Source organism: uncultured Arthrobacter sp. (assembly GCF_964021775.1).
In the GTDB taxonomy this organism is placed as follows: Bacteria; Actinomycetota; Actinomycetes; order Actinomycetales; family Micrococcaceae; genus Arthrobacter.
The window spans coordinates 1-57671 of record NZ_CAXHZI010000019.1 but is presented as its reverse complement, the minus strand read 5'-3'; the positions used below and the strand labels follow the sequence as shown (position 1 = coordinate 57671).

45 protein-coding genes, 2 tRNA genes and 1 riboswitch (1 of these 48 running past the window's edge) are annotated in these 57671 nt (G+C 67.9%); of the genes, 7 read left to right on the top strand and 40 right to left on the bottom strand.

Features of this window, described 5'->3' with window-relative positions; genetic code table 11:
- From ABIN76_RS14120 to ABIN76_RS14085, 8 genes are all read right to left on the bottom strand, one after another.
- A protein-coding gene (locus ABIN76_RS14120; RefSeq protein ID WP_346960309.1) for a hypothetical protein crosses the window boundary here: on the bottom strand, positions 1–1312 show its 5' portion. Its footprint begins 74 nt before the window's first position; the window shows 1312 of its 1386 coding nt (coding positions 1–1312); its start codon is at positions 1310–1312; its stop codon lies off the left edge, out of view.
- A gap of 303 nt (positions 1313–1615) precedes the next feature.
- Positions 1616–2590: a class 1b ribonucleoside-diphosphate reductase subunit beta gene (gene nrdF / locus ABIN76_RS14115; RefSeq protein WP_175320945.1), complete on the bottom strand. Its 975-nt coding sequence runs from the start codon at positions 2588–2590 to the stop codon at positions 1616–1618.
- A gap of 90 nt (positions 2591–2680) precedes the next feature.
- Positions 2681–4801, bottom strand: coding sequence for a class 1b ribonucleoside-diphosphate reductase subunit alpha (gene nrdE / locus ABIN76_RS14110; protein WP_346960326.1), 2121 nt, complete (start codon positions 4799–4801; stop codon positions 2681–2683).
- 83 nt (positions 4802–4884) lie between these two features.
- Positions 4885–5385 carry a class Ib ribonucleoside-diphosphate reductase assembly flavoprotein NrdI gene (nrdI, locus tag ABIN76_RS14105; protein ID WP_346960308.1) on the bottom strand — a complete coding sequence of 167 codons (501 nt, stop codon included), beginning with the start codon at positions 5383–5385 and terminating at the stop codon, positions 4885–4887.
- Between the two features lie 42 nt (positions 5386–5427).
- A complete protein-coding gene (gene nrdH / locus ABIN76_RS14100; RefSeq protein WP_018773329.1) occupies positions 5428–5673 on the bottom strand; it encodes a glutaredoxin-like protein NrdH in 246 nt (81 codons plus the stop codon).
- A 469-nt stretch (positions 5674–6142) separates the two neighbouring features.
- Positions 6143–6721 (bottom strand): hypothetical protein, encoded by a 579-nt coding sequence (locus tag ABIN76_RS14095; RefSeq protein ID WP_346960307.1) that lies wholly within the window; start codon positions 6719–6721, stop codon positions 6143–6145.
- Between the two features lie 342 nt (positions 6722–7063).
- The gene (locus ABIN76_RS14090) at positions 7064–7993 is read right to left on the bottom strand and encodes a hypothetical protein (protein ID WP_346960306.1); all 930 of its coding nucleotides are present in this window, start codon (positions 7991–7993) and stop codon (positions 7064–7066) included.
- Between the two features lie 278 nt (positions 7994–8271).
- On the bottom strand, positions 8272–8889 hold the full coding sequence (locus tag ABIN76_RS14085; protein WP_346960305.1) for a hypothetical protein: 618 nt from the start codon (positions 8887–8889) through the stop codon (positions 8272–8274).
- 540 nt (positions 8890–9429) lie between these two features.
- Here ABIN76_RS14085 and ABIN76_RS14080 point away from each other — a divergent pair.
- On the top strand, positions 9430–11682 hold the full coding sequence (locus ABIN76_RS14080) for a bifunctional polysaccharide deacetylase/glycosyltransferase family 2 protein (protein WP_346960304.1): 2253 nt from the start codon (positions 9430–9432) through the stop codon (positions 11680–11682).
- A gap of 74 nt (positions 11683–11756) precedes the next feature.
- Positions 11757–12857, top strand: coding sequence for a chitinase (locus ABIN76_RS14075; protein ID WP_346960303.1), 1101 nt, complete (start codon positions 11757–11759; stop codon positions 12855–12857).
- On the opposite strand, the gene ABIN76_RS14070 is transcribed toward ABIN76_RS14075, so the two are convergent.
- Genes ABIN76_RS14070 through ABIN76_RS14055 form a run of 4 tightly spaced genes read right to left on the bottom strand, consistent with a single transcriptional unit; the run spans position 12847 to position 17649 of the window.
- A complete protein-coding gene (locus ABIN76_RS14070) occupies positions 12847–14109 on the bottom strand; it encodes a cyclopropane-fatty-acyl-phospholipid synthase family protein (RefSeq protein WP_346960302.1) in 1263 nt (420 codons plus the stop codon). The two genes, ABIN76_RS14075 and ABIN76_RS14070, sit on opposite strands and share 11 nt — an antisense overlap.
- Positions 14106–15536, bottom strand: coding sequence for a cyclopropane-fatty-acyl-phospholipid synthase family protein (locus ABIN76_RS14065; RefSeq protein WP_346960325.1), 1431 nt, complete (start codon positions 15534–15536; stop codon positions 14106–14108). The genes ABIN76_RS14070 and ABIN76_RS14065 overlap by 4 nt, the downstream gene beginning before the upstream one ends.
- A 2-nt stretch (positions 15537–15538) precedes the next feature.
- Positions 15539–16270, bottom strand: coding sequence for a DUF1365 domain-containing protein (locus tag ABIN76_RS14060; RefSeq protein WP_346960301.1), 732 nt, complete (start codon positions 16268–16270; stop codon positions 15539–15541).
- Positions 16267–17649: an FAD-dependent oxidoreductase gene (locus ABIN76_RS14055; RefSeq protein WP_346960300.1), complete on the bottom strand. Its 1383-nt coding sequence runs from the start codon at positions 17647–17649 to the stop codon at positions 16267–16269. The genes ABIN76_RS14060 and ABIN76_RS14055 overlap by 4 nt, the downstream gene beginning before the upstream one ends.
- A 173-nt stretch (positions 17650–17822) precedes the next feature.
- Here ABIN76_RS14055 and ABIN76_RS14050 point away from each other — a divergent pair, with 173 nt between their 5' ends.
- On the top strand, positions 17823–18743 hold the full coding sequence (locus tag ABIN76_RS14050; protein WP_346960299.1) for a LysR family transcriptional regulator: 921 nt from the start codon (positions 17823–17825) through the stop codon (positions 18741–18743).
- A 3-nt stretch (positions 18744–18746) separates the two neighbouring features.
- On the opposite strand, the gene ABIN76_RS14045 is transcribed toward ABIN76_RS14050, so the two are convergent.
- Complete coding sequence (locus ABIN76_RS14045; protein WP_346960298.1) at positions 18747–20168, bottom strand: aldehyde dehydrogenase family protein; 1422 nt, start codon at positions 20166–20168, stop codon at positions 18747–18749.
- Between the two features lie 99 nt (positions 20169–20267).
- Between ABIN76_RS14045 and ABIN76_RS14040 the strand changes: the two genes are divergently transcribed.
- Positions 20268–20774 carry a DUF2004 domain-containing protein gene (locus ABIN76_RS14040; RefSeq protein WP_346960297.1) on the top strand — a complete coding sequence of 169 codons (507 nt, stop codon included), beginning with the start codon at positions 20268–20270 and terminating at the stop codon, positions 20772–20774.
- Between the two features lie 105 nt (positions 20775–20879).
- Here the strand turns inward: ABIN76_RS14040 and metE are convergent, their stop codons facing one another.
- Together metE and ABIN76_RS14030 are read right to left on the bottom strand one after the other, a co-directional pair.
- Positions 20880–23222, bottom strand: a complete 2343-nt coding sequence (gene metE / locus ABIN76_RS14035) for a 5-methyltetrahydropteroyltriglutamate--homocysteine S-methyltransferase (protein WP_346960296.1) — start codon at positions 23220–23222, stop codon at positions 20880–20882.
- Positions 23223–23278: 56 nt separating this feature from the next.
- A complete protein-coding gene (locus ABIN76_RS14030; RefSeq protein WP_346960295.1) occupies positions 23279–24253 on the bottom strand; it encodes a methylenetetrahydrofolate reductase in 975 nt (324 codons plus the stop codon).
- Positions 24254–24668: 415 nt separating this feature from the next.
- Here ABIN76_RS14030 and ABIN76_RS14025 point away from each other — a divergent pair, with 415 nt between their 5' ends.
- Positions 24669–24866, top strand: a complete 198-nt coding sequence (locus ABIN76_RS14025) for a hypothetical protein (protein ID WP_249777074.1) — start codon at positions 24669–24671, stop codon at positions 24864–24866.
- 16 nt (positions 24867–24882) lie between these two features.
- Here the strand turns inward: ABIN76_RS14025 and ABIN76_RS14020 are convergent, their stop codons facing one another.
- The 16 genes from ABIN76_RS14020 to ABIN76_RS13945 all read right to left on the bottom strand — a co-directional run bounded on the left by ABIN76_RS14020 (position 24883) and on the right by ABIN76_RS13945 (position 42688).
- Positions 24883–26085 carry an ROK family transcriptional regulator gene (locus tag ABIN76_RS14020; protein WP_346960294.1) on the bottom strand — a complete coding sequence of 401 codons (1203 nt, stop codon included), beginning with the start codon at positions 26083–26085 and terminating at the stop codon, positions 24883–24885.
- Between the two features lie 193 nt (positions 26086–26278).
- Positions 26279–27463, bottom strand: a complete 1185-nt coding sequence (locus ABIN76_RS14015; protein WP_346960293.1) for a methyltransferase — start codon at positions 27461–27463, stop codon at positions 26279–26281.
- A gap of 80 nt (positions 27464–27543) precedes the next feature.
- A complete protein-coding gene (locus tag ABIN76_RS14010; RefSeq protein WP_346960324.1) occupies positions 27544–28692 on the bottom strand; it encodes an NAD(P)-binding domain-containing protein in 1149 nt (382 codons plus the stop codon).
- 55 nt (positions 28693–28747) lie between these two features.
- Positions 28748–28820, bottom strand: a tRNA-Ala gene (locus tag ABIN76_RS14005).
- 185 nt (positions 28821–29005) lie between these two features.
- Positions 29006–29078, bottom strand: a tRNA-Ala gene (locus ABIN76_RS14000).
- Positions 29079–29196: 118 nt separating this feature from the next.
- Positions 29197–29598, bottom strand: coding sequence for a ribosome silencing factor (rsfS, locus tag ABIN76_RS13995; protein WP_346960292.1), 402 nt, complete (start codon positions 29596–29598; stop codon positions 29197–29199).
- A 135-nt stretch (positions 29599–29733) separates the two neighbouring features.
- Complete coding sequence (locus ABIN76_RS13990) at positions 29734–31068, bottom strand: hypothetical protein (RefSeq protein ID WP_346960291.1); 1335 nt, start codon at positions 31066–31068, stop codon at positions 29734–29736.
- 7 nt (positions 31069–31075) lie between these two features.
- Complete coding sequence (nadD, locus tag ABIN76_RS13985; RefSeq protein ID WP_346960290.1) at positions 31076–31747, bottom strand: nicotinate-nucleotide adenylyltransferase; 672 nt, start codon at positions 31745–31747, stop codon at positions 31076–31078.
- A gap of 13 nt (positions 31748–31760) precedes the next feature.
- Positions 31761–31994 carry a hypothetical protein gene (locus ABIN76_RS13980; RefSeq protein ID WP_346960289.1) on the bottom strand — a complete coding sequence of 78 codons (234 nt, stop codon included), beginning with the start codon at positions 31992–31994 and terminating at the stop codon, positions 31761–31763.
- A gap of 80 nt (positions 31995–32074) precedes the next feature.
- A complete protein-coding gene (locus tag ABIN76_RS13975) occupies positions 32075–33412 on the bottom strand; it encodes a glutamate-5-semialdehyde dehydrogenase (RefSeq protein ID WP_346960288.1) in 1338 nt (445 codons plus the stop codon).
- A gap of 26 nt (positions 33413–33438) precedes the next feature.
- Entirely contained in the window at positions 33439–34590 is a 1152-nt protein-coding gene (proB, locus tag ABIN76_RS13970) for a glutamate 5-kinase (protein WP_346960287.1), read from the bottom strand.
- Positions 34580–36169, bottom strand: a complete 1590-nt coding sequence (gene obgE, locus ABIN76_RS13965) for a GTPase ObgE (protein ID WP_346960286.1) — start codon at positions 36167–36169, stop codon at positions 34580–34582. The genes proB and obgE overlap by 11 nt, the downstream gene beginning before the upstream one ends.
- Positions 36170–36285: 116 nt before the next feature.
- Entirely contained in the window at positions 36286–36549 is a 264-nt protein-coding gene (rpmA, locus tag ABIN76_RS13960; RefSeq protein WP_009372867.1) for a 50S ribosomal protein L27, read from the bottom strand.
- A gap of 61 nt (positions 36550–36610) precedes the next feature.
- On the bottom strand, positions 36611–36919 hold the full coding sequence (gene rplU, locus ABIN76_RS13955) for a 50S ribosomal protein L21 (protein ID WP_175321083.1): 309 nt from the start codon (positions 36917–36919) through the stop codon (positions 36611–36613).
- A 367-nt stretch (positions 36920–37286) separates the two neighbouring features.
- The gene (locus tag ABIN76_RS13950; RefSeq protein WP_346960323.1) at positions 37287–38873 is read right to left on the bottom strand and encodes a bifunctional hydroxymethylpyrimidine kinase/phosphomethylpyrimidine kinase; all 1587 of its coding nucleotides are present in this window, start codon (positions 38871–38873) and stop codon (positions 37287–37289) included.
- 79 nt (positions 38874–38952) lie between these two features.
- Positions 38953–39050, bottom strand: a riboswitch (TPP riboswitch).
- A gap of 134 nt (positions 39051–39184) precedes the next feature.
- Positions 39185–42688 (bottom strand): Rne/Rng family ribonuclease, encoded by a 3504-nt coding sequence (locus tag ABIN76_RS13945; RefSeq protein WP_346960285.1) that lies wholly within the window; start codon positions 42686–42688, stop codon positions 39185–39187.
- A 477-nt stretch (positions 42689–43165) separates the two neighbouring features.
- Between ABIN76_RS13945 and ABIN76_RS13940 the strand changes: the two genes are divergently transcribed.
- Positions 43166–43837: a vitamin K epoxide reductase family protein gene (locus ABIN76_RS13940; RefSeq protein ID WP_346960284.1), complete on the top strand. Its 672-nt coding sequence runs from the start codon at positions 43166–43168 to the stop codon at positions 43835–43837.
- Positions 43838–43996: 159 nt separating this feature from the next.
- Here ABIN76_RS13940 and ndk read toward each other — a convergent pair whose 3' ends face one another.
- The 7 genes from ndk to ABIN76_RS13905 all read right to left on the bottom strand — a co-directional run bounded on the left by ndk (position 43997) and on the right by ABIN76_RS13905 (position 52490).
- Positions 43997–44410: a nucleoside-diphosphate kinase gene (gene ndk / locus ABIN76_RS13935; RefSeq protein WP_346960283.1), complete on the bottom strand. Its 414-nt coding sequence runs from the start codon at positions 44408–44410 to the stop codon at positions 43997–43999.
- Positions 44411–44447: 37 nt separating this feature from the next.
- Positions 44448–44891, bottom strand: a complete 444-nt coding sequence (locus tag ABIN76_RS13930; RefSeq protein ID WP_346960282.1) for a DUF4233 domain-containing protein — start codon at positions 44889–44891, stop codon at positions 44448–44450.
- A 3-nt stretch (positions 44892–44894) separates the two neighbouring features.
- The gene (locus ABIN76_RS13925) at positions 44895–46253 is read right to left on the bottom strand and encodes a folylpolyglutamate synthase/dihydrofolate synthase family protein (protein ID WP_346960281.1); all 1359 of its coding nucleotides are present in this window, start codon (positions 46251–46253) and stop codon (positions 44895–44897) included.
- A 3-nt stretch (positions 46254–46256) separates the two neighbouring features.
- Positions 46257–49619, bottom strand: coding sequence for an isoleucine--tRNA ligase (ileS, locus tag ABIN76_RS13920; protein WP_346960280.1), 3363 nt, complete (start codon positions 49617–49619; stop codon positions 46257–46259).
- Positions 49620–50097: 478 nt separating this feature from the next.
- Positions 50098–51126 carry a glycerophosphodiester phosphodiesterase family protein gene (locus ABIN76_RS13915; RefSeq protein WP_346960279.1) on the bottom strand — a complete coding sequence of 343 codons (1029 nt, stop codon included), beginning with the start codon at positions 51124–51126 and terminating at the stop codon, positions 50098–50100.
- 189 nt (positions 51127–51315) lie between these two features.
- Positions 51316–52095 carry an SDR family oxidoreductase gene (locus ABIN76_RS13910; protein WP_346960278.1) on the bottom strand — a complete coding sequence of 260 codons (780 nt, stop codon included), beginning with the start codon at positions 52093–52095 and terminating at the stop codon, positions 51316–51318.
- 26 nt (positions 52096–52121) lie between these two features.
- Complete coding sequence (locus ABIN76_RS13905; protein WP_346960277.1) at positions 52122–52490, bottom strand: DUF488 family protein; 369 nt, start codon at positions 52488–52490, stop codon at positions 52122–52124.
- Positions 52491–52575: 85 nt separating this feature from the next.
- On the opposite strand from ABIN76_RS13905, the gene valS reads away from it, so the two are divergent.
- Positions 52576–55194: a valine--tRNA ligase gene (gene valS / locus ABIN76_RS13900; protein ID WP_346960276.1), complete on the top strand. Its 2619-nt coding sequence runs from the start codon at positions 52576–52578 to the stop codon at positions 55192–55194.
- A gap of 79 nt (positions 55195–55273) precedes the next feature.
- On the opposite strand, the gene ABIN76_RS13895 is transcribed toward valS, so the two are convergent.
- Entirely contained in the window at positions 55274–55567 is a 294-nt protein-coding gene (locus ABIN76_RS13895) for an antibiotic biosynthesis monooxygenase family protein (RefSeq protein ID WP_346960275.1), read from the bottom strand.
- A gap of 164 nt (positions 55568–55731) precedes the next feature.
- On the bottom strand, positions 55732–57561 hold the full coding sequence (locus tag ABIN76_RS13890) for a glycoside hydrolase family 15 protein (RefSeq protein ID WP_346960274.1): 1830 nt from the start codon (positions 57559–57561) through the stop codon (positions 55732–55734).
- Positions 57562–57671: the final 110 nt, after the last annotated feature.

Sequence of the window (57671 nt, the reverse complement as noted above, 5' to 3'; positions counted from 1 at the left end):
GTCGGAGCATGGAATCCGGCCCACCCATGAAGACCGAGAGCTTCCGGGGCGGGGTGTCCACGGCGGCAAGCACCTGCTCGGGCGTCAACCGGCCGTCGACGGCGGTGTCCACCAAGTGCACGGTCAGGCTTGGGTAGTCTTTCGCGATGGATGTGATTTCCGCGGCGAACGGGGATGGCCCTGCCGACGTGACAAAAAAGTGGACTGACTCCCGCAGGTCCCCCTCCAAGGACCGCAGCCAGCTCAGGAACGGTGTGATCCCCACACCGGCGGCAATCCAGACCTGGTGTTCCGTTCCCTTGTGCCTGTCGAACCGGCCATAGGGGCCGCCCACCACCGCCGGCATTCCGGGCTGCACCACGTCAGGAAGCCTTGTTGTGTGGTCCCCAAGCGCCTTGACGGTGATACGCAGGTGCTGGTCCCGGGCCGAACCGGACATGGAAAAGGGATGGCGTTGCCAGCCCTGCTTGGTTTCCAGGTAGATCATGGCGAACTGGCCAGGCCGGAAGTCCAGCGGCTTGCCGAGCGGTGCAAGGCTCAACTCCACCAGATCCGGGGCCACCGTTTTGACCTGGTCCACCTGGTAGTCGTGGTGCGGCAGGAAGCGGCGCGCCAGGAGTTCCCGGTACGCGTAGAACGCCAGCCCGATGCCGCCGATGGCCACGAAACTCCACCGTAGGCCGGGGGCGGCGTCGAACGCGCTGGCGTCCAGCAGTCCGTGGAAGAACCCGGCCGCAACGAATATTCCCGTCAACCGGTGGAAGCCGCGCCAGCGCTCGTAACCACCCAGCAGGCGGCCCACCAGGCGGACCGGCCGGGCGCTCCCGAGGCCAAGGACCAGGTCACGCACCCGCGCGGGGACCATGGTCCGCCAGCGCGGCAGGATGGCCCATGCCACCAGGGCCGCGAGCCCGGAGATCCCGATGACGGCAAGGGTTTTCCCCACGCTGGTCGCCTCCGGATTGGCTGCCAGCTCTATATGCGGAAGCAGGAGGACGGTACCGGTGATCGCGGCACGCCGGTGCCAGATGGCTGCGTGGTCAATCCCACCGAACACGTGCTCCACCTGCGGAAGGGTGCTGATCAGGACCAAGGCGATCGAGAGCAGCAGGACCGACTCCCCGCCGAAGAGCTGCCCGACGTATCCGGCGGCAGGTTCCCCCGCGGGACGGACCAGGAACCAATACAGGGCGTAGGCTACCGCGAGGATGATGATCACCGTGGGGCCCACGCGCCGTAGGGACACGCCCGGGAGCGACGTCAACGGTTTGGCTCCGGGCTGCGGAACTACCAAGAATCTCGACTCCTTCATCACGGCATGCTCGAGCGGTACCGCCTAGCCGTCATCCTAGGCCAGCCACGGGCGGCGCGGGGAACCAGACACCAGCATGGGCGGTGGTTGTGCCGGGGTCCCCCTTGTTGGATGCCGTCCGTATGGCATCGCCCGTTGTCGGCATAGAACCGCGCGACCGGCGTGCCCGATGCCTGCGCTTCTAAAACGCCGCTGAACGTAACTCCCTGCGCGGTCGTCGTCGAGCCATGGGCTGCTGAGTGCTCACAAATCGGGCCCTGCACGATTTACCGTGCAGGGCCCCGATTTACATCTCACAAGGGATTAGAAATCCCAGTCGTCATCCTCAGTGTTAACAGCCTTGCCAATCACATACGACGAACCCGACCCCGAGAAGAAGTCGTGGTTCTCGTCCGCGTTCGGCGACAGGGCCGAGAGGATCGCCGGATTCACGTCGGTGACGGAGGCCGGGAACATGGCCTCGTAGCCCAGGTTCATCAGCGCCTTGTTGGCGTTGTAGTGCAGGAACTTCTTGACGTCCTCGGCCAGGCCGACGGAGTCGTAGAGGTCGTGCGTGTACTGGACTTCGTTCTCGTACAGCTCGAAGAGCAATTCGAACGTGTAATCCTTGATTTCCTGCCGGCGCTCCTCGGAGACCTTCTCCAGGCCCTTCTGGAACTTGTAGCCGATGTAGTAGCCGTGCACGGCTTCGTCCCGGATGATCAGGCGGATCAGGTCGGCCGTGTTCGTCAGCTTGGCCCGCGAGGACCAGTACATCGGCAGGTAGAAGCCGGAGTAGAAGAGGAAGCTCTCGAGCAGCGTGGAGGCCACCTTGCGCTTCAGGGGGTCGTCGCCCTGGTAGTAGTCCATGACGATCTGGGCCTTCTTCTGAAGGTTCTCGTTCTCGGTGGACCAGCGAAATGCCTCGTCGATCTCCTTGGTGGAGGCCAGCGTGGAGAAGATGGAGGAGTAGCTCTTGGCGTGCACGGACTCCATGAATGCGATGTTCGTGTACACGGCCTCTTCGTGCGGGGTGACGGCGTCCGGGATCAGCGAGACGGCGCCGACGGTGCCCTGGATGGTGTCCAGCAGGGTCAGGCCGGTGAACACGCGCATGGTGAGCTGCTGCTCGTCCGGGGTCAGCGTCGCCCACGACTGCACGTCGTTGGACAGCGGCACCTTCTCCGGCAGCCAGAAGTTGTTGACCAGGCGGTTCCAGACGTCAACGTCCTTCTCGTCCTGGATCCGGTTCCAGTTGATCGCCTCGACGTGGCTCAGCAGCTTGACCTTTTCGGTCATGTCATCCCCTCAATGTTGGGTAGTTCTCTTAGTTAAAGCGTACGACGGCGGGCGGGCGCCCGCCGTCGTACTCAAGCCTTCAGGAGCTGGTTACAGCATGCATGAAACGCAGTTGTCCACCTCGGTCCCTTCCAGCGCGAGCTGGCGGAGACGGATGTAGTAGATGGTCTTGATGCCCTTGCGCCAGGCGTAGATCTGAGCCTTGTTGATGTCACGCGTGGTGGCGGTGTCCTTGAAGAACAGCGTCAGGGACAGGCCCTGGTCCACGTGCTGCGTGGCAGCGGCGTAGGTGTCGATGATCTTCTCGTAGCCGATCTCGTACGCGTCCTGGTAGTACTCCAGGTTGTCGTTGGTCAGGTACGGCGCCGGGTAGTAGACGCGGCCCAGCTTGCCTTCCTTGCGGATCTCAATCTTGGACGCCACCGGGTGGATCGAGGAGGTGGAGTTGTTGATGTAGGAGATCGAGCCGGTCGGCGGGACGGCCTGCAGGTTCTGGTTGTAGATGCCGTGCTCCATGACGGAAGCCTTCAGCTCGCGCCAGTCGTCCTGGGTGGGGATGTGGATGTTCTTGAACAGCTCGGCCACCTTGGCCGTCTGCGGCACCCATTCCTCGTTCGTGTACTTGTCGAAGAACTCACCGGACGCGTACTTGGACTTCTCGAAGCCGCCAAAGGTCTGGCCGGTCTGGATGGCCAGCTTGTTGGAGGCCCGGACCGCGTGGAACACCACCGTGTAGAAGTAGATGTTGGTGAAGTCCAGGCCCTCTTCGGAACCGTAGTGGACCCGCTCGCGGGCCAGGTAGCCGTGCAGGTTCATCTGGCCCAGGCCGATCGCGTGGCTCTGGTCGTTGCCGCGGGCGATCGAGGGCACCGAGGTGATGTTGGACATGTCGGACACGGCCGAGAGTGAACGGATGGCCGTCTCGATGGTGAGTCCGAAGTCCGGCGAGTCCATGGCCTTCGCGATGTTCAGCGAGCCCAGGTTGCAGGAGATGTCCTTGCCGGTGGTGTCGTAGGACAGGTCATCGTGGTACGTCGTGGGCTGGGAGACCTGGAGGATCTCGGAGCACAGGTTGGACATGATGATCTTGCCGTCGATTGGGTTTTCCCGGTTTACGGTGTCCTCGAACATGATGTACGGGTAGCCGGATTCGAACTGGATCTCGGCAAGGGTCTGGAAGAACTCGCGCGCCTTGATCTTGGTCTTCTTGATCCGGGAATCGTCCACCATCTCGTAGTACTTCTCGGTGACCGAGACGTCAGAGAACGGCATGCCGTAGACCTTTTCGACGTCGTACGGCGAGAACAGGTACATGTCCTCGTCCTTCTTGGCCAGCTCGAAGGTGATATCCGGGATGACGACGCCGAGCGAGAGGGTCTTGATCCGGATCTTCTCGTCCGCGTTCTCGCGCTTGGTGTCCAGGAAGCGGTAGATGTCCGGGTGGTGCGCGTGCAGGTACACCGCACCGGCACCCTGGCGGGCACCGAGCTGGTTGGCGTAGGAGAAGCTGTCCTCGAGGAGCTTCATCACGGGGATGACGCCGGAAGACTGGTTCTCGATCTGCTTGATCGGCGCGCCGACCTCGCGGATGTTGGTCAGCGCGAACGCCACGCCGCCGCCGCGCTTGGACAGCTGCAGGGCGGAGTTGATGGACCGGCCGATCGACTCCATGTTGTCTTCGATGCGGAGCAGGAAGCAGGAGACCAGCTCGCCGCGCTGCTTCTTGCCGGCGTTCAGGAACGTCGGGGTGGCCGGCTGGAAGCGGCCTTCGATGATCTCGTCCACCATCGCGGTGGCGAGCTGCTCGTCGCCGCGGGCCAGGTGCAGGGCCACCATGCAGACGCGGTCCTCGTAGCGTTCCAGGAAGCGCTTTCCGTCGAACGTCTTGAGCGTGTAAGAGGTGTAGAACTTGAACGCGCCAAGGAAGGTCTCGAAGCGGAACTTCTTCTTGTACGCGCGGTTGAAGAGCTCGCGGATGAAGTTCATCGTGTACTGGTCGAGGGTTTCGCGCTCGTAGTACTCGTTCTTGACGAGGTAGTCGAGCTTTTCCTCGAGGTCGTGGAAGAACACGGTGTTGTTGTTCACGTGCTGCAGGAAGTACTGGTGGGCAGCCTCGCGGTCGGCCTCAAACTGGATCTCGCCGTTGGGGCCGTAGAGGTTCAGCATGGCGTTGAGCTCGTGGTAGCCCAGGCCCTGGTAGGCGGCCGGCATGGCCGGCTTCTCGCCGGGGACGGTGTGCTTCTCGACGGCGGTGTTCCCGGCGATGTTCCCGGCGGCGGCTGAGCCCGCCCCGGTCACTTCGGTGTCTGCGACAGTCGTGTCCAAAATTCTTCCAATCCTTGTAGTACTCGGCTGACGTCTTCCGGCGTCCCCATGAGTTCGAAACGATATAGGTGCGGGACCTGGCATTTGGCGGCGACGATGTCGCCGGCCATGCAGTAGTTGTCCCCAAAGTTCGTGTTGCCCGCCCCGATCACTCCACGGAGCTGTTGCCGGTTCCTCGGATCGTTCAGAAAGCGGATGACCTGCTTCGGAACGGATCCCTCTCCCCCGGTCCCGCCGTAGGTGGGAAGCACCAGCACGTAGGGTTCGGTCGCCAGCAGCGCCGGTTCCCTCGCGTGGAGGGGGATGCGGGCGGCGTCGACACCCAGCTTCGCGACGAAGCGTTTGGTGTTCTCGGAGGTGGAGGAGAAGTAGATGAGGTGGCTGGCCGTGGTCCGGACGGCGTCTGCCGCCCGGTCATCCCGGTTCCCGGGATCTGCGGCCGGCGGCGGACTGGCGGTTGCCAGTGCCATGGGAGTCACCTCATCCGACGTGGTGGTGCCTTGTGGAGCGTTTCAGGCAACCGCGACGGCGGCAGCCTGTGCCAGTTCTTCGATCTTGTCCGGGCGGAACCCGGACCAGTGGTCCTGGTCGGTGACGACGACCGGGGCCTGCATGTAGCCCAGGGACTTGAGGCGCTCAAGGGCCTCGGCATCCTGGGAGATGTCGACGCTCTGGTAGGCGATGCCCTTCTTGTCGAGAGCGCGGTAGGTGGCGTTGCACTGCACGCAAGCCGGCTTCGTGTAAACCGTAACGGTCATGTCCTGAGTCCCCTTAGTTGAAGTCTGTGGTTCGTGTCCGGTGGGGCCTACACGGAACAGGAATCCTTATCCGTTACTGGCCTCGCCCTGCGGTCTGCAACCGCTCCGCTCGAACTGTATGTCGATACTACATGTAGTGCAAGAGTCCCGTGCGGACCCCAAGATGATGTATTACAAGTATGTCATTTAACCCACCTTTAATCCACAGCCGGGGGCCTTCAAAATGTCCGGATTTCAGCCGTTTTCGCGGACGAAATCCACACCCTGTGGAGTAGTTAGCCACAATTAACCGCCCCGCGTGTCGCGTCCTGGACGGCGTGTCGCTATTCCCTCCCCAGGGGGCACGGGGTGGCGCGAAGCACTACATGTAGTGGGCGATGGCACAGCGGCGAACAGGCGGCGGGCAGGCGGCAGCCCCAGCGTGGGGCGGGGGTCAGGAACCCCAACGCAGCCGGACGTGGGGGGGCAGTCAGTCCGCCGGGCGGAGCGAGGTGATCGTCTGCCGGATCTCCTCGTACTCATCGGTTCCCGAATAGGACTCCGGGGTGTCGACGTCGGGCGTGTCACCGGGTGCCGTGATCAGTGGCGTGTGCACGCCGCTGAAGGACGCTACGCCCGGCGGCCAGTTGAAGAACTGGAAAATGGGGCAGGCGCTGGGTCCGGTGGGCAGGGGCGCCGAGGTGATGCCGTAGGACAGCGGGGCCGGCCTGGAGGGGTAGGACTCGTGATCGTCCCGGCCCTCAAAAACAAACCGCGGTTTCACCCCGTTCCGGGCAAGAGCCGGCAGCTCCTGCGAGTCCATCAGCGAATACGGAAACTTCTGGGTGCAGTTCGCCTTGGTCACAAGGTTGGTCCGCAGGGTTGCGATCGACTTTCCGGCGCCGGTGAGGACTTCAATGAAGACTCCCCCGGGCGCTGCCTCACGGGCCCGGTCCTTGACCGTCCAGTCCGGCGGGTAGTCGAACATGAACATGCCATCCGGCGTCGTGTAGGTCTTCCAGTCCGCCTGCGCGGGCGGCCTGGGCGACGCCTGTGCCGCGGGTTTCAAGCCCGCCGTTGATTTGACGGCCGTGGCGGCCGGCGAGGACGTGGGCCCGGCCGTCCCGGAACTGGCGGCGGGGTTGCTTGGCGCCGTGCAGGCCGCCAGCGCAATGGCGACGCAAAACCCTGCCGAGACTGCCCTGACGGATGGTCCTGAGCGACGCATGGCGCCCTCCCCTTTTGGTGCAACTACTCCGTCCAATTCTGCTTCGTCCCTGCCCGAACAACAGGGTCTTTGGGCCTTCGCCGCGGTACGGGCCGGAGGCCGGGGACGGAAAACGGGGGCCGGCGTTGTTCCGCCAGCCCCCGCAGGGCTTCCGCTCGCAGCCGGAAGCCGGTCCCGCGCGCCCTAGTTCTTCAGGAGCGTGTTGCCGTAACCGGCGTCGCACTTGCCGTCATGGATGACGCCGGCGCCCGGTGCCACAACATAGTTGCTGGCCGGGTTGAAGACTGCGGTGCGCATGCTGGTCACCTTGCTGGCGCAGTTGTCGGCGCCGTCAGCTGTGGTGCTCTGACCGCCGATCCACATGTCGATCCAGACCGTGGAGTTCGTGCCGTTCACATTCGTGCCCTGGTGGCAGGGGCCGCCCTGGGGATCGTCGCCGTCGCCGCAGCTGTCCTCGACGATAAAGTAGCGGCGCACATCCGGAAGGTAGATCCGCGTGCCGGCCGGGAAGTCCAGCACGTCCTTGCCGGTCGCGAGGGAATGGCCTACCGCGATGGTGATCGGGTCTTTGTAGGTACCGGTTCCGCCGGCAGTCTTGTGCAGCACCGGGTGGCTGATGGTGGTTGAGCCGGCCGGGGTGTTGTCGTACCAGGTGTAGGCCGTCGTGTAGGCGGTGTGGACAATCCGCTCGGAGGACGACGCCGGCACCACCGGCGCCGGGGCCGGCTTCGGGGCGGCGGGAAGCGCGGGAGCCTTCGTCGGCGCAGCCGGTGCGGGGACAGCCACCGGCACCTGGGGAGCTGCCGGTGCCTTGGCGGCGGCGGCCTTCTTGGCCGCTGCGGCGTCGGCTTTCGCCTTCGCGGCGGCCTTCGCCTTGGCGTCGGCCTTCGCTTTCTTGGCGGCCACCGCGGCGGCCTTGGCCTTCTCAGCCGCGGCGCGCTGTGAGGTGCCGATCTCGGCAGACGTGTCGAGCCCGGTGCTGGCCTCAACGCCGGCGGCGGCAGCGCCTGAAGACTGTGCGGATGAGTTGGTGGCGCCGGTACCGGCGCCACACGCCGACGTGGCGAGGACGACCGAGAGCATGCCGGCGGCCAGCAGACTGTTTCTGCGCATGGAAAATAAAGCCTATTCGTGGGAGTGCGGAAACGGGCAGTCCCGTGGGGACGTGTCCTGCCCGGAGTTGGTCACGGTATGCGGAACGCGGGGCGCCCCGGCCTGGGGGCTTACCACACACAAGAACGTTTGGAACGCTCCATTTCGGCGTGTGCGCCAACCGGTGACCTAAACGTTACCTCGCAGAATTACAAGAGGCCAATTACCGGCGCGTCGCCGTTGTCCGCGCGAATTCAAGACGCTGGAGAATCCGCCCCGCGGCGCGGCCCCGGCTGCTGCTAGGGGGTGGGCGGGGCGGTGTGGAGCTGGTTGCCGTAACCGCTGTCACACCTGCCGTCGTGGATCACGCCGTAGCCGGAGGCCACGACGTAGTTATCGGCCGGGTGGAAAATGGCCGCCCGTACGCCGGTGACCTGTTCCGCGCAGCGCCGGGCGAATGATTCGTCCTCCCCTTCCCCGCCGATCCAGATATCCAGCCAGGTGGATGCACCGCCGTGCCTGGCCGCCTGCGCATGGCACGGCCCCTCCTCCGGGGCGGGACCGTCCCCGCAGGTGTCCTCCACGATGAAGTAGCGCCGGACGTCGGGCAGGTAGATCCGGGTGCCGGCCGGGAAATCAAGGACGTCTTTGCCGGTCTCCAAGGAATGCCCGACGGCGATCGTCACCGGATCGGCATAGGTTCCGGCCCCGCCGGCACGCTTGTGCAGAACCGGGTGGCTGATGTCCGGCGAGCCCTCGGGCGTGTTGTCGTACCACGTGTAGGCGGTGATGTACGTGTCCGGGGCGGCCGCCCGCTCCGAGGGCAACGGATCCGGCGCGGGCGGCGCAGTTTCGCAGGCGGCGGCAGCCAGGAGGACCGACAGCAGGCCCGCGGCTACTCCGAGTTGTCTGCGCATTCTCTATCTGCCTCCGCTGATTCGGCCCCTGTACCTGAACGCTACCCTTAGCCCCCGGTGGCGCGATAGCGGCACGTTGACCGTGTTTCAGATTCCCGCCGGGCAAAGCGGTCCGCGGTAACAAAATCGGCCCCCGGCCTTACCGGCCGTACTCGCACCGGCGGCCGTTGGACGTGGTACTTGACCCTTCAAAGCAAGTAGAACCACCCGAAAAACGCGGGTGTTTTCTACGCGTGTGCGCCCTATCCGCCGCTCCTAACCTCGAAAGACATAAGGGGTACGCCGGAGATCGGCGGCTCGTGCGGCTTCAAGGGGCGGGATCAGATGAGCGCCGGTTTCTCCTCCTCCGAATCGACCGCCAGTTCCGGCATTGAGCCCCGGACATCAGCGTTGGCGCTCTCGCCCTGACTCCGGTCAGGACTTCAGATACAAGATTCCCTGGCGAGGCAATCCATGACTAAATCATCCCCTCTTTCCGGCACTGCACCGGTCTTTTTTGACCCAAGTGGAAAACGTTGGCGCAGAATACTCGTAGCCATTGTGGCCGCCGTTCTGTTAATCGTCCTGGCGGTCGTTTGGATTCTGCCCGCGGCCAGCGCCCCGGTGTGGAAAGCCCAGGAAAACCAGGCCGTGGAATACCCGCGCAAGTTGTTGTCCTCCCAGGACCTGCGGAACATTCCCAGAATCGGACCTGAAGGGGGCTTCGCGTTCGACCGCATCGCCGTCATTGAGCGGCGGAACGGTAAAGTCCTGCTCAAGGATCCCTTCAGCAGCACCATCTGGAGGGAAGCAACTCCGGAGGAAGTCGAGCTGATCGGCAACAGCCCCTACGCGATCGAAACGTTTGGGAAACCGGCTGACCGCACCTTGATGCTGACCTTTGATGACGGGCCGGACCCGCGCAATACGCCGCAGATCCTGGACCTGCTGGCCAAGGAAGGTGTGCCGGCGACGTTCTTCGCGGTCGGCGACAACATCATCAAATATCCGGATCTCTTCCGCCGCGTGATCAAGGAAGGTCATATGGTCGGGAACCACACCATGTCCCACAATGATTTCTGGGCCCACGACGACCTGTTCAACCGCCAGCAGGTCATCGTCGCGGACCGGGTGATGCGAGCATCAGAGAACTACTCGACCCGGTTGTTCCGGATCCCCACCGGAGACGCCTCACACAACGCGCTGGCGTTGCTGCAGTCCCAGCAGCTGGGATACCTTCACGTCAATATGGACTTTGACACGCGAGACTGGTCTTACGCCCCCGGCGTTTCGATCCAGGCGCAGAAACTGGACGGCCAGGGTCACATTGTCCTGGTGCACGACGGCGGCGGTGACCGTAGCGCCACCATCGAGATGCTGAAGACCTTTATCCCGATGGCAAAAGCGCAGGGCTACACCTTCACCACGGTCCAGCCTTTGCTGCCGCCGGAATACATCCCCCAGAACAACATCAAGGAAGCCGTTGAAGACAAAGCGACGGTGGCCGCCTTGACGTCCTACCTGGTCACGCCAAACGTGGTGCTCACGTGGCTGTTCTGGTTCGGCATCGGCTCGCTGACCATCCTGACCTTCCTGTATGTGGTGCTGGCAGTGATCAACAACAACCGCCAGAAAAAACGCTTCTGGGCCGACGTTAAGGAAGAAGACTGGCCCTTCGTTAGCGTCGTCCTGCCGGTCTTCAACGAGGAACTCGTTGTAGCCAAAACATTGGACGCACTCAGGGCCAGCGACTATCCGCGCCTGGAGGTGCTCGCCGTCAACGACGGCTCCACCGATGGCACCCTCGCGGTCCTTACCGAATACGCCAAGACGTGGCCGGACCTGCGCGTCATCGACCAGCCCAACGGGGGAAAGTCGGCTGCCAGCAACCTTGGAATCGCCCGGTCGCGCGGCGAAATCGTGGTCACACTGGACGGCGACACGCTCTTCGAACCGCAAACGATCAAGATGTTTGCCCGCCACTTCCTGGCACCCCGGCACGGCAAGATCGTCGGCGCGGTTGCCGGACACGTAAAAGTCGGGAACCGCCGCAACCTGCTGACAGCCTGGCAAAGCCTGGAGTACCTCTCCGGCATCTGTGTCACCCGGATGGCGGAGGGCCTGATGGGGGCCATCTCGATCGTCCCCGGCGCCTGCGCGGCGTGGCGGCGTGAAGCGCTCCTGGAAGCCGGCGGGTACTCCCATGACACCCTTGCTGAGGACGCGGACCTGACGCTGTCGCTGCAGAAGCTCGGCTACAGCATCGTCCAGGAGAATTCCGCCGTCGCCTGGACCGAAGCGCCCATGACCCTCCGGGGACTGTTCAAGCAGCGGCTCCGCTGGACCTACGGCAACATCCAGACGCTCTACAAGCACCGGTCCATGCTCTTCAACCCCAGATACGGAGCCCTTGGCCTGCTCACCATGCCGTACGCCCTGATCTCGGTCGTCGTCCCGCTGGTCTTTATGCCCCTGACGGTGATCGTCGCCGTCAACAGCCTGGCCCACGGGGAATGGCATGCGGTGGCACTGTTCTCGGCCTTCGTCGCCGGGACCCACATGATCATCTCGATCGTGGCGATCGTGATGGTCCGGGAGAGCCCCATGCACCTGTTGATGGTGCCCATCTACCGCCTCATCTACGAGCCGCTGCGCGCGTACGTCGTGTTCGGGTCCGCGATCCTGGCCCTGCGCGGCACCGCCGTCGGCTGGTACCGGCCCGAACGCACCAACAGTGTCCTGCTGCCGGCGGGCCGCCCGCAACTGGCCCCCGCCCTCGCCCCGGCGCCGGCGGACCAATTGGCGTCTTCGTGACCCGCTTCCTTGCGGCCCGGCAGATCCGCCCAAACCATGGCGGCGGTCCCCGCTGGCGGACATAATGAGCAATTATGCGACCTCGACATCTGCAGCTGCGCGCGGCCCGACACTGGGCCAGGTTCCTGGTGGCCTTCGCCGTCGTTATGGCCGTGGCCTCCTGCACCGCCCCGCCGCCGGGCGACTACGGCCAGGAGGAAGGGATGAGCAAGTCCGTCCCCAACCCGCCGTGGTTCGGCGGATACCTCGATGTCACGCTGACCCCGGCCGTGCGGCTCCAGGACCTGCCGCCGCACGGCACCGTCACCACCATGCTGTCCTTCATCGGCGCCCACCCGAAACAACCCTGCGAACCCTCCTGGGACGGCATTTACACCCTTGACCAAGCCGGCGCCAGGCTGGGGGTGGACGGGCAGATTGGCTCCTACCGCAAGGCCGGCAACGACGTCGCCGTTTCCTTCGGAGGACAGCTGGGCAAGGAACTGGCCGGGGTCTGCACCGACGCCGCAGCGCTGTCGAAGGCCTACGGATCGGTGATCACCAGGTACGGCCTGGACATTGTGGACTACGACGTCGAGGGCGCGGGCCTCGCGGACCGCTCCGCCGCGCAGCGGCGTGCCGCCGCCGTCGCGCGGCTTCAGGCGGCGCGTTCCGCCGGCAACCCGTTGAAGGTGTGGCTGACCCTGCCGGTGTCGATGCAGGGGCTGACGCCGGACGGCGAAGCGGCGGTGACGGCCATGCTGGACGGCGGAGTCGACCTCGCCGGTGTCAACATCATGGTGATGGACTTCGAGCCGCTGGGCCCGGGCCAAACCATGCTCACCGCCGCCAAGAGCGCGGCCGAGGCCACCCACCAGACGCTGCGTGCGCTGTACGGCAAGGCCGGCAAGCCCCTCGACGAGGCGGCCGCGTGGAACCGAATCGGACTGACCCCCATGATCGGGGTCAACGATGTGGAAGGCCAGGTCTTCACCCCCGAGGACGCGGCAGGCCTGAACAGCTTCGCCGCGCAACGCGGCCTCGGACGGATGTCCATGTGGTCGCTGAACCGGGACAGGCCCTGCGGCCCGTCCAGCCGGCCCGAACCGGGCAGCAACGCATCCAGCGGCTGCAGCGGCGTGACGCAGCAGCGCGGGATGTTCGCGAAGGTGCTCGGCAAGTCCTTCACCGGCTGACCGGCTGCCCGGGGCGGCTGCAGAGGATTTGTTCCACTCCCATCCGGCCCTCGGCGAAACTGCGCAGGGCACCGACCAGGTACAGCCGCCAGACGCGGGCGATTTCCTCGCCCATCATCCCGACGGCGCCGTCGTGGTTCTGCTCGAACCGGGCGTACCAGGCCTCAAGGGTGCGGACGTAATGCCGCCGCATGGCCTCCACCGCCTCGACTTCCAGGCCCGCATCCTCCAGGAATCCCAGCGTCTGCCCCACCGGACGCATGTGCATGTCCGGGGCGATGAACGACTCGATGAACGGGCCTCCCCCCGGGTGCTTGCCGCGCCGGGACATTTGCTGCACCAGGACGCGCCCGCCGGGGACCACGTTGTGGAACAGGGCGGCGGCGTAGACGGGGTAGTTACGCTGCCCCACGTGCTCGCCCATCTCGAGGGAGGCCACAGCGTCAAACGGCCCATCCGGGATTTCGCGGTAGTCCTGGACCCGGATTTCGACCCGCCCCTCGAGGCCACGTTCCTTGATCCGGGCGTCGATGAACGCCTTCTGCTCGACGGAGAGGGTCACGCCGACGACGTCGACGCCGTAATACTGGGCCGCGTGCAGGCTCAGCGAGCCCCAGCCGCAGCCGACGTCGAGGAGCCGCATCCCGGGCTTCAGCCCGATCTTGCGGCAGACGAGGTCCAGTTTGTCCCGCTGGGCGTCCTCGAGGCCGTAGCCTTCGGTGGCGCCGCCGTTTTCTGTCCCATTTGTCCAGTAGCCGCTGGAATACGCCATCTGCGGGTCAAGGATCAGCGCGTAAAAATCGTTACTGAGGTCGTAGTGGTGGCTGATGGCGGCGCGGTCTCGGACCAGGCTATGGAGCCGTCCCTTCACCCGGGCCTGGCTGGCCGGGGGTTCGGGCGGCGCGCCCAGGGCTCCGGCGGCCTTGGCGATCCGGGCGACGCCGGCCAGCACGGCCGGGGTGGGGCGGATGCCGTGCAGTCCGCGGTCCCGGACCACCTTCCAGAGGTGCTCGAGCGCGGAGTTGAGGTCGCCGTCGACGTCCAGCTCGCCGGTGACGTACGCCTGCGCGGCGCCCAGCTCCCCCGGTGCCCAGAGCAGCCGGCGGATGGCGTCCGGCGAGTTGAGCCGCACCACGGGGGCGCCGGCCGGACCGGCTTCGCTGCCGTCCCAGGCGACCAGCCGGACAGGGAGTTCCCCGCCGACCACCGGACGCAGGACCTCCGCGATGGTGGGTGCCAGAGCCGCCGTCATGCTGCGCTCCGCCCGCTGGAAGCCTTGGTGGACGCCTTGCTGGATGCCTTGTCCAGCACGATCTGCTGCACGTCCAGGTAGCCGGTCTCGAACCCGGCCCGGGAGTAGCACAGGTAGAACAGCCACATCCGCTGGAAGACCTCGTCGAATCCGAGGCCGCGCACCTCTGCCGCGCGGGCCATAAAGCGCTCCTCCCAGAGGCGTAGGGTCTGGGCATAGTGCTCGCCCATGGCAAGGCGTTCGCGGACGCGCAGTCCCGTCTGCTTCTCGGTGATTTCCTCGATCGCCCGGACCGAGGGGATGACGCCGCCCGGGAAGATGTACTTGTGCACCCAGGTGTAGCTGGTCCGGGTGGCGATCAGCCGGTCGTGGCCGATCGTGATCGCCTGGATGGCAACCTTCCCGCCGGGGGCCAGGACCCGCTCGATTGTCTGGAAGTAGGTGGCCCAGTACTCGTAGCCGACCGCTTCGATCATCTCGACCGAGACGACGGCGTCGAACTCGCCCTCCACGGCCCGGTAGTCCTTCAGTTCGATGGTCACGGCGTCGGCGTAGCCTGCCTCGGCCACCCGCTGCCGGGCCAGCTCCTGCTGCTCGCTGGACAGCGTCACCGAGTAGACGGTGGCACCGCGGGCCGCGGCACGGAGGGCAAGCTCACCCCAGCCGGTACCGATTTCCAGCACCCGGGTTCCCGCCGTGACGCCGGCTTTGTCCAGCAGCCGGTCGATTTTGGCCTGCTGGGCTGCTGCCAGCCCATCCCAGGCGACGTGGCGCAGGGCGTCGCCGCTCTCCGGGAAGAGGGCGCTGGAGTAGGTCATGGTGCTGTCCAGGAAGGTCGCGAAGAGCTCGTTGGACAGGTCGTAGTGCCGCGAGATGTTGGAGCGCGTGTTCTGCTCCGTGTTCCGTTCGGTGCGCGGCGTGCGGGGCAGGTAGAGGCCGCGCAGTTTCTGCAGCGGCTCGGGCACCAGCGTTCCCACCCGGGCGGCGAAGACCTCCATGACCGCGGTCAGATCGTCCGCGTCCCAGTCGCCGGCCATGTAGGACTCCCCCAGGCCGATCAAGCCGCCGTCGCCGAGCCGGGCGGCGAAGGCTTCCGGACGGTTCATTGTCATCACCGGAAACGCCTGGCCGGCGTCGGCCGGGCCGGACGCGGCCTTCCCCAGCACGGTGCCGTCGGGGTAGCGGACCTCCAACGGGAGGCTGCGCACGGCGGTACGGAAGATCGTGTCCGCGGCTTTCCCCGCGAGCCTGGCCTTGAGGCTTGAGGGCACGGTGGCGATGCTGGGCCACACCGTGGCATCGATGACTGCGGGCGGCTGCGGAACCGTGTACGGTACGGCCGGATGCGTGGGTGCCTGGTTCGCGGGTGCCGGGTTCGTCTGCGCGGTGTTCGTCTGCGCAGCCTGTGATCCGGTGGCTTCGGTCATGGTCACTGGACTGCCTCCTGTGAGGGGTGGTGTGGTCTTTTGATGACGGGCAAACGGCGTGCCCAAAGTTTGATGCCCTGCCAGCGGATCTGTGCGGCGACCCGCAGCGGCGCCAGCGGGACGGCGAGCGCCGCGGCCAGGATGTTCGGCACGGTGGCTTCGCGGCGGACGCCGTCCATGGTGGCGATGAAGGGCTTCTGCCCCTCCCGCTCCAGGACAATCGAGACGGCGAGCCGGTCGGCGGGTTCGGGGAGTTTCATCAGGTACTGGCCGTCGACGTCGTTGAACGGCGAGACGTAGAACGCCTTGGGCACGGTGGCCCGGCCGGCGTTATCGGTCTCAAGCAGGTAGCAGTGCCGTTCGCCGTAGGTGTTGTGGACCTCGGCGACGACGCAGCGCAGCCCGCCGGCGGCGTCGTGGCACCAGAACAGGCTGAGCGGGTTGAAGACGTGGCCCAGCACACGCGCGCTGGCGAGCATGGTGATCCGGCCGCCGTCGAGCGCGATGCCCTGGGTGGCGAGGTAGCGCTCCACGTTGCCGCGCAGCGTGCTATCCGGTTCGCCCAGATGGTCAGCCGCGGAGAAGCCGGCCAACGGGGCAAGCCAGCGCGGCAACTGCGGCAGGGCATCGACGTCGACGTACCAGCTGTAACTGCGGTAGGTGAAGGCGTTGTGCAGCGGGGTGCGCCGCACGTGGGCTATCGAGGTGCGGTAGATGGCTGCGCCGCTGCTCATGCACCCTCCAGGGACGCCTGCAGTTCCGTCGCCTGCTGCCGCGGCGCACTGGCCGGTTCCCACTCGCGTCCCAGCCTGGCCGCGGCGCGGACGCCGGACAGGGCGCCGTCCTCATGGAAACCCCAGCCGTGGTAGGCACCGGCAAAGGCGAGGCTGCCGTCGCCAAGGCCCAGGATCTGCTGCTGGGCGCGCAGCGAATCCGGGGTGTACTGCGGGTGCTCGTACACCATCTGCTCCAGCACGGTCCCGTCCCCAATCAGTTCGGATTCGCCGAGGCTGACAATGTAGCGCTTGCCGTCCGCCGGTTCCAGCCGCTGCAGCCGGGTCATGTCATAGCTGACCAGGACCCGGTCCGGGCGGGCGTCGCAGGAGGGCAGCCGGTAGTTCCAGGAGGCCTTGGCGTTGTCGCTGGCCGGCAGCACGGCGTCGTCGCGGTGGAAGACCGTGTGGTTGACCGAGTAGGGCATGCCGGCCAGGGCCTCCCGTTCGGCGGGCGAGGCGTCCTGGAGCATCTGCAGCGCCTGCGCCGGGTGCGTGGCGATCACGACGGCGTCGAACTGTTCGGTGCGCTCCCCGCTACTGATTTCCACCCCGCCGGCGTGGCGGCGGACCCCGGTGACCGGGCTGGACAGGCGGATGTCCGGCAGCGTCGCGGCGAGCTTGTCCACGTAGCTGCGTGAGCCGCCCGTGACGGTGCGCCACTGCGGGGAGCCCTTGACGCCGAGGAGACCGTGGTGGCCGAGGAAGGTGAAGAGGTAGCGGGCCGGGTAGGCCAGCGCGGTGGTCGGGTCGCAGGACCAGACGGCGCTGACCACCGGGGTCATGAAGTGCACGATGAAGTAACTGCTGAACTTCTCTCGGTCCAGGAACTCGCCAAGGGTCAGCTCGGCCGCATCAGCGCCGTTGCCGGCGCCGGCCTCCGCCGCTTCCGCCTCGGCGAGCAGGGCCCGGGCCCGGCGGTAAAAGCGGGTGACCTCCAGCAGCATCAGCAGGTAGCGGCCGCGCAGCAGGGTGGAGGGCCGCGGGATGATGCCCCGCGCGCCGGCCCGGGCGCCCGCGTACTCGAGGCCGCAGCCGTCGCAGCGGATGGACATGCTCATTTCCGAGTCCTGGGTCTGCACGCCCAGTTCGTTGAAGAGCCGCAGCAAGGTGGGATAGGTGCGGTTGTTGTGGACGATGAAGCCGGTGTCGATGCCCAGCGTGGAGCCGTCGCACTGGCGGACGTCGTGCGTGTGGGCGTGCCCGCCGAGCCGCTCATCCGCCTCGAAGACAGTCACCTGGTCCCGCTGGTTCAGGACGTAGGCGGCGGTCAGGCCGGCCACCCCGCTGCCGATCACGGCGACGCGCCGCCCGTCCGGGATGCTTGCTGCTTGCTGCACTGGTCTGCTCCTGTTGCTTCGCCTGAATCGTCCTGGTGGATCGTCTTATGGGCAATTCGTAACCACGGGGCAACCGGATGAGTGCGATTTCCCAGCCGTTGCCTGGAACCCAATGTGCCAGAATGAAGCGGGATTTCGGTCCCGCCTCACCGTAACCACCGAAGGGCAACCCCGTGATCAACCCCGTGCATCTGAGAACGCTCGTGGAAGTGGTCCGGCTGGGCTCGTTCGCGGCGGCCGCCACCAGGTTGGGCTACACGGCCTCGGCGGTGTCGCAGCAGATGTCGGCGCTGGAGCGCGACACCGGGGTGGACCTGTTCCAGCGGTCTGCCCGCAGCGTCCATCCCACGGAAGCCGCCGTCGTGATGACCCGGCACGCGGCCAAGGTCCTCACCGACATTGACGCGCTGATGGCGGCGGCCGCCCGGACCCATGACAGTGCCAGCCAGGAGCTCCGGCTGGGCATCTTCCCGAGCCTGGCCACCTACGTCCTCCCCCGGATCCTGCAGAACCCGGCGTGGAAGAACCTGGGCATCGAGCTGCGGGTCTGGGTGGCCGAGCCGGGCCAGACCATCCAGGGTCTGCGCACCGGCGGCGAACTCGACGTCGCGCTGGTCTACCAGGTGGGCCAGTCCGGCCTCGCGTGGCCGCACACGGTGAACCGGCAGTGGATTGGCGACGACGACTTCCGGGTGGTGCTGCCCGCGGCCTGGGGTATTGGCCCGGGCTCCCAGGTGGCGGCGGACCACCTGTCCGACATGCCGTGGATCATGCACCACCCCGGCACCAGTGACGCCACGGTGATTGAGCGGCTCTTCGCCAGCTGCAACCTGCACCCGCGGGTGGTGGCCTACAGCGACGATTTCCACGCCAGCCTGGAGATGGCCGCTGCCGGGCTGGGTGCGGCGCTGGTCCCGGAGCTGGCCCTGCTGCACCGGCCCGCCGGCGTGGTGGTGCTGGATGTCCCCGAGATCCGGCTGGCCCGCAACGTCTTCGCCCTGCTGCCCAAGGAGCAACAGACGGCGCAGGTCCAGCTGTTCGTGGAGCTGCTGGCGGACACGCTGCACAAGCTCGGCACCCCGCGCCCGGACTGAGCCTTAGGCCTCGCCGCGCTTCTTCCGGTTCTTCCTGCCGGCGAGCTTGCCGGCCGGTGCCACCAGGGCGCTGATGATCCGGTGCTTGGCCTTGGTGTAGGGCGGGTAGATCAATTCCAGGGTGTCCGGCCAGTGCGGCTTGGACAGGGTGGAGCGTTCGTGCGAGAAGGTCCGCAGCGAGTGCTCGCCGTGGTAAGCGCCCATGCCGCTGTTGCCGACCCCGCCAAACGGCAGGCCCGGGACGGTCAGGTGCGCGGCCGGGACGTCGAAGCACAGCGCCCCCGAGGAGGTCTGCTCGGAGAACGCCCGGCGCGTCCCGGCGTCGTTGCTGAACACGTACAACGCCAGCGGCTTGGCACCGGCGTTGATCGTCCGGATTGCCTCATCCCTGCCGCTGACCGGCACCATCGGCAGCAGCGGGCCGAAGATCTCCTCCCCCAACACCGCGTCCCCCGGCGCGGGCCGCAGCAGCGTCGGGGCAAAGTGCCGGCTGGCGGCGTCGCGCTCGCCGCCGTGGACCACGGTGCTCCCGTCCGCGAGCGCAGCGACCCGGTCGAAGTGTCGGTCGTTGACGATCCGGCCGTAAGACGCACTCTGCGCCGAGTCGCTTCCGAACAGCGCCGCGATGGCCTTGACCAGCTCGCGTTCCAGCGGCACCAGGACCTCCTCCGTGGCGAGGATGTAATCCGGTGCCACGCAGGTCTGCCCGGCGTTCATAAACCTGCCCCAGGCGATCCGTTTGGCGGCCTTGGCCAGGTCCGTGGAGGAGTCCACGTAGGCCGGGGACTTGCCGCCCAGCTCCAGGGTCACCGGTGTCAGGTGCTCGGCCGCGGCGCGGAGCACCACCTTGGCGGCCGCCTCGCCGCCGGTGAAGAAGATGTGGTCGAAGCGCAGGCCCAGCAGCGCCGTTGTCTCGGGGATCCCGCCTTCAACAACCTCGGCCGCGCCGGGCAGGTACTCCGGAATCCAGCGGGCCAGGGCGGCGGAGGTGGCCGGGGCGTGTTCGCTGGGCTTGAGCACCACGGTGTTGCCGGCGGCGAGCGCGCCGGCCAGCGGTGCGAGCAGCAGCTGCAGCGGGTAGTTCCAGGGCCCGATCACCAGCACCACTCCCAGCGGGGTGAGCTCGGTCCAGGCCTTGGCCGGCTGGACAGCCACCGGAACGGACACCGGGCGCGGCCGCAGCCAGCCTTCGAGGTGCTTCTCCAGGTGCGCCGCTTCGGCCGTGACAAAACCGATTTCCGTCAGCTGCGCCTCGGTTTCATGTTTGCCCAGGTCGTCCGCCAGCGCGGCGGCGAACTCCCGCCGCCGCTCGATGAGCATCCGCCGCAGGCTGCGCAGTTGCTCCAGCCGCCACGCCAGCGGCCGGGTGGTTCCGCTGTCAAAAACTTCACGGGCACGGGCGACGGTGGCGGCAACTGTTTGCATCCGATCAATGTACCGGTCCCCCGCTCCACAGCCGGCCCGGTATCGGATAAATCCCCGGCGATGCTGGAACGGACCACTATTCAGGACTATGTTGAAGACATGAGCAAGGTAGCGAGCCAGCACTTTGGAGAGATCGAGCTCAACCACGGGCGTGACCATAATTTCGCCGCCAAGCATGAACTGGCGGGCCAGCCCCTGGAGCTTGACCTGAATGTCAACGCGCATGACCACTTTGACGAGGCGGCCATGCACAAGGTTGACTACCGGCTGCGCTTCCTGCCCGAACTGGTGGACCAGGTCCGCGAAATGATCGCCGAGGAACTGGAGCAGGACGGCACCAGCCCGCAGGAGTACCTCCGCTTCCACTGCAACGCCATCAAGCCGGAGCACCTGCAGCAGGTTTTTGGCGTCACGGACAAGGCCCAGCTGACCCACCAGGTCTTCCTCAAGGCGCTGAAGCTCGGCCACGTGGGCATTTACCCGGGCCAGCCGGAGCGCTACTTCGTGCTCGATTTCACCCTGGGCGCGCACTTCACCGACGAGGTCCTGGTGGCGTCCGCGGACGAGGACGGCGTCGTCGACGACGAAATCCTCTGGGAATCCTGATCGACTGCGTTCCTGGGACACGCAGCAAGTACGACGCCGGCCGGTCACCTTGCGAGGTGGCCGGCCGGCGTCGTTAGTTCGGGCGGTACTAATGTTCAGCCGGTGCTACCGGGCCGCCTCGAGCAGCCCGGCGCGGACCGTCCTCGTGGCCGTGACGAGGTTGCGCAGGGACTCCTCGGTCTCGGCGTAGCCCCGGGTCTTCAGTCCGCAGTCCGGGTTGACCCAGAGCTGGCGGGACGGGACGTGCTTGACCGCGGTGCTGAGCAGTTCGGTGACTTCCTGTTCGCCCGGGACGCGCGGCGAGTGGATGTCGTAGACGCCCGGGCCCACGCCGCGGCCGAAGCCGTGGGACTCGAGGTCGTGTACCACTTCCATCCGGGAGCGGGCTGCCTCGATCGAGGTCACGTCGGCGTCGAGGCCGTCGATCGCGTCGATGATTGCGCCGAACTCCGAGTAGCACAGGTGGGTGTGGACCTGGGTGGAATCGGCTGCGCCGGCGGTGGCGAGCCGGAAGGACTTTACGGACCAGTCCAGGTAGGCGGCCTGGTCGGCCCGGCGCAGCGGCAGCAGTTCGCGCAGGGCGGGCTCGTCGACCTGGATGATCTTGATGCCGGCGGCTTCCAGGTCCGCGATCTCGTCGCGGAGCGCCAGGGCCACCTGGTTGGCGGTCTCGCCGAGGGGCTGGTCGTCGCGGACGAAGGACCACGCCAGGATGGTGACCGGGCCGGTGAGCATGCCCTTCATCGGCTTGCTGGTCAGCGACTGCGCGTACTTGGCCCATTCCACCGTGATCGGGGCGCTGCGCGTGACGTCGCCCCACAGGATGGAGGGACGGGTGCAGCGCGAGCCGTAGGACTGGACCCAGCCGTGCACGGTGACGTCGAAGCCTTCCAGGTTCTCGGCGAAGTACTGCACCATGTCGTTGCGCTCGGGCTCGCCGTGGACCAGCACGTCGAAACCGAGCTCCTCCTGCAGCTCCACGACGCGCTTGATCTCGTCCTTCATCAGCTGCCTGTACTGCTCCGTGCTGAGCTCGCCCTTGTGGGCGCGGGCCCGGGCGGTGCGGATTTCGGCGGTCTGCGGGAAGGAGCCGATGGTGGTGGTGGGCAGCGGCGGCAGCTGCAGGGCCCCGGCCTGCGCGGCCTCGCGGACACCGTAGGCGGAGCGGCTGAAGTCGGCGGCGGTCAGAGCCGCGGTGCGGGCGCGGACCTCGGCGCGGCGGACGCCGTCGGCCCCGGCGCGGGAAGCAATGATGCGGGTGGCCTCCTCGATGGCCGGCCGGACGGCTGCGGGGTCGGTCAGCAGCCCGGCGAGGGTCACAACTTCGGTGACCTTCTGGTCGGCGAAGGCGAGCCAGCTGCGCAGCTGGGCCGGGAGCTGGACTTCCTCCTCGGCGTCGTGCGGGACGTGGGCGGTGGTGGTGGAGGTGCTGATGGCGAGCTTCCCCACCGACTCCTTCAGTTCGGCGATCTTCGCCGCCGAGGCGGCCAGGTCGTTGCGCCAGATGTTGTGGCCATCCACGACGCCGGCAACCAGGGTCTTGTTGCCCAGCGCGGCGAGGGCCGCGGCGGACGGGACCCCGCCCTTGAAGACGTCCAGGTGCAGGGCGTCGATTCCGGTGGCGACCAGGGTCCCGAGCTGGCCGTCCAGCGCGCCGTAGGGGGTGGAGACGAACAGCTGCGGGCGGTCCGCGGCGGCGGAGAGCTCCCCGTAGGCGCGGGCGACGGCCGCCTGGATTTCCACGGCCGGGGTGTCCTGATCCACCACCAGGGCGGGCTCGTCGAGCTGGACCCAGCTGGCCCCGGCGGCGGCCAGCCTCTGCAGCAGCGCAGTGTAGACGGGCAGGATGTCCTCGAGGCGGGACAGCGGGCTGAAGCCGGCCGGGGCGTCGTCGGAGGCCTTGCTCAGCAGCAGGAACGTCACCGGACCAACGATGTACGGGCGGGTCTCAACACCGTTGGCCAGGGCGTACTCGAATTCCTCGACGATCCGGGTGGACGTCAGCGCGAAGCTGGTCTCCGGGCCGATCTCCGGGACGAGGTAGTGGTAGTTGGTGTCGAACCACTTGGTCATTTCCAGCGGCTGCTGGTCCGTGGTGCCGCGGGCCAGGGTGAAGTAGCCGTCGATGTCGAGCCGGCCGTCGTCGTTGAGGAGGTTGCCGAAGCGGGCCGGTACGGCGCCGAGGTGGGCGGCGGCGTCGAGCACCTGGTCGTAGTACGAGAAGGTACCGGGAACGGCGGCGGCGTCGGTCAGGCCGAGGCCCTGGAGCCGCCGGGCTGTGCCGAGCTGGATCTCCTTGGCGGCGGCGTCCAGGGCGGCGGCGTCGATCGTGCCGGCCCAGTAGGCCTCGACGGCCTTCTTGAGTTCGCGGCGGCGGCCGATGCGCGGGTAGCCCAGGATCGAGGCGGCCGGGAACGGAGTGGGCACAGTGGTGTTCTGATCAGTCATGGGAAGTCCTAAGAGTTGGTGGTGCAGTGTGCAGGAAAGTCGTGTTGGCGCCGGTGTCAGCTGGCGAGCTGCCGGCGGGCGGCCGGGCGCTGGTAGCTCCCGTGCCGGCTGCCGCTCCGCGGCCGCGGCAGGGCGAGCTTGTCCAGCACATCCAAGGCACTGGCGTGCTCATTGAAGGTGTACAGGTGGAGGCCGGGCGCGCCGGCGTCCAGGGCAGCGTTGGCGAGGTCCACGGTGGCCCTGACCCCGATCCGGTTGCGTTCGGCGTCGGTGTCCGCGGCGGCGAGCCGTTCCATCAGCTCGGGGGCCGGTTCGACGCCGGTCAGTTCGCCCAGCCGGGTGAGCCGGCGGACGCTGGTGAGCGGCATGACCCCCGGGATGATCGGGATGGTGACGCCCGCCCGGCGCGCCTGGCTCAACAGCCGCGCGTACTGCCCGGTGTGGAAAAACACCTGGGTGATGGCAAAGTCGGCGCCGGAGCGCTGCTTGGCGAGCAGCACCTCGATGTCATGCGCCTCACTCGGCGACTCGGGGTGCCGGGTGGGGTAGGCGGCGACGCCGACGGCGACTTTACCGGCGCACAGCAGCGCCGAGCGGCGCTGTTCAACGCGGCGGATGAGTTCGATCAGGTCCTGCGCGTAGCGCAGGGAACCTTCCGCCGGGACGCCTCCGTCCCTGGGCTGGTCACCGCGCAGGGCCAGGATGCCGCGCACCCCGACGTCGAGCAGTTCGCCGATCACCTCGGCGAGTTCCTGCGGGGTGTTGCCGACGCAGGTCAGGTGCGCCAGCGGGCGCAGCTGGGTTTCCTGCACCAGCCGGTTGATGAGTTCGACGGCGGTGCTGCGGTTGGAGCCGCTCGCACCGTACGTCACGGAGACGTAGTCGGGGCTGGTGGCTTCCAGCTCGCCGATCGTGGTCCAGAGCGACTCCGCGGCAGCGGGCGAGCGCGGCGGGAAAAGCTCGTAGGACAGGGCGACGGGGGCCGCGCCGGCGAGATTTGGATGTGCGTCAATAAGGCTTGGTGGAGACATTTGCGTCCTTGGCTGTGAGCCATTGCCGCCAGCGGGCCGGAAACCGGCCGGCGCTGCCGCCAATGAGTTGAGTTTGGGGAACACGGAGGGAACTTCAGCAGGACGCAGTCGCGACTTTTACGCGTGCTTCGAAGCTGTCCGTGAGCAAATGTCAGGCCCACATGGGGGCACCCACACCCTCCTTGGCGGCCAGGGGAATATTTCGGTGAAATTATTCCTTTGGCCGGCCTGCAGCGGAGGATCGCTGACACGTTACCGGAGTAACTTGTCTACGACTCTAGGGGCCCCCGGAGCGGCATTCAAGTTATCTGTCGAATTAAGACGCGCCTTTACACCGCCGAAAGCCCTGTTGCAGAAGATTCTTCGACAAAATGGGGCCTCCCTTTTGTCCCTGCCGCAGGTCTATCCTGAGGGCATGATCCAGCTTCCAGCCAGTTACCAGGAGTATCTCGCCGGCAAGAGCGAGAGCGTCATCAACACCGTCCGGCCCATCCTGATGCAGTCGGCCGCGGACAAATTGCACGGGGTCCGCGTGGTGGTCCACCCGCACGACCACCAGGCCCATCTGGATGACACCATCCCGTTCGGGACCGTCATCGAGGACATCGACTGACGCCGGTGGCGGTTAGCTAGCCCTCCAGCAGGAGGCGCTGCGAGCGGGGCGCCAGCGTGTGCTCCAGGACCAGGCAGGCGGCCCCGACGGCGCCGACGTCCTCGCCCACGCCGGTGCCCACTACCTCGATGCCGTGGATTTTCCGGGTGGCGCTGTTGTCCCGGACCAGGCCGGGAATCTGTTCAAGGTAGGCCGGCGCGAGGCAGGTCCAGAACGGACCGCCAAAGACGATGCGGTCCACATCCAGGACGTTGGTAACGGCGGAGATGGCCCGACTGACCAGCACGGCGGATTTGCGGAGGATATCCAGCGCCTCCTCGCTGCCACCGTATGCCAGTGCGCAGAGTTCCGCGAAGCTCTCCTGCACCGCGGGGGCGCTCCGATCCGCGCGGGAGCCGTCCAGCACGCCGGCAGCCTCGGCCTGCGCTACGAGGACCTTCGGGATGGCCGAGGACTTGACGCAGCCGCGCTGGCCGCAGTCGCAGGGCAGCCCGTCGGGGTCCACGATGATATGCCCGATTTCCCCGGCATTGCCGGAGGTGCCGCGGACCACCTCGTCGTTGAGGACCACCCCGCAGCCGATCCCGGTGCCCATGTACATAAAGACGAAGCTGCCGGCGCCGCTGGGGCCGCCGGCCCAGGTTTCGGCGACGGCGGCGGCCGTGACGTCCTTGTCCAGGAGCGTGGACAGCCCGGTGGCCTCGGCGAGGGCGTCGCGCAGCGGAACGCGTTCCCAGCCCGGCAGCAGCGGCGGGTCCACCACGGCGCCTTCCTCCAGGTCGATCGGCCCCGGCGAGGCAATGCCCAGCCCTGCGACCTTGGCACGGTCCACCCCGGAGTCCTCTATCAGCTGCTTGATCTCCGCAGCGATCGTGTCAATGATGGAGCCCGGGTCCGTGCCCGAGGGCGTCTTGAGCCGTGAGTGCTTGACGACGGCGCCGACGAGGTCCAGCAGGACGAACGTGAGGACGGCGGGATCGAGGTGGACGCCGACGGCGTACATTCCGGCCGGGTTGAGCCGGAGCATGGTGCGCGGCTTACCGGGTCCGGTACCCTCTTTGCCCGCCTCGACGATCAGGTTCTGGTCCAGCAGCCGGCGGGAAATATTGGAGATGGTCTGCGGCGAGAGCCCGACGAGCTGCGCGAGTTCCACCCGGCTTAGCCCGCCCGGGGCGCGCCGGATCGCGTCCAGGATGACCGTGAGGTTGAAATCCCCCATCCGTGGGAGGTTTGTTCCGCGCCGCGGCGAGGGTGTGCGGATCTCAGTCACTGATACCTCTAAACGTCTTCGGCTAAGCACTGCTGATGTCAGAAATGGTACGTTACGCGCGGCCGCCAGCACCCACCCTCCGCCGTCATAGTCGGATAGATTTCGCCCGGGTGGCCCGCAGCCGGACCCGGCCTGCCCCGGCCTAGCTTTGCGGGGCTGAGCGCCGCGGCTGGCGGACGCTCGCGGTGACGGTGAATTTGGGGTTGCGGCCCACCTCACGGGTAGGGCCGACCAGCCGTTCCAGTGCGGGCCGGTACTGCAGGTGGCTGTTGAACACCGTCCACAGTTCGCCGCCCGGGGCCAGGACCCTGGCCGCTGCTTCGATCAGTTTGATTCCGGCCCCGGCGTGCACCGCGGCCCCGAGGTGAAACGGCGGGTTGAGCAGGACCAGCTCTGCGCTGGCGTCCGGCAGGGTGCTCATCGCGTCGTCGTGCAGGACCTCGATCCGCCCCTCGAGGCCATTGGCGCGGGCCGTGGCCGCGGCCGACTCGACGGCGGCCGCGGACCTGTCGGTGGCCGTGACCCGGGCGTCCGGGTGGCTGCGTGCGTAGAGGGCGGCCAGGATCCCGGTGCCGCACCCGAGGTCGACGGCGTGCCCGACGCTGGGCATCTCCGGCAGGAAGTCCAGCAGGAACCGGGTTCCGATGTCCAGCCCGGTTCCGGCAAACACGGCTCCCCGCGCGCAGACCGTCAGCCCCAGCCCGGCGTTCCACTCCATGACCGGGAACGGCGGGTCGCCGGCCGCCGGATTCGCGGCCCGGGCCAGCAGGATGCGTGACTTTTGCCGGGCCAGCTGGGGCTGCACCTCGCCGAAGTACCGCTCCAGCACAGCGTTCATCCCCAGGCTCATGTGCTTGACCCGGCCGCCGGCCAGCAGCACCACGTCCGGCGCGGCGTGCCGGACGACCGCGTCGGCGATCTCCTCCAGCTCCGCGAGTGACCGGGGCAACTGGAGCAGGACGAGGGACGCGCCGTCGAGGGCTTCGGCCAGCGGGAGCTGTTCGAACCCGGCGGTCAACCCGGTGGCCTCGGCGTTGTTGCGCAGCGCGCGTTCGCCGGTAATCAGGTCCTCATGCACCCGCACCGGGCGGGTATCGGCGCCGGCGCCCTGCCAGCCGAGGGCGAGCATGCCGAGGGTCAGGGCGCCGTAGCGGTCGCCCACGACGGCGGTCCCTCCGGCGGGCGCCAGCCGGCCGGCGGAGCGCAGCTCGGCAACGGTGTCCAGCAACAACCGGTCGGTGGCGTCCCAGGCTTGCAGGTTGGCCGCCTCGACGTCGGGGAATCTGCGGAGCCGGGAAAAGAGGGATTCGAGCTTGTTGTCCGCCACGCGCGGGTTGCCGCCCTTTCTGGTCGGGTTCTTGTCGGGCCGTCACTGAGCGGGCCCGGGGATTGGTGCACCGCTTTACGTTATCCCGGACCGGCCAGCAGTTGGACGATCCCGGCGACAGCGGCCCGGCCTGCCCGGTTGGCCCCGATGGTGGATAACGACGGGCCATAGCCCACGAGGTGGACCCGCGGCTCCGCGGCGACGCGGGTGCCGTCCATGGCGATGCCGCCGCCTGGACCGCGGAGATGCAGCGGCGCGAGGTGCTCCAGCTCCGCCCGGAAGCCGGTGGCCCAGAGGATGACGTCGGCGGACAGGAAACTGCCGTCCGCCAGCCGCACTCCCCCGGGTTCAATGCCGGTGAACATCGGGTGGCGCTGGAGCACGCCGCGTGCGGCGGCAGCGCGCAGGGCCGGCGTCCGGATCAGTCCCGTCACGGCGACGACGCTCTGCGGCGGCAGCCCCTGCCGCACCCGTTCCTCGACGAGGGCGACGGCGTCGTGGCCGGCCTGCCGGTCGAAGGGGGCGTCGCGCCAGAGCGGTTCCCGGCGGGTGAACCAGGTGGTGCTGGTGTCCTTGGAGATTTCGTCCAGCAGGCCCACGGCAGAAATGCCGCCGCCCCCCACGATCACGTGCTGCCCGCGGAATTCCTCCGCGGAGACGTAGTCCGCCACGTGCAGTTGCCGGCCGCGGAAGCTGGTCTGCCCGGGGTAGATGGGCCAGAAGGGGCGCGTCCAGGTACCGGTCGCGTTGATCACGGCCCGGACGGACCAGTCGCCGCGGGAGGTGGCGACGCGGAGGCGTCCGGCCGGGTTGTTGTCCTCCCGGTTGACGGAGCGGACTTTCACCGGCCGTTCGACGGCCAGGCCCAGCCGGGCTTCGTAGCCGGCAAAGTACCGGCTCAGGAAGCTCGAGCTGGCCTCCTCAGGGTCGACCTCCGGCTGCGGGATGCCCGGCAGGTCGCTGATGCCGTTGACGGTGGCCATCAGGAGGCTTTTCCAGCGGTGCCGCCAGGCACCTCCGGGTCCGTCCTCGGCGTCGAGCACCACGTAGGTCAGCGGAGCGTCGGCGCCGGTCACAGCGGCGCTGGCCGGACCGCTGTTCGTCCCCGCCGGGACGAACCCGCGGCGCTGCAGATGGTAGGCGGCGGAAAGTCCGGCCTGTCCGGCGCCGATGACCACGACGTCGGCGAACAGCAGAGCTGGCCGCAAGGTCTCGTTCACGGCGTCCATCCTCATTCAGCGGAAACAAAGCGAGGCCCCGCTCAGTGAGCGGGACCTCGTCCGGTGGAGCTGAGGGGACTCGAACCCCTGACCCCCTGCATGCCATGCAGGTGCGCTACCAGCTGCGCCACAGCCCCGAACTGTCGTTGATCAAACCCTTGGAATGCCGGTTCGATCAAGCAACCTGATTAGCTTAATCTACATTTGCCGCCGACGCTAATCGGCGCGCGGTGTGTCGCTCCAGCCCTTCAGGGGCGGGGCACTGCCGCGGAGGGGAATAAAAAAATCCGCCGGAATCTTGCGATTCCGGCGGATTCTCCGGTGGAGCTGAGGGGACTCGAACCCCTGACCCCCTGCATGCCATGCAGGTGCGCTACCAGCTGCGCCACAGCCCCGAATTTTCGCTGCTCCGAACTCGTTCTCTCCGAAGCAACTCAAATATCTTAGATCAGCACTTCTGAAAATTCCAAATCGGGCATATTCAGGGTTTTGTGCCGGCTGGAGCCGCGCCGCCTACTCGGTGTCGGTGGCGGCGGTTGCCTTGGCCGAGGCGTCGTCACCAAGCTGCAGGTCCACCACGGGGCAGTCCTTCCAGAGGCGCTCCAGGGCGTAGAACACGCGGTCTTCCTCGTGCTGGACGTGGATGACGACGTCGGCGTAGTCCAGCAGCACCCAGCGCCCGCCGGAGCGGCCTTCGCGGCGAACGGGCTTGAGGTCGAACTTGGAGAGTTCATCCTCGATGCCGTCGACGATGGCGTTCACCTGGCGCTCGGACGGCGCGGAGGCGATCAGGAAGACGTCCGCCAGGGCAAGCCGCTCGCTGACGTCGAGGGCCACAATGTCGTCGGCCAGTTTTTCCGCGGCAGCGCGGGCTGCGTGGCGGGCTGTGGCGATGGATGAATCGGTTGCAGTCACGGGACTCCTTGTTGAAAGTGAAAACTGTTGAAGGTAAAAGTTGTTGATCTGGAAAAGTTGTGTGGTCGGGAAGGCTGTTCCGCAGGGACGCGGCCCCGGCGGCCGGGCGGCCCGCTGGCGGCTGCAGCGCAGGGGCTAGTTGGCCAACCCGGTGATGATCAGGATGATGCCGGCAATGAGCGCAAGGACTCCGAGGGCCAGGACACCGAGCTGGAGGGCGCGCAGGCGCCGCGCCCGGCCGAGGCCCGCAGTAGCGGCGTCCAGCGGATCCAACCCGTACGCGGAGTTGGCAGCGACCGGCGGACGTGCGGCGAAGTCCTCCTCCGCCACGGCGGACCCGGCGTTTTCCGGGGCGGCTGCCGCGGCCGGGCGGCGGACCGTTGCGGCCTGCGCGGCCGCCTCGGCTCGGGCCAGCACACCGGCGCGACTGCCCTCCGGACCGGCGTCCCGCTTCCGGGACGGGCCCGGCCGGCGCGGGGTGCGCGGCGGCTGGACCTTGGGGCTGGAGTTGGTCACCAGCGGGACGTACGACGTGGCAGGGCGCTTCATGACCGGCCGCTCCACGCCGGGGACCTCGACAAATTCCAGCGGGGTGACCATGGCCAGGTTGCTCGCTGTCGAGGGGGCGTTCTTCAGGGGTTCGCTGCGGGGCTGGGACGGCTGGCTGTTCTGAGCCGCCAGCTTTTGCTTCGCGGCCGCCCGCCGGTTCAGGACGGCGGCTCGCTCGGCCAGGGCAATCTGCTCGGCCAGTATTTCCGGGTTGACGGCGTCCGGGTCCGTGGCGGCGATGTGTTCCATCTTCGCGACCTGGTTGCGGGCCTGCTCGGCGAGGAGCTCGCGCGCGGCGAGGGCCTGCTCGACGCTCATCCCCTCCGGCAGTTTGCCGCCCGGGCCCGGCGCGCTGACGTCCTGGGGCGGCGCTTCCTCCGTCTCCGCGGTGGCGGCTGCCCCTGCCGGGCTGTCCTGGCCGGCGGGCCGCTTGGCCGCTGTCCCTACCACCGGGTGAGAGCGGGTCCGCGGCGACGGCATCGGCACGATCGGATTGGCCGAGGTGGCGGGCGCGGTCTCTTCGGCCAGCTGCTGTAGCCGGAGCTGGCGGCGCGTGGGCGCTCCGCCGGGTGAAAGCTGGCCTTCTTTTTCCGCGAGTTCTTTGATGGTGCGCAGGGCGGCGCGGTCGCGGGCCCGGATCTGGGAGGACCGTTCGGCGGCGGACGTGGTCCGGACAGTGTCCACCGGACCCGGGATGCGGCGCCGGCCGGTGGTCTCGGCCTCGGTCGGTTCCTCCGGACGCCCGGACGTGGCGGGATCCGCGCCGGCCGGCCGGGAGCCGGGAGCCGGGCCGTCCTGGGCGCGGGCAGCCTGACCTGCGCCGGCACCTGTGGTGCCGGCGCCCGGCGTCACTTGCTGGCGTTCATCCCTGGCCTGACGCAATTCGCGGCGGCTGCGGATGGGAGGCTGTTCCTGACTCATTGAAGGCTCATTCGGTGCTGGCGGTTTGGTTTGTCTCGAGGGCGGGCCGTGACCCCTGGTAGTCCGCCGCGGGATCGGGCTGGCCGTCATAGAGGTCGTACTTGGCGATGTACTGGACCACGCCGTCGGGCACGAGATACCAGACGGGGTTTCCGGCGGCGACGCGGGCCCGGCAATCGGTGGACGAAATGGCCATGGCGGGGACCTCAAGCAGGCTCACGTCATCCCTGCCCATGCCGTCCAGGACATGCCCGGGACGGGTCACGCCGACAAAGTGCGCCAGCGACCACAGCTCGTCGATGTCCTTCCAGGACAGAATCTGCGCGAGCGCGTCGGCGCCGGTGATGAAGAACAGATCGGCGTCCGGCCGCAGGGTACGCAGGTCCCGGAGGGTGTCGATGGTGTAGGTGGGGCCGGGGCGATCGACGTCGACCCGGCTCACGGTGAAGCGCGGATTCGACGCGGTGGCGATGACGGTCATGAGGTAGCGGTGCTCGGCCTCGCTGACCTTACGGCTGCTCTTCTGCCAAGGCTGCCCGGTGGGCACGAACACCACTTCGTCAAGGCCGAACTTCGCCGCGACCTCACTGGCCGCGACGAGGTGGCCGTGATGGATCGGATCAAAGGTGCCGCCCATCACACCCAGCCGCAGGCGGCGCTTCGCGCCGTGCTGCTTCACGGTGGCGGAAATATTAGTGGCCTTGGCCGTGGTCGTGCTTGTTCGGGTGCTGGCGGTGCGGGTCCGCGTGCTCCTCAACGGCCTCGTGGCGCTTGCCGAGGTTGCCGTAGGAGAGCGTGATGAACATCAGGACCAGCAGGATCACGAACATGGAGCCGCCAATAACGAACGGCGGCGCAATGAGCGGCGCGAGTTCCTCGTGTTCGCCGGCCGCGGCAATGGATGTGGCGATCTGCTGAAACAGCATGTTCTCCCCTAGTGAGTTCAAAAATTTACGACGGCGGGGGTACCCGCCGTTCCTGGCTTCCGTTCCATGTTACCGCGTTGCTAGGCCCGAACCTGGCCTTCGCCCTGCACGATCCACTTCGTGGTGGTGAGCTCGGTCAACCCCATCGGGCCGCGGGCGTGCAGCTTCTGGGTCGAAATCCCTACCTCGGCGCCGAGGCCCAGCTCCCCGCCGTCAGTGAAGCGCGTGGAGGCGTTCACGATCACGGCGGCCGAGTCCACCTCCGCGATGAAACGCTCCGCGTTGGCCAGGTCGTTGGTCAGGATGGCCTCGGTGTGCCCGGTGGACCAGGTGCGGATGTGCTCCACGGCCTCGTCGAGGCTGTCCACCATGGCGACCGCCAGGTCCAGGTCCATGTATTCGGTAGCCCAGTCCGCCTCGGTGGCGGGCACCGAGTCCACGGCGGCCGGCAGCGCGGCGCGGACCCGCTCGTCCGTGTGCAGGGTGACGCCGGTGGCGCGCAGGGCGGCGGCGACGGCAGGCAGCACGGTGGATCCGGAATGGACCAGCAGCGTCTCCACGGTGTTGCAGACGCTGGGGCGCTGGGTTTTGGCGTTGAGCAGGATCTCGACGGCCATCTCTTCGTCCGCCGAGGCGTCGAGGAAGATGTGCACGTTGCCCTCCCCGGTTTCGATGACCGGCACCGAGGAGTTCGTGACCACGGTCTGGATCAGCTCGCGTCCGCCGCGCGGAATCAGGACGTCGACGCGGCCCCGGGCACGCATCAGGACGTTCGCGCCGTCACGGCCGTACTCGTCCACGCTTTGCACGGCGTCGGCGGGCAGGCCGACGGAGTCCAGGGCGTCGCGCAGGATGCCGACAAGTGCCTCGTTCGTGGCGGCGGCGGCGCTTCCGCCGCGCAGGATCACGGCGTTGCCGCTTTTGAGGGCCAGTCCGGCGATGTCCACGGTGACGTTGGGGCGCGCCTCGTAGATCGCTGCGACCACACCCATCGGCACGTTGACCTGGCGCAGCCGCAGCCCGTTCGGGAGGGTCTGGCCGCGGACCACGTTGCCTACCGGGTCCGGCAGGTTGGCAAGGTTTTCCAGCGCGGCGGCCAGGGCTTGCACGCGGGCTTCGGTGAGAGTGAGGCGGTCCAGCAGCGCCGCCGAGGTGCCGTTGGCGCGGCCGGCGTCGACGTCCTTGGCGTTGGCGGCCAGGATCCGGTCCTGGTGCTCCAGCAGGGCGGCGCCGACGGCGCGCAGTCCGCGGTCCTTCCAGGCCCGGTTGGCGCGGGCCATCCGGCGGGACGCGGTCCGGGACCGGTCGGCGATGGCATGCACGGCGGCTTCGATGTCCGTCGCGGCCGGCGGCAGGCCGCCCGCGGCGGGGGCGTCGGAAACCGGCAGGTCGGGGTGCGAAATCAGGGCCTCAGTCATGCTCCAAGTTTAGGCGAGTGAAAGGCTTAGACCAGCACCAGGTCGTCAACATGAACAACTTCACGGTCATAGCCGCGGCCCAGCGCCTTGCCCAGTTCGCGGGTGGAACGGCCCAGCATCTGCGGCAGTTCGGCGGCGCCGTAGTTCACCAGGCCGCGGGCAATCACGGTCCCGTCGGTGCCGACCATCTCGACGGCGTCGCCGGCTTCGAAGTCGCCGTGCACGGCGGAAATCCCGGCGGGCAGCAGCGAGGTGTGGCGGTCCCGCACGGCGCGGACGGCGCCGTCGTCGAGCACCAGCGTTCCCTGGACGGACGCCAGGTGGGCGAGCCAGAGCAGCCGGATCGGCTTGCGGGAGCCGTTGACGGAGAACCAGGTTCCCACGTCCTCCCCCGCCAGCGCTGCGGCAGCGTTCGCGGTGGAAGTCACGAGGGCGTGGATCCCGGATCCGGCGGCGATGGACGCGGCCTCGACCTTGGTAACCATGCCGCCGGTGCCGACCCCGGCCTTGCCGGTACTGCCGATCGAGACCCCGTCGAGGTCCTGCGGGCCGGCGACGTGCGGGATCCGCTTGGCCCCGTGCGAGGGCGGCCCGTCGTAGAGCGAATCGACGTCGGACAGCAGTACAAGGGCGTCGGCGCGGACCAGGTGCGCCACCAGGGCCGCGAGCCGGTCGTTGTCGCCGAAGCGGATCTCGTGGGTCGCGACGGTGTCGTTTTCATTGACCACCGGGACCACGCCGAGGTTCAGCAGCCGGTCCAGTGCGCGGAAGGCGTTGGTGTGCTGGCTGCGGCGCATGAAGTCGTCCGCGGTCAGCAGCACCTGGCTCACGGTGACGCCGTGCGCGCCGAACGCGTGGGTGTAGCGGGCCATCAGCAGGCCCTGGCCGACGCTCGCGGCCGCCTGCTGGGTGGCGAGGTCGCGGGGGCGTTTGTCCAGGCCCAGCGGGGCAAGCCCGGCGGCGATGGCCCCGGAGGAGACGAGGATAATCTCGGTGCCCGCGTTGCGCTTGTGCGCGAGGGCGTCGGCGAGGTCGGTGAGGGCTTCCTCGGCGATGCCGCCCTTGATGGACGTCAGCGACGAGGACCCCACCTTGACCACGATCCGGCGGGCGCCGGAGAGCAGGGCGCGGCTGGGCGCGGCTGCTGCTCCAGGGTCGACGACGGCGTTACTCGTCATCGGCTTCGCCGAGTCCACTCTCCTTGAGCGGCTGCGCGGCGCGGCGGGCACTGACCGATTCGGTCCAGATGCCGGCCTTGCGCTCGGCCTCCAGCTCGGCCCGGGCCGCGGCCTTGGCGTCGCGGCGTTCCTGCTGGTCCTCGCGCTTCTGGCCGCGCGTGGGGCGGTCGCCGATGTCGGCGAAGCGCACGTCGGTGCCGCGCGGGGAGGCCAGCAGCTCGGCGCCGGCCATCATGGTCGGCTCCCAGTCGAAGACGACGCCGTCGTCCTCGCCGATGACGACCGTGTCGCCGGGCTTGGCGCCCTGCTTGAACAGCTCGTTTTCGACGCCCAGCTTGGCCAGGCGGTCGGCGAGGTAGCCGATGGCTTCCTCGTTGGTGAAATCGGTCTGCTTGACCCAGCGCACGGGCTTGTCGCCGAGGACGCGGAACAGCGGCTCCAGGTTCTTCTCTTCGCGGCGGATCGTGAAGCCGCTCTCGTTGACGGCGCGCGGACGCAGCACGGGGGCCTGGACCTTGGGCGGCGTCGCGGCCACCGCGTCGCGGGCGGCCTTGACGATCTCGGCCATGGCGAAGCCGAGCTGACGGAGTCCCTCGTGGCTGGTCGCGGAGATTTCGAAGACCTTGTAGCCGCGCTTTTCCAGTTCCGGGCGGACGAATTCGGCCATGTCCTTGCCGTCCGGCAGGTCGACCTTGTTCAGGGCGATGAGGCGCGGGCGGTGGTTCAGCGGCACGACTTCGCCGTCGGAGCCGGCGTAGCTCATGTCCACGGCGTACTTTTCGAGCTCGGCCTCGATCACGGCCAGGTCGGAGAGCGGGTCGCGGTCCGATTCCAGCGTGCCGCAGTCCAGCACGTGCACCAGCGCGGCGCAGCGTTCGACGTGGCGCAGGAAGTGGTGCCCCAAGCCCTTGCCCTCGCTAGCGCCTTCGATCAGGCCCGGGACGTCGGCGATGGTGAACCGGACGTCGCCGGCCTGCACGACGCCGAGGTTGGGGATCAGGGTGGTGAAGGGATAGTCGGCGATCTTGGGCCGCGCGGCCGACATAGCCGCGATCAGGCTGGATTTGCCGGCGGAGGGGAACCCGACCAAGGCGATATCCGCGATGGACTTCAGTTCCAGGACGATGTCGCTGGAGTCGCCCTCGATGCCGAGCAGCGCGAAGCCGGGGGCGCGGCGCTTCTGCGAAGACAGGGCGGCGTTGCCGAGCCCGCCCAGGCCGCCGGCCGCGGCGATGAACTCGGTGCCTTCGCCCACCATGTCGGCGAGGACCGTGCCGTCCTTGCTCTTGACGACGGTGCCCTCGGGAACCGGAAGGACCAGGGTTTCGCCGTTTTTGCCGCCGCGCCAGTCGCCCATGCCGGGGCCGCCGTTGGTGGCGTGCCGGTGCGGGGCGTGGTGGTAGTCGAGCAGCGTGGTGGTCTGGGGATCCACGCGCAGGATGACGTCGCCGCCGTTGCCGCCGTTGCCGCCGTCGGGACCGCCGAGGGGCTTGAACTTCTCGCGGTGGACGGAGACACAGCCGTGGCCGCCGGTACCGCCGGATACATGCAGTACTACCCGGTCTACAAAGCTCGCCACGTGGATCTCCTCAGTGCTGTTCCTCGGGTCCGCAGGGGGCCCAAGATGATTGTAATGCGGTTAAAACACCGGTGGAGCGGACCTATTGGCCCGCCCCACCGATTTAGAACTTGTTGTTACTCTGCAGCTGCAGCAGCCACGATGTTCACAACGCGACGACCACGGCGGGTGCCGAACTCGACGGCACCGGGGGTCAGGGCGAACAGGGTGTCGTCCCCGCCGCGGCCAACGCCGGCGCCCGGGTGGAAGTGGGTGCCACGCTGGCGGACGATGATCTCGCCTGCGGAAACTACCTGGCCGCCGAAGCGCTTGACGCCAAGGTACTGGGCGTTGGAGTCACGACCGTTGCGAGTGGAGCTCGCGCCTTTTTTATGTGCCATTTGAAATGCCTGCTTTCAAAAATTCTGGGGAAACTGTTGGAACCAGATCAGTAACGAAGAGTTACTTGATACCGGTGATCTTGACCTTGGTCAGTTCCTGACGGTGACCCTGGCGCTTCTTGTAACCGGTCTTGTTCTTGAACTTCTGGATGACGATCTTCGGACCACGGAGGTCTTCGAGGATCTCAGCCGTAACCGTTACCTTGGCCAGGTCCTTGGCTGCAGACGTGACCTTGTCACCGTCCACCAGGAGCAGTGCGGGCAGCTCAAAGGTGCTGCCGGCTCCACCGGGGACGCGGTTCAGGGTAACGAAGTCTCCAACGGAAACCTTCTCTTGGCGGCCGCCTGCGCGGACAATCGCGTACACCACTGGGGAACTCACTTCTCTCGACGTTTATTACTAGATTTGCGTGCGGAACCTGGGGCCGAAGTGTTCGGACCGGCTCACGCTGTGCCTCAACGCCGGTGGATTCCCCGGGGGAACCCATGAGTTATCCCGTGGAAAGTCCTGCCCGCAGGGCGGGTGAACTGTTCCTCAGGGTCATAACCCAAGTGTTGGCGTAAGCACCGAAGATCTAGACTACGCTAATTTTGCCTTCGGTCGCAAACGAGGCTGGTCCCGGCGAGTAGTGCGTGACAGGCACCACACCGTGGGCCAGGGGGCCCAGCAGGTGGTGCCGCAGCGACCTTCCGGAACCGCGCCCCATCATGTTACCGGCTGCATCGCCCGGGCCGGCTCAGGCGTGCAGCCTCGGCGCGTCGAAGAATTCCACCTCATACCGGCAGGAGTGCTCGAAGGCTTCTGCCATGGCGCGTCGCTCCGCCTCGGAGGCGCCGCGGCCCGCCGCGTCGGTGTACCTGATCGCCTGCCGGGTCGCCTCCGCGAAGGCCTCGTCAGCGTAGGTGCGCAGCCACTCCGCGTAGGGATGCGCCGTCGGGGCGCCCGCAGCGAGGAATTCGCCATGCAGCGTGGCGCCGACCTCGGCGTAGAGCCAGAAACACGGCAGCGCCGCCGCGACCAGCACGCCGTAGCTGCCGGCGAGCGACGCCGCGTGGAGGTGGTCCACGTAGGCCTTGGTGACCGGTCCCGGCCGGGTTGCGGCTGCGCGGCCGGCCAGCCAGTTCCGGTGCAGTTCGGATTCGACTTCGAGGCACTGCTGCGCCGAACGGGACCAGAAGAGCTGTTCGGCTTCCGACGGCGCGAGGGCGGCGACGCGGGACAGCACCCGGGAGTAGCCGTTCAGGTAGAGGGCGTCCTGGCTGAGGTAATAGGCGAACTCCTGCTCCGGCAAGCTGCCGTCGGCAAGCCCGCGGATGAAGTGCAGGCTGTAGATTGCGTCCAGTCCGGCCGCCGCGTGCCCGGCGAGGGCCGCTGCAAAGCCGCCTTCGTCGGGCAGTTGTGTCGAGGCCGGTGCGGCCGGCTGCAGGTGGTGGAAATGGTGCACGGGACCGTTGCCGGATCCGACGTCGAGGCGGCCGGCTTCCCGCAGCGCACCCAGCAGCCAGGGCTTGACCTCACGCAGCGCCGCCTCCCAGTCCCCCGCCCGCGCCTGCACCGTGGCCAGCGCCGAGGACAGGGAGCAGCCGGTGCCGTGGCTGTTGCGGGTGGCGATCCGCTCGCCCGGCACGACCACCGTTTCCTGCCCGAGCAGTCCCCCGGTGTTCACCAGCGCGTCCGGACAGCCGCCGCCGTCGTCCCGGCCGCCTTCTTCGCTGTCCTGGTTGATGTCGCCGAGGTGGCCGCCCTTGACCAGCACCGTGGTGCCGGCCAGGGCGGCAAGCCGCTTGCCTTGTTCCAGCGCCCCGGCCCAGTCCGCGGCGGGCGGTTCGTCCAGCAGCATGGCCAGTTCCGCCAGGTTCGGGGTGATGAGGTCGGCCAGCGGGAGCAGGGAGCGCAGGGCCGCCTCGGCGGATTCCTGCAGCAGCCGGTCGCCGCTGGTGGCCACCATCACGGGGTCCAGGACCACGACGGCGGGACGGACCTTCTGCAGCCACGCCCGGACGGCCTCGATCACCGCAGCGTCGCCGAGCATGCCGATCTTGACCGCGTCGATGGTGATGTCGTCGCTGACCGCCTCCAGCTGGGCGGTCAGGAACGATGCCGGCGGCACGTGGACGGAGCGGACGCCCCGGGTGTTCTGGGCCGTCAGCGCCGTGATGGCGGCCATCCCATAGCCGCCGTTCGCGGCGATGCTCTTCAAATCCGCCTGGATGCCGGCGCCGCCGGAGGGGTCCGAACCGGCGATCGCCAGCACCCGCGGAATCCACGGCGGTGTGGCCGCGGCGGGGTCGGTGCGCCCTGTGTCCGGGAAGGCGGACTGCAGGATGGCCGAGGTTCGGCTGGATGCAGGCTGGGTCGATGAAGGCTGGGTCGATGCAGGCTGGGTAGATGCAGGCTGGGTCGATGAAGACAAGAGACATCCCTTCGCCGGTGCTAACCGGACAGGTTCAACGGGTCTGGATCTCAGCCGGCTCGATGCGCGGCACCCCGTGTCAGTCCCCCAGCCTAGCGTTCCCCGCCGGCAACCTCGCTAAATTTTGGCCCTGCCCTTTAACCCACTCGCGGGTGCCGTCCGGGGTCGACGTTCTGTTACGTCGATCCCCGACGGCACCCGCGAGTGGTGTCTGCTGGGTCCTAGAGCTCCGACGCCGGGACGCCGACGCCGAGGATGACCGGCTCGTTGGCCGCGGGCTTCGCGGCTTCCTTCGCCGGCTCCGGGGCCTTGGCTTCATGGACGGATCCGGCTGCTGCCGACGGAGTGGCCGCGCGCTGCTGCACGGACGTCTCGTTGGCGGCTCCTTGGGCGCGGCTGGCGCTTCGGTTCCGGCGCACCCGGCGGGGTGCGGAGCTCTCCGCTGCCGCAACCGGGCGGGCCGGCGCCTGCGTTGCCGCTGCTGCGGGAGCCTGTGCGGCCGGTGCCTGCGTTGCAGGTGCCTGCGTGGCGCGTGCCTGCGTTGCAGGTGCCTGCGTGGCGCGTGCCTGCGTTGCAGTTGCCTTTGGTGCCTCCCGGCGGACGGGTGTCTGTGGTGCCTGGGCCTGAGCCGCGGGTGCCTTGGGCGCTTCCTGCCGGAGGGTGGCCTGCGCCTCCCGGTTCCGGACACTCGGCGGCTGGATCCGTGCCGTCTGGGCACGGCCACGGCCGCGGGTGGCGCGGGACGGTGCCGCTGCAACCGGTGCGGCGGGTTCCGCCGCGGGGAGCTCCGCTGCCCGTGCAGCCGGTTCCGGCGCTACGGTTTCCGGCGCTCGGGTTTCCGCCGCGGCCGGGGCCGCTGCAGCAGGCTTGCCGGCCTCGGCGTCGCCCAGGTTGGCGAATGCCTCGGTGAGCAGGTCCAGGGTCAGCGCGGGCTGCGGGGTCTCCTCCGCGTGCTCGACGAACGGCAGGGCAACCTGCTCGCCGCCGAAGGTCAGCACAGCGGCGGGACGCCCGGCTGCCTCCTCCGTCGAAGCCAGCTCCACGGCCGCATCGAGGGCGGCCTGCCGGGTTTCGGCGTCGGGCGCTGCTGTCGCTTCGCCGTCGTGCAGGTGGGCGGCGTGCGCGGCGGCGGCGATGTTGGCCAGCGCGGCGCGGGTCGCCTCTGCCTTGGCGTGGCGCTCCGCCTCGGTGGGCTCGGCGTGCGCCGCGGCCGGTGCGGACGGCATGGCCTCGCCGGCTCCCTGGCCGCCCTTGCCGCGGCGGCGCTTGCGCTCAGTGCGGGCGGCGGGCTGGTGTTCGGTCCGCGGGACGTGGTGTTCCGCGGCGACGGTGTTGGCGCGGCGGTGTTCCACCGGCTCGTCGTGGGTGACGATGCCGCGGCCGGCGCAGGCCTCGCACTGTTCGCCGAAGACCTCCAGCAGCCCGGTGCCCATCCGCTTGCGGGTCATCTGCACGAGCCCCAGCGAGGTCACCTCGGCGACCTGGTGCTTGGTCCGGTCCCGGCCCAGGCACTCCACCATGCGGCGCAGCACGAGGTCGCGGTTGGATTCCAGCACCATGTCGATGAAGTCGATAACGATGATGCCGCCGATGTCGCGCAGCCGCAGCTGCCGGACGACTTCCTCGGCCGCTTCCAGGTTGTTCTTGGTGACGGTTTCCTCGAGGTTGCCGCCGCTGCCGGTGAACTTGCCGGTGTTGACGTCCACCACGGTCATGGCTTCGGTGCGGTCGATCACGAGGGAGCCGCCGGAGGGCAGGAAGACCTTGCGGTCCAGGGCCTTGTGGATCTGCTCGTCGATGCGCCAGGCAGCGAAGATGTCCGTGTCCTTGGTCCACTTCTCGAGCCGGCCCACCAGGTCCGGAGCCACATAGGTGACGTAGGCCTCGATGGTGTCCCAGGCTTCCTCACCGGAGACGATCAGCTTGGAGAAGTCCTCGTTGAAGACGTCGCGGACCACCTTGATGGTCAGGTCCGGTTCGCCGTAGAGCAGCTCCGGGGCGAGGATCTTGGTGGACGTGGACTGGCTCTCGATGCCTTCCCACTGCGCGCGCAGACGGTTGATGTCATGCGTCAGTTCCTCCTCCGAGGCGCCCTCGGCCGCGGTGCGGACGATCACGCCGGCGTCCTCCGGCAGGCGGTCCTTGAGGATCCGCTTGAGACGGTTGCGCTCGACGTCGGGCAGCTTGCGGGAGATGCCGGTCATGGAGCCGCCGGGCACGTACACGAGGTAGCGGCCGGGCAGCGAGATCTGGCTGGTCAGCCGGGCACCCTTGTGGCCGACCGGGTCCTTGGTGACCTGGACGAGCACGGAGTCGCCGGACTTGAGCGCGTTTTCGATCCGGCGCTGTTTGCCTTCGAGGTTGACGGCGTCCCAGTTGACTTCGCCGGCGTACAGCACGGCGTTGCGGCCGCGTCCGATGTCGACGAAGGCGGCTTCCATGGAGGGCAGCACGTTCTGGACCTTGCCCAGGTAGACGTTGCCGATCAGGGAATCCTGCTGGGTCTTGGAGACGAAGTGCTCGGCCAGCACACCGTCTTCCAGGACACCGATCTGGATTCTGTCGTCGCGCTGCCGAACGATCATCTGGCGGTCCACGGACTCGCGGCGGGCCAGGAACTCGGCCTCAGTGATGACGGTGCGGCGGCGGCCGGTGTCGCGGGATTCGCGGCGGCGCTGCTTCTTGGCCTCCAGGCGGGTGGAGCCCTTGACGGAGGTGACGCGGTTGTTGACCGGGGCCTCGCTGACCGCGCGCGGCGCCCGGACACGGGTCACCGTGTTGGGCGGATCGTCGTCCCCGCCGCCGGACAGTTCAAGGTCCTGGTCGCCGCGGCGGCGACGGCGGCGGCGGCGCGAGGTCACGCCCGCTTCGAGGGTGCCTTCGGCATCCTCGCCGGGTTCCTCGGTGCTCTCGTCAGCGCCTTCGGTGTCGGTATCAGCTTCGCCGGTGCGGCTGCGGCCGCGGCGTCCCCGGCTGCGGCGGCGACGGCGGCTTCCGGCGTCGTCGCCCTCGGCTTCCTCTTCGTCTTCTTCTTCGGTTTCCTCGGCCACCACCGGGGCCGGGCGCACGACGGTGCTCAGGTCCGGGGCCTGGAAGATCATCGAGGTGACAGCGCCGGGTGCGAGGAACAGCGCGGGGGCTTCCGCGCCGGCCTCGGCCGCGGTTTCATCGGACTCTGCTGCGGGAGTTTCGGCGGCGGACGGCGCGGCTGAGGCGGCGGGGGCGGCTGCTTCGGCGGCGGGCGCCGCTTCGTGCTGCACAACCTTTTCGGTCTGCACAGCTTCTTCGGCCTGCACAGCTGCTTCGTTCTGCACAGCTGCCGGGGCGGCTTTGGCGCGGGACGCGCGGCGGCGGACCGGCTTTTCCGGTGCGGCTTCCGCTGCCGCCGGCTCCGCGGGCGCCTCAACAGGCGCATCCTCGGCGGCCGCAATGTCCGTGGTGGTTTCCCCGGTTGCGGCGGGGACGTCGTCGTCGGTCTTCTTGCGCGACCGGCTCCGGCGGGCCGGGGCCTTGGCTTCCGGGGCGGCGTCGGTGCCGTCCGTGAGGGCGCCGGCGTCAGTGACGACGTCGGACGTGGCTGCCGTCTCTGCGGCTTCCGCCTTGGGGGTCGCCTTGCGGCGGGTCCTGGTGGCTTTCTTGGGAGCCTCCGTTGCGGCGGCGGCTTCCGGTGCTTCCTCGGTAACGAGTGCTTCGTTGTTACCGGCTGCTAGCTGGTCATTATCCATATGTGGCGACACTCCTGCCCCTGATGTACCGCCACATACGGCACCCGTGGGGGCAAATATTTGTCAACACCCGCGGGCATTGACAGAAGTCAATTGAATACCTCCAGGTTCGCACCGGCAGTGGGGTGCGGCAGCCCTGGAAGGCCGGCAAGCTTGTCTTGAACCCGTTGATCCCATATGTCACAACCAGGTGCCGTCCAATGGCATTGCGGGATAGGCCGGATCGAGGGATCCGAAGTATGCCCTGCTCATCATTGGCGGTCTTGAAAACAAAGTCGCCGGACTGAAACCCGAATGTGGATCGCGTCCCAGCCAGGTTCATTGTCTCACAGGAGCCGCGAAAGCAGGGCTAGGCAGGTCATCCGGTCCGCGTCGTGGACCGAATCACTGGTGACGGCTTGAGGCCTACCCGGGTACATCCAGCCTCCGGCGATACAATCGGGCCAAGAGCACCCCGACGCAAAGGACTGAAATCCCATGCCCAGCATCTCCCACGCCCCCGACGACGTGACCGCCCACGAGCGCGGCGCCGGCGCGGCCGCTGCGGAGCGCCCGCTGCCCTTGATGACGCGTGACCGGCCGTTTGCCTGGCTCCTGCTGATCACCGGCGTGGTCGGCTGGCTCGCGTCCGGCACCCTGGTGCTGGAGAAGCTGGAGGTCCTGAAGGATCCCAGCCACGTCACGGTCTGTGATGTGAACCCGTGGATTTCCTGCGGGCAGGTGATGCAGACCTGGCAGAGCTCGGTCTTTGGATTCCCCAACATGTTCATCGGGATCGTCGCGTTCGCCGTCGTCATCACCACGGCCATGGGCATCCTTGCCGGGGCTAGCTTTGCCCGCTGGTACTGGCTCGGGCTGCAGGCCGGTGTGACGCTGGGCTTCGCGTTTGTGGTGTGGCTCTGGTCCCAGGCGCTGTACTCGATCCACATCCTCTGCCCGTTCTGCATGATTGTCTGGGCTGCCATGATCCCGCTGTTCGTCTGGGTGACCGTCCGCAACGTCAGCCACGGCGTCATCCGGATGCCCGCCGCGGCCACCCGCATCCTGGCCGACTCCGGCTGGATCCTGACCGCGCTGCTCTACGTCGCCGTCGTCGCCACCATCTTCTTCGCCTTTATCCAGGTCTTCATCGGAACCTCCGGCTACTAAGCCCCCGCCGCACCACACCACACCCGCACCCGCAACACACCCGCCGCGAATAAAGCGCGAACGTACACTTGGGGGCCCCGCTTTTTTAGAAAAGCGGGGCCCCAAGTGTACGTTCGCGCTTAACGGGGGGTGCTTAAGTGTCCGTTCGCGCCGGGCGGGTTAGAACCAGATGCTGATCTCGCGTTCGGCGGACTCGGCCGAGTCGGAGCCGTGGACCAGGTTCTGCTGCACCTTGACGCCCCAGTCGCGGCCGAAGTCGCCGCGGATGGTGCCGGGGGCCGCCGTCGTCGGGTCGGTGGTGCCGGCGAGCGAGCGGAAACCCTCGATCACGCGGTGGCCTTCGAAGATCGCCGCAACGACCGGGCCGCTGAGCATGAACTCGACCAGCGGCTCGTAGAACGGCTTGCCGACGTGCTCTTCGTAGTGCTGCTCGAGGAGCTCGCGGGTGGCGTTGACCTTCTTCAGCTCGGCCAGGGTGTAGCCCTTGGCTTCGATCCGGGCGATGATGCTGCCGGTCAGGTTGCGGGCGACGCCGTCAGGCTTGATCAGGACTAGGGTGCGCTCAGTGCTCACAAGTGCTCCAATGTGTTGGTTGGGGTTCGGGACAAGTCTAGTTGCTCTGGCCTTCGGGGTTCGCGGCTTCCCAGGCCGCCTGCTCGCGTTCGCGCTGGGCCGACTCCCGGTCGATCCGGATGCCGGTCCGAATGCCGTACCACCAGGTGATTGCGAACAGGCCGCCCACCACGAACATCGTGGGCTCCACAAAGCCGGTGAGGATCAGCAGCAGCTGCAGGATCCAGCCCAGGGCCACACCCCACGGCTTCGTCAGGACGGCGCAGGTCAGCGCGAGCACCACGCTCAGGCCGATGCCGACGCCGAAAACCAGCAGCGGCGGCAGCTCCCCGCGCCGGAGGCCAAAGACCGCCAGGGTGCCGAAGAGCGCCACGAAGGCCTCCAACAGCAACACCGTGGAGGCGAACATGACCTTGGTGGAACGGCGCTTTTTGGGCATGCCCGGGCGCCATTCGCGCTGGGCCTTGGTGAGTTTCGCCATCGGTTACGCCTCGGTCTTTCCGAGCAGGATCCGGGCCTCGGCCACGAGCGTGATGGACCCGGTGACGAGGATCCCGCCGGCCAGGTCGTCGTTGGACTCGGCCCGCTCCACGGCCCACTCGAGGGCGTCGTCGAGCTTCTCTGCGACGTGGATGTTGTCCTCGCCGAAGCCCAGGTCCAAGGCAAGTTCCGCCAGGTCCTCTGCCGGAACGGCGCGGGGCGAGTTGGACTGGGTGAAGCAGTAGTCCGAGGCGAGATCGCCCAAGGACTCCTTGAGCTGGCGGAGGATTTCCTCGGCGTCCTTCTCCTTCAGGACACCCACCACCACCACCAGCTTGCTGAAGCTAAACGCCTCATGGATGGCCTCCGCGGAGACCCGGACGCCCTCCGGGTTGTGCGCGGCGTCCACGATGATGGTCGGCGCGGTCCGGAGCACCTCCAGCCGCCCCGGCGAGCTGACGGACGCGAACGCTTCCTGCAGCACCTCGGCGTCGAGCGGCTTTTCGGCGCCGAAGAAGGCTTCCAGGGCAGCGACCGCGACGGCGGCGTTCTCCGCCTGATGCGCGCCGTGCAGCGGCAGCAGCAGGTCCTCGTAGCGTCCCGCGATGCCCTGGATGTTCACCATTTGGCCGCCGACGGCGACGGTGCGGGACTCGACGCCGAACTCCACGCCCTCGAAGCGGAACGGTACGTTGACTTCTTTGGCTTTTTCCAGCAGCACCTGGGCCGCGTCGACGGGCTGCGCGGCGCTGATCAGGAAACCGCCGGGCTTGATGATGCCGGCCTTTTCGTAGGCGATGTCCTCGGTGGTCTCGCCCAGCAGCTCCGTGTGGTCCAGCGAGATCGGGGTGACCACGGCGACCTGGCCGTCGCCGACGTTGGTCGCGTCGGTGATGCCGCCCAGGCCTACCTCGATCACGGCAACGTTGACCGGCTGGTCCGCGAAAATCGCGAAGCCCAGGATGGTCAGGCACTCGAAGTAGGTCAGCCGGGGCTGGCCTTCGGCGACGAGTTCGCTGTCCACGATTTCCAGGTACGGGCGGATCTCGTCCCAGATCCGGACGAAGGTCTCATCCGGCACCGGTTCGCCGTCGATGCTGATCCGCTCGGTGACCTTGGACAGGTGCGGGCTCGTATACCGGCCGGTGCTCAGCCCATGGGCGCGCAGGCCGGCCTCGATCATCCGGGCCGTGGAGGTCTTGCCGTTGGTGCCGGTGATGTGGATGATCGGGAACGCCTTGTTCGGCTCCCCCAGGATGTCCATGGCCCGGTGCAGCGGCGCCAGCCGCGGCTCCATCTTGTTTTCCGGCGCCCGGCCCAGCAGCTCGGCGTAGACGCTCTCTACGGAAAATTCGTCGGTCATGGATTATGCCCCTACTTCAACGGTTACTTTTTCGACGCTGACCTGAGGTTCCTTGACCTCGGCGGGAACGGTGTCCAGCTGCAGCGTCAGGGTCTCGGTCTTGACCAGATCGGCGTGGGCCAGCAGCGCCTCGACGGTGTCCTGCGCCGCGGTGACGGTCGTGCGGATCCGGTCGCTGACATTCAGCCCGGCGTCCTTGCGGGCCTGCTGGATGGCACGGACCAGGTCACGCGCGGTGCCTTCGGCCTCCAGCTCCGGGGTGACCTCGGTGTTGAGCACCACGAAGCCGCCGCCAGGCAGCACCGCCGCCGCACGCGAGCCCTCGCCCTCCGCGGCCTCGGCCACGACGGTCTCCAGGGTGTACTCCTGCGGCTCGAGCGCGAGGCCGCCGGCGGTGACCACCCCGGCATCGTCCACGGACCAGTCACCGGACTTGGAGCCCTTGATGGCCTGCTGGACGTTTTTGCCCAGCCGCGGCCCGGCGGCCCGGGCGTTCACCACGAGCTTCTGTTCGATGCCGAACTCCTCCGGGGAGGCGCTCTCTGCGTCGAGCAGGCGGACCGAACGCAGGTTCAGTTCATCGGCGACGACGGCGGCAAATCCAACGAGTGCGTCCGCGCCGGGTGCCACGACCGTGAGTTCCTGCAGCGGCAGGCGCACGCGGAGGTTGGCGGCCTTGCGCAGCGATGAGCCGGTGGAGCAGATCTGCTGGACCCGGTCCATCGCCTCGACGAGCCCGGCGTTGGCCGGGAACAGTCCGGCGTCAGGCCAGTCGGCCAGGTGCACGGAGCGTCCGCCGGTGAGTCCGCGCCAAATCTCCTCCGAGATCAGCGGCAGCAGCGGCGCCGCGACCCGGCAGACCGTCTCCAGCGCGGTGTAGAGCGCGTCGAAGGCGTCGACGTTCTCGTCGAAGAAGCGCTGGCGGCTGCGGCGGACGTACCAGTTGGTGAGCATGTCCAGGTAGCCGCGCAGTTCGTCACAGGCCCCGGAGATGTCATAGCTGTCCAGCTGCTCGGTCATGTTCCGGACCAGGTCCCCGGTATTGGCCATCAGGTACTGATCCAGGGTGTCGGCGTAGCCCTCGTAGCGCAGCTTCGCGTCGTAGCCGTTACCGCTCTCAGCGGCGTTGGTGTACAGCGTGAAGAAGCTGTAGACGTTCCACAACGGCAGGATGACCTGGCGTACACCGTCGCGGATGCCCTGTTCGGTGACCACGAGGTTGCCGCCACGCAGGATCGGGCTGGACATCAGGAACCAGCGCATCGCGTCGGAGCCGTCGCGGTCCAGGACCTCGGAGACGTCCGGGTAGTTGCGCAGGCTCTTGGACATCTTCTGTCCGTCGGAGCCCAGCACGATGCCGTGGCTGATGACGTTGCGGAACGCCGGCCGGTCGAACAGCGCGGTGGAGAGGATGTGCAGCATGTAGAACCAGCCGCGGGTCTGGCCGATGTACTCGACGATGAAGTCCGCCGGGTTGTGGGTGTCGAACCATTCCTCGTTCTGGAACGGGTAGTGCACCTGGCCGTACGGCATGGAGCCGGAGTCGAACCAGACGTCCAGCACGTCCTCGACGCGGCGCATCACTGACTGGCCCTCCTCCGGGGTGCGGGGGTCGTCCGGGTTGGGGCGGGTGAGTTCGTCGATGAACGGCCGGTGCAGGTCCACCTGGCCGGCCTTGTTCAGCGGGAGCCGGCCGAAGTCGGCTTCGATCTCGGCCAGCGAGCCGTAGACGTCGGTGCGCGGGTAGTCCGGGTCGCTGGACTGCCAGACCGGGATGGGGCTGCCCCAGTAGCGGTTGCGGCTGATGGACCAGTCGCGGGCGTTGGCGAGCCACTTGCCGAACTGGCCGTCCTTGACGTTGCCCGGGATCCAGTTGATCTCCTGGTTCAGCTCGGACATGCGGTCCTTGAACTTGGTGACCTCGACGTACCAGGAGGACACCGCGCGGTAGATCAGCGGGTTGCGGCAGCGCCAGCAGTGCGGGTAGGAGTGCTCGTAGCTGGCCTGGCGGACCAGGCGGCCCTGGGCGCGGAGCACCTGGGTGATGGGCTTGTTGGCCTCGAAGACCTGGAGCCCGGCGATCTCGGCGAGGTCGCCGTGGCCGAACAGCGGCAGGAACTTCGCGCCCTCGTCGACAGAGAGGACGACGGGGATGCCGGCCTCTTCGCAGACCTTCTGGTCGTCTTCACCGTAGGCGGGGGCCTGGTGGACGATGCCGGTGCCGTCGGTGGTGGTGACGTAGTCGGCGACGAGGAAGCGCCAGGCGTTCTCGGTCCCCCACTTCTCGGCGTCGTGGAAGTAGTCCCAGAGCGGTTCGTATGTCAGGCCCTCGAGCTCGGCGCCGGTGTGGCGGGAGGTGACGGCGGCTTCGGCCGCGGCGGCGCCCTCGGCGCCGTCGCCGTAGCCGAGGTCCTTGGCGTAGGCGCCCAGCAGGTCCGCGGCGAGCAGGAAGCTGCCGGTGACAGGGGCTTCAGCCGCGGCGGCTTTGATGCCGTGCGGGCCGGCCGGCAGCACAACGTACGTGATGGCGGGACCGACGGCGAGCGCCAGGTTGGTGGGCAGCGTCCAGGGCGTGGTGGTCCAGGCGAGGGCCTGCACCCCGGCGAGCTGCTTGGACAGCTCCGACTCCCCCGCGGTGATGGGGAAGGTGACCGTGACCGTCTGGTCCTGGCGGTTCTTGTAAACGTCGTCGTCCATCCGCAGCTCGTGGTTGGACAGCGGCGTCTCGTCCTTCCAGCAGTACGGCAGCACGCGGTAGCCGTTGTAGGTGAGGCCCTTCTCGTGCAGCTGCTTGAAAGCCCAGAGCACGGACTCCATGTACTCGACGTTGAGCGTCTTGTAGTCGTTTTCGAAGTCCACCCAGCGCGCCTGGCGGGTGACGTAGCTCTTCCACTCGTCGGCGTACTTCATCACCGAGGCGCGGCAGGCGTCGTTGAACTTGTCGATGCCCATGGCTTCGATCTGGGTCTTGTCTGTCATGCCCAGCTGCTTCATGGCTTCCAGTTCGGCGGGCAGGCCGTGCGTGTCCCAGCCGAAGCGGCGCTCGACGCGGCGGCCGCGCTGGGTCTGGTAGCGGCCCACGAGGTCCTTGGCGTAGCCGGTCAGCAGGTGCCCGTAGTGCGGCAGGCCGTTGGCGAAGGGCGGTCCGTCGTAGAAGACGAATTCATTGCTACCGTCCTGGCCGGCGTCCCGCTGGTCGATGCTGGCCTGGAAGGTGCCGTCATGGTCCCAGTACTTGAGGATGCGCTCTTCGATCTCCGGGAACTTCACGGAGGCGGACACGCCAGTGGCGTTGGAAGCATTGGCGTTGGAGGCAGAGGTGTTGGCGCCTGACGGTGCGGCTGAGGCCTTGGGGTAATGGGTCATCTCGACATCCTGGGTTGAGCTGGTGAACAACGGGATTCATTCAGGATGCGAGGACGGCTCCTGTGTTGTCGGAACAACACCGGCACCGCGGTACCACCTCACTTACCGGCACCGGTCCCGCCCTTTTCCAAGAAAAGGGGCTGCACCGGCGTCGGCCGCTCGTTGACTGCTGTGACGGGCTTACCCGTCCGGTTCTACCGACCCTGGTGCGGCGGCTTTCTTACGACTTGCCGCGCCGGGGCGTTCTTCCGGAAGCTCACCGGTGATGGCCGGGTCAAAGCTGATACGTCGATGTTACCGGAAACTACCCCGGGCTACTGGTAGCCCGGGGTAGTTGGGGGCCGTCCGCCGTGGCTGCGGCCGGTCGAGACCGGTCGAGGGGGTTGCGCAGGCGTGGCGCGGGGGTGGCGCAGGGGGTGGGGTTAGCTCCCGGGCTGCAGCGCAAACGCCTTGGGCAGCTTCATGCCGGACTCGGCCATCACGTCGCGGAGCCGGTCCGGGTAGTCGGTGATGAGCCCGTCGACGCCGGCCCGATCAGGGCGCGCATGGTGGGCTTGTCATCGACGGTCCACGGGATGACTTTCATGCCCGCAGCGTGGGCACGCTGCACCATGTCCGCGGTGACGTAAGGGACGTAGTCCGGGTCCGTGACAGCGCCGTTCTGGGGTGTCCCGTGCACCGGCGAGATTGCGTCGAAACCGAGCGACGCGGCGGAGGCAACCAGATCGCCGCCGAAGTCGTCGGAGTCGATTCCGCCGAGCCAGGGCGAGGCGCCCGGCTGGCCGGCCTGCAGGAAGTCCTTGTTGGTCAGGGCCACCGTAGGGATCTGCGGCGCGCGCTGCTGCACCAGGCGCAGGGATCCCCAGTCGAAGCTCTGGATGGAGACGCGCTGTTCCATGTGCGCTTTGGTGATTTCGCGCAGTGCGACGTCTACGAACTGTTCCCGCGGCGCCGTCTCCTGCGGGGCGCCTGCCTCGACCTTGGTCTCGATATTGAACCGGACCTGGCTGGCGCGGTGGGCGTCCGCCAGCGCGAACACCTCGGCGAGGGTTGGCATCTTCGCTCCGGGCGAGGCCTGCTGGCCGGGGAACTGCGGCTGGGTGAGCGAGCCGCAGTCCAGGCTGCGGACCTGGGCGAAAGTGAGGTCCTTAATGTACTTGCCCGCGTAGGGGAACTGGGGGTCGTTCGGGCCGACCGGCGCCGTGTCGGCGCACTTCTGCGCGTTGATCTTGCGGTCGTGGGTGATGACCTCGCGGCCGTCCTTGGTGATCTGCAGGTCGAGTTCAAGGGTTGAGACTCCGGTCTCAAGGCCCTTGGCGAAGGACGCCAGGGTTGACTCCACGGTGAGGCCGATGCCGCCGCGGTGGGCTTCAAGGTCAAAATGGTTGTCGCGGCCGGCCGCGGAGGTGCCGCCGGCGTTGGTGCCGGCTGCCTGGGCCTGGACCGGGCCGGCGAGGAGCAGGGCTGCGCCGAGTGCGGCGGCGCCAAGCTTCATGGGGGTGCGCATGGGAAACGATCTCCACTCTGGTGGTGTGCAGTTTGCACCTGCCACGCTGTCCCGCGCCGGCGAACGGCGGGCCACCCCTTCGGAACAGCCGGGCGACGCCGGGGTGAACGTCCAGAGTTGCCCCGCCCGGTTCCGGACGCCCCGCGCCGGAGCGGAAGGCCCGCCCCGGCGTCGCTGCAGCCGGGCCGCCTAGCCCTTCCGGATCACCTTGAAGTTGGAGGCCTGCGCCACCGGGCGGATCACGATCTGGTCCAGGTTGACGTGGTGCGGCGCGGCGACCGCAAAGCGGACGACGTCGGCGACGTCGTCGGCCGTAAGGGGCTTCTCGACGCCGGCGTAGACCTTGTCCGCCGCGCCCGGGTCGCCGAGCCTGTTCAGCGAGAACTCCTCGGTCTGCACCATGCCGGGGGCCACCTCGATCACGCGCAGGTTGTGCTCGGCCTCTTCCAGGCGCAGAGCCCCGGTGAGGGCGTGCTGCGCGAATTTCGCGGCGTTATACCCACCGCCGCCCTCATAGGCGGACAGGCCCGCCGTCGAGGTCAGGTTCAGGACGGTCCCTTCGCCGCAGGCGCGCAGCATCGGCAGGAACGCCCGGGTGAGCTTCATGGTGCCGAGGACGTTGACCTCGTACATCCACTGCCAGTCCTCCGTTTTGGCCTCGGCCACCTTGTCTGCGCCGCGGGCGCCGCCGGCGATGTTGATCAGGGTGTCGATGCCGCCGGCGCGCGTCACCTCCTCCACCAGCCGGGCCACGTCGGCGTCGACCGTCACGTCGGCGGGAACCGCGACGGCGCCCGTCGCGGCGGCGAGCGCCTCGAGCCGTTCAGCGCGGCGGGCGACGGCGAAGACGGTCCAGCCCTCCTGCCGGAGCGCGCGCACGGTGGCCTCGCCGATTCCGGTGCTGGCGCCGGTGACGACCGCCGCTTTTGCTGTGTTTGCAGTTCCTGCGTTATCGATTCCCTCAGTCATGGCACCACCCTATGGGAATCAGCGGTTCATTTCCTGCCGGGCGCGAGGAACTCCAGCAGGACCCGGGCGTGGTTGGTCTCCGGGTCTTTGGCGCCGAACAGCAGGGTGACCTTGCCGTGCTGGGCCGCCAGGTCCCGCAGGGTGCCAACGGCCGGGTTGGACTCCAGCTCCGCCTCATAGGCGGCGCGGAAGTCCGCGAACCGCTCCTGCATGTGGGCGAATTCCGTGCGCAACGGCGGCGAGGGCGCCACTTCCTTGAGCCACAAGTCCAGCTGCGCGCGTTCCTTACTGACCCCGCGCGGCCAGAGCCGGTCCACCAGAACCCTGCAGCCGTCGTCGTCGGCGCTCTCGTCGTAGACGCGCTTGATTGCGAACCTTCCGGTACTTTCCTCCATAGTGGTGCACGTTATTGCAGTTAGATTCGGCAGACTAGCGCAGCGCGGTGAAACAGCAAACGGAAATAACTGCAAGAATTGACCCATGGCTGAACACACGCAGGGTACAGACACGCCCACCACCGCCCCCATCAACGTTCCGGACAAGCCCGCCCTCGAGGGGCTGGAAGCCGCCCTCACCCGGCGCTGGCTTGACGAAGGGACCTACAAGTTCAACCGGGAGACCACCCGGGAACAGGTCTACTCGATCGACACTCCCCCGCCCACGGCGTCGGGGTCGCTGCATGTGGGGCACATGTTCTCCTACACCCAGACCGACGTCCTGGCCCGCTACCAGCGGATGACCGGCAAGAACGTCTTCTACCCGATGGGCTGGGACGACAACGGCCTGCCCACCGAGCGGCGGGTGCAGAACTATTACGGCGTGCGCTGCGATCCGGCCATCCCCTACGACGCCGGGTACCGGCCGCCGGCGGAACCCGCCAAGAACCAGCGCGATTTCGACGTCGTCTCGCGCCGCAACTTCATCGAACTCTGCGAGGAACTCGCCGTCGAGGACGAGAAGGTCTTCGAGAACCTCTTCCAGACCCTCGGCCTGTCCGTCGACTGGGACCTGACCTACCGCACCATCGACGACAAGTCGCGGGCCATCTCACAGCGGGCCTTCCTGGCCAACCTGGCCGCGGGCGACGCGTACATGGCGGAGGCCCCCACGCTGTGGGACGTCACCTTCCGCACCGCGGTGGCCCAGGCGGAGCTGGAGGACCGCGAGGTCGCCGGCGCCTATTACCGCTACCCGTTCTTCACCGAAGACGGCGAGAAGATCTACATCGAGACCACCCGTCCCGAGCTGCTCGCCGCGTGCGCCGCCCTGGTGGCGAACCCCGACGACGAGCGGTACCAGCCGCTCTTCGGCAAGAAGGTTACCTCTCCCCTGTTCGGCGTCGAGGTGGAGGTCAGGGCCCATCCGCTCGCGAAGGCGGACAAGGGCTCCGGCATTGCGATGGTCTGCACCTTCGGTGACCTGACGGACGTGACCTGGTGGCGCGAACTGCAGTTGCCCACCCGCGCGATCGTGGGCCGCGACGGCCGGATCATCGGCGAAACCCCGGAGTGGATCACGTCTGCGGAAGGCCGCTCGGCGTTCGAGGCAATCGCCGGCAAGACCGTGTTCAGCGCCAAGGAAGGCGTGGTGGAACTTCTCACCGCCGCAGAGTTGCTCGACGGCGAACCGAAAAAGATCATGCACCCGGTCAACTTCTTCGAAAAGGGCGACAAGCCCCTTGAGGTCGTCACGTCCCGCCAGTGGTACATCCGCAACGGCGGCCGCGATGAGGAACGCCGCGAACGCCTGGTGGGCCGCGGCAACGAGATCGAGTTCCACCCGTCCTTCATGCGGTCCCGCTACGAGAACTGGATTACCGGCCTGAACGGCGACTGGCTGGTCTCCCGGCAGCGGTTCTTCGGCGTGCCGGTGCCGGTCTGGTACCCGCTCGACGCCGACGGCAACCCGGACTACGACGCGCCCATCCTGCCCGGCGACGAACAGCTTCCCGTGGACCCTGCCGCGGACGCGGCACCCGGCTACGAGGAAGCCCAGCGTGACATGCCGGGCGGCTTCACCGGCGACGCCGACGTCCTGGACACCTGGGCCACCTCATCGCTGACCCCGCAGATCGTGGGCGGCTGGAGCACCGACGAGGCGCTCTTTGCCAAGGTCTTCCCGTTCGACGTGCGCCCCCAGGCCCACGACATCATCCGGACCTGGCTGTTCTCCACCGCCGTCCGTGCCGATGCCCTGCAGGACGTTGCGCCCTGGAAGCACGCTGCCATCTCCGGCTGGATCCTGGACCCGGACCGCAAGAAGATGTCCAAATCCAAGGGCAACGTGATTGTCCCGACCGACGTGCTCAACGAATACGGCTCGGACGCGGTCCGTTACTGGGCGGCCTCGGCCAAGCTCGGCGCGGACACCGCCTACGAGATTGCGCAGATGAAGATCGGCCGTCGCCTGGCGATCAAGCTGCTGAACGCCTCCAAGTTCGTGCTGAACCTGGGCGCCACGGAGGACTCTGTGGTCTCCTCCGATCTGTCGGTGCTGACCAATCCCTTGGACCGCGCCGTGCTTGCGCAGCTTTCCGACGTCGTCGAGCAGGCCACCAAGGCGTTTGAAAACTACGACTACGCCCGTGCGCTGCAGATCACCGAGAGCTTCTTCTGGCACTTCACCGACGATTACGTGGAACTGATCAAGGACCGCGCCTACGGTGCCGCCGGCGAAGCCCAGCAGGCGTCTGTGCTGGCCGCACTGGCGACCAGCCTGGACACCTTGCTGCGGCTCTTCGCCCCGTTCCTGCCGTTCGCGACGGAGGAAGTCTGGGGCTGGTGGCGGACCGGCTCGGTGCACCGCGCGCAGTGGCCCGCCGCCGTGGAGATCGACGGCGACACCACCCTGCTCGCCACGGTGGGGGCGGCGCTGGGCGGCATCCGCAAGGCAAAGTCGGAGGCCAAGGTCAAGCAGCGCACCGAGGTGCTCTCCGCGACCATCACGGCGTCGGAGTCGTTGACCACGCAGCTGAAGGCGGGGCTGGGCGACCTCAAGGCCGCGGCCAACGCGCGTGAGCTGGCGCTGGTGGCCGGCGAAGGCGAACTGACCGTAAGCGACGTCGTCCTCGCCCCCGCCGAGGAGCCCGCCCAGGCTTAACGCCCGGCAAACCATGAAGAGGGCCCTCCGCCCGGCTCAGGCCGGGCGGAGGGCCCTCTTCCGTTTTGTGTCCTCCGGCTTAGATCCCGAAGGACGTCTCAAAGTGCGTCAGGACCGGCGGTGCGGCCAGGAGCTCCCCCAGCCCGCTCGCTCCGCCGCCTGCCCGCCAGGCGCGGTAGGCCGAGTCGTGCTCCAGCGACGCCCATTGTTCCACCACCACGAGGTGCGCCGGATCGTTCTTGTCGACCAGGACGTCGACACCGAGGCAGCCATCGAACGCCCGCGTGTCGGAGAGAATGTCGCGGAGCACGGCCGGTGCCGTGGGCAGGGATTCCGCTTTGAGGGTCAGGTCAAGGTGGGCTGTGACGGGCATGGCGCTCCAATGTTTGCAGGTGGGCTCAGGGCCGGGGCTAGGCACGGACAGCACCGGGCGGGCTGCCAGGACCTCCCGGCACCGGACACTGCCCTGCCATTGGGGGCAACAGCGGCTCCGCCGGGCTTGTTCCCCCGGCCCAGGCCAGCTGCCTTGTTACCCTGCTAACGGCCGGTTTCGCGGGACCGCCGTTCAGCTTCGCTGATGGCCCAGGCCGCGTTGACCAGGCCGATGTGGCTGAAGGCCTGCGGGAAGTTGCCCAGCAGTTCCCGGCTGTCCGGCGCTACTTCCTCTGCCATCAGTCCCAGGCCGGTCGCGAATCCGGCGGCCCGCTCGAAGACGGCCGTGGCTCGCTCCGACAGTCCGGCCAGGGCGAGGGCGTGCGCGAGCCAGAAGGTACAGAGCAAGAACGCGCCTTCCTCACCCGGCAGGCCGTCGTCGCCGTGGTAGCGGTAGACCAGGCCGCGGCCGTCGGTGAGCCGCTGCTCTATCGCCTCGACCGTGGCGAGGAACCGCGGATCGCCTGCCGGCAGGAAACCCACAATCCCCAGCATCAGGGCCGAGGCGTCGAGTTGTTCGGCTCCGTACGCCTGGGTGTAGGCTCCGGTGGCCTCATTCCAGCCGTTGGCGCGGATGGAGTCGGCGATCTGCTCCCGGGCGTCCGTCCAGCCCGGCACCCGGTTCGTGGCGCCCAGCACCCCGGCGAGGGTAATGGCGCGGTCCACCGCCACCCAGCACATCAGTTTGGAATACAGGTAGTGGCGTGGTTCGCCGCGGACCTCCCAGATCCCCTGGTCGGGGCTACGCCAGCGGGCCACGGCTGCGTCGGCCGCGTCGGCGAAGAACCGCAGGGTTTCCGGCGCCAGCTCCGCCAGGAATTCCGGCATGGTCGCGGCCGCGTCCAGCAACTCGCCGTAGACGTCGAGTTGCCGCTGGTTCCAGGCGCCGTTGCCGACCCGCACCGGTGCACTGGCCCGCCAGCCGGGAAGATGGTCCAGCACCCGTTCAGGCAAGTCCCGCTCACCGCCGATCCCGTACATGATCTGCAGCTCTTCGCCGCCGGCCAACTGGCGGGCGGCCGCCGTCGCGAGGAACTGGAAAAACTTCCCCGCCTCGTCCGGGCAGGCCGCCACCCAGAGCGCCTGCAGCGTCATGCTGGCGTCCCGCACCCAGGTATAGCGGTAGTCCCAGTTGCGGGTGCCGCCGGCCACCTCGGGCAGGGAGGTCGTCGGGGCCGCCACGATGGCGCCGGAAGGATAGTAGCTCAGGGCCTGCAGGACCCGGCCGCTGCCGGCCACCAGCTCCTGCCAGGGGCCACGGTAGTTCTGGTGGATGCCGGACCAGCTGGTCCAGCCCTCGATGGTGTCGGCAAGCCGGTGCGCCGTCTCCTGCTGGCTCCACAGCACCGGCTCCTCACCGGCGCCGCGCTGGCGGTGCAGGGCGAAGCCAACAACTTCCCCGGCAACCAGGCGCACGACGGCGCGGGCCGTGCCGCCGTCGAGCTCGAAGGGCACCGGGGTGGACAAGGCGAGGTCCTCCGCCGCGGCGTGCACCAGGACACCGCCGTCGACGTTGTGCAGCGCCGGGTGGATGAGGCCGTAGCCGGGCCGCGGCGCGAAACGTACCTCAACCTCCACGGTCCCCGCGGTGCAGGCGAGCTGGCGCAGCAACGTGCCGGGTGACGCCTCACCGAGGTCGTGGCCGCGCCGGCCGGAGCCGAGGACCAGGGCGTCGCTGACGGTGAGCTGGCCGTGGGCGGTGCTGTGGAGCGACTCCAGGACCATTGAGGGGCCCACGTACCGCCGGGTGGTGGAGTGCGGGCCGACCGGCCGGATGGACCAGAACCCGGCGTCCTCGCCCAACAGTCGGCCGAAAACCGAGGGGCTGTCGAAGCGGGGGAAGCAGAGCCAGTCAACGGAGCCTGCGGTGCTGACAAGCGCGGCGGACCAGCAGTCGGACAGCAGCGCGTAGTTTGCGATGGGTTCGGTGCTCACGGCTCACCACCCTGGAGCAATTGCGGCCTGCAGCGTTGTGGGGATGCAGCCTTTTGGGGTTATAGGACAAAACGTGTGTATGGATTGGGCCTGCTTCCCAGTGACGGCAC

Bases quoted from the DNA above. Each gene is read 5' to 3' on its own strand.
- nrdF (WP_175320945.1), bottom strand. From the start codon at position 2,590: ATGACCGAAAAGGTCAAGCTGCTGAGCCACGTCGAGGCGATCAACTGG.
- nrdE (WP_346960326.1), bottom strand. From the start codon at position 4,801: ATGCCGGCCGCCTACCAGGGCCTGGGCTACCACGAGCTCAACGCCATG.
- nrdI (WP_346960308.1), bottom strand. From the start codon at position 5,385: ATGGCACTGGCAACCGCCAGTCCGCCGCCGGCCGCAGATCCCGGGAAC.
- nrdH (WP_018773329.1), bottom strand. From the start codon at position 5,673: ATGACCGTTACGGTTTACACGAAGCCGGCTTGCGTGCAGTGCAACGCC.
- ABIN76_RS14090 (WP_346960306.1), bottom strand. From the start codon at position 7,993: ATGCGCAGAAACAGTCTGCTGGCCGCCGGCATGCTCTCGGTCGTCCTC.
- ABIN76_RS14085 (WP_346960305.1), bottom strand. From the start codon at position 8,889: ATGCGCAGACAACTCGGAGTAGCCGCGGGCCTGCTGTCGGTCCTCCTG.
- ABIN76_RS14075 (WP_346960303.1), top strand. From the start codon at position 11,757: ATGCGACCTCGACATCTGCAGCTGCGCGCGGCCCGACACTGGGCCAGG.
- ABIN76_RS14070 (WP_346960302.1), bottom strand. From the start codon at position 14,109: ATGACGGCGGCTCTGGCACCCACCATCGCGGAGGTCCTGCGTCCGGTG.
- ABIN76_RS14065 (WP_346960325.1), bottom strand. From the start codon at position 15,536: ATGACCGAAGCCACCGGATCACAGGCTGCGCAGACGAACACCGCGCAG.
- ABIN76_RS14060 (WP_346960301.1), bottom strand. From the start codon at position 16,270: ATGAGCAGCGGCGCAGCCATCTACCGCACCTCGATAGCCCACGTGCGG.
- ABIN76_RS14045 (WP_346960298.1), bottom strand. From the start codon at position 20,168: ATGCAAACAGTTGCCGCCACCGTCGCCCGTGCCCGTGAAGTTTTTGAC.
- ABIN76_RS14040 (WP_346960297.1), top strand. From the start codon at position 20,268: ATGAGCAAGGTAGCGAGCCAGCACTTTGGAGAGATCGAGCTCAACCAC.
- metE (WP_346960296.1), bottom strand. From the start codon at position 23,222: ATGACTGATCAGAACACCACTGTGCCCACTCCGTTCCCGGCCGCCTCG.
- ABIN76_RS14030 (WP_346960295.1), bottom strand. From the start codon at position 24,253: ATGTCTCCACCAAGCCTTATTGACGCACATCCAAATCTCGCCGGCGCG.
- ABIN76_RS14025 (WP_249777074.1), top strand. From the start codon at position 24,669: ATGATCCAGCTTCCAGCCAGTTACCAGGAGTATCTCGCCGGCAAGAGC.
- ABIN76_RS14020 (WP_346960294.1), bottom strand. From the start codon at position 26,085: ATGGGGGATTTCAACCTCACGGTCATCCTGGACGCGATCCGGCGCGCC.
- ABIN76_RS14010 (WP_346960324.1), bottom strand. From the start codon at position 28,692: ATGGACGCCGTGAACGAGACCTTGCGGCCAGCTCTGCTGTTCGCCGAC.
- ABIN76_RS13990 (WP_346960291.1), bottom strand. From the start codon at position 31,068: ATGAGTCAGGAACAGCCTCCCATCCGCAGCCGCCGCGAATTGCGTCAG.
- ABIN76_RS13980 (WP_346960289.1), bottom strand. From the start codon at position 31,994: ATGCTGTTTCAGCAGATCGCCACATCCATTGCCGCGGCCGGCGAACAC.
- ABIN76_RS13975 (WP_346960288.1), bottom strand. From the start codon at position 33,412: ATGACTGAGGCCCTGATTTCGCACCCCGACCTGCCGGTTTCCGACGCC.
- proB (WP_346960287.1), bottom strand. From the start codon at position 34,590: ATGACGAGTAACGCCGTCGTCGACCCTGGAGCAGCAGCCGCGCCCAGC.
- rpmA (WP_009372867.1), bottom strand. From the start codon at position 36,549: ATGGCACATAAAAAAGGCGCGAGCTCCACTCGCAACGGTCGTGACTCC.
- ABIN76_RS13945 (WP_346960285.1), bottom strand. From the start codon at position 42,688: ATGGATAATGACCAGCTAGCAGCCGGTAACAACGAAGCACTCGTTACC.
- ABIN76_RS13940 (WP_346960284.1), top strand. From the start codon at position 43,166: ATGCCCAGCATCTCCCACGCCCCCGACGACGTGACCGCCCACGAGCGC.
- ABIN76_RS13930 (WP_346960282.1), bottom strand. From the start codon at position 44,891: ATGGCGAAACTCACCAAGGCCCAGCGCGAATGGCGCCCGGGCATGCCC.
- ABIN76_RS13925 (WP_346960281.1), bottom strand. From the start codon at position 46,253: ATGACCGACGAATTTTCCGTAGAGAGCGTCTACGCCGAGCTGCTGGGC.
- ileS (WP_346960280.1), bottom strand. From the start codon at position 49,619: ATGACCCATTACCCCAAGGCCTCAGCCGCACCGTCAGGCGCCAACACC.
- ABIN76_RS13915 (WP_346960279.1), bottom strand. From the start codon at position 51,126: ATGCGCACCCCCATGAAGCTTGGCGCCGCCGCACTCGGCGCAGCCCTG.
- ABIN76_RS13910 (WP_346960278.1), bottom strand. From the start codon at position 52,095: ATGACTGAGGGAATCGATAACGCAGGAACTGCAAACACAGCAAAAGCG.
- ABIN76_RS13905 (WP_346960277.1), bottom strand. From the start codon at position 52,490: ATGGAGGAAAGTACCGGAAGGTTCGCAATCAAGCGCGTCTACGACGAG.
- valS (WP_346960276.1), top strand. From the start codon at position 52,576: ATGGCTGAACACACGCAGGGTACAGACACGCCCACCACCGCCCCCATC.
- ABIN76_RS13895 (WP_346960275.1), bottom strand. From the start codon at position 55,567: ATGCCCGTCACAGCCCACCTTGACCTGACCCTCAAAGCGGAATCCCTG.